The following is a 55,681-nucleotide window of genomic DNA, read 5'->3' on the forward strand; positions in this document are numbered from 1 at the left end:
ACCTGTGAGCGCTTCAAGACCTTCTACACCGCACTTGCTGCCCGGTCGGGCTCCAAGAAGCTCGCTATCATCGCCGTGGCAAGGAAGCTCCTCGTCGTCCTCAATGCCATCATTCGCGATAAAAAAGCTTTCGCATGAACACAGTTGCCATGCCGTTACGTCGGCCAGACAATGCAGCGGTGCAGAAAATCCTTGCTGCGGCCGGGTGCCAATTCTGCATCGCCGAGACGCTTTCAAGTCACGGCATGGATCCTAGGGTCTTCGCTCCGCTGCGCGTCGCTTCGCCCTAGGATGACGAAGGAGCGTGGAGCCGCACCACTCCACCTAATGCCGCCGCATCGCCTTAGGCGCGTGCCCGTGCTCCTCGCGAAACGCCCTTGCAAAGCTCGACATCGACGCAAAGCCGCACGCCAGCGCCACATCGCGCACCATCAGCGTCGAATGCGCCAGCAGGTCGGCTGCACGCTTCAGCCGCAGCCGCCGGTAATATCCATTGGGCGAGATATCCAGCTCGGCGCGGAAACTGCGCTCGAGCTTGTCGGCCGACACGCCGAGCCGTTCCGCCAGCTCCGCCATGCCGAGCCTTTCCTCGACCGCATCCTCCATGATGGCGATGGCCGACAGAACCAGCTCGTTCTGGACGCCGGTGCGCAGCCTGAGCGGCATCAGCTTGCGGTCGACGCTCGACCGCAATGGCGAGTGCACGAACCATTCGGCGACGCCCGCCGCGATTTCGGCGCCATAGTCGCGCGTGATGATTTCCAGCATCATGTCGAGGCTGCCGACGCCGCCGGCCGAGGTGAAGCGCTTGCGGTCGATGACGAAGAGATCGCGCCGAAGCTCGATTTCCGGAAAAGCCTCGCTGAAGGCTGCCTGGCTGGTCCAGTGCAAGGTGCAGGCATGGCCGTCGAGCAGGCCGGCGCGGGCGAGGAAGAAGGCGGCGTCGGCGACAGCGCCGATATGTGCGCCGCCGCGCAGGCTTTTGCGGATCCAGCTCATCGCCTCATCGGCCACGACATGATCGGCATCGCCGCCGGAACACACGACGATGCGGTCGACCTTCGGCGCGTCGGCGGCCGAGAAACCGGGTTGGATGACGACGCCGTTCGATGCCTCAACCGTACCCGCATCGGCCCCGACGATCACCCATCGATAGCAGTCGCGCTTGGCAAGAATGTTGACGGCGCGCAGCGGCTCGATGACGGACGAAAATGCCATCATCGGAAAACCGGGAAAAACCAGCACCGCGAAGGTGAGGGGCGCTTCGCGCGGTTCCGGCGGCGCACGGTCGCGTTTTCGGCTGGCGAGGCTGTCGCTCACGTTTTTGTATTTCCCACGTGCTGCATTGGTGGCAGAGAAGACCAAACTGTAGCCGGCCCCTCGGCTGGCTTGCAACGGAGCAACAACACGATGTTTGCGGCAACGGCAATCGACACAAGCAACAAGCCGGCCTTCTACAAGGAGTTGGCCACGCAATTGAAAGCGCTGCTCGAAGGCGAGGGCGATTCCGTCGCCAACGCCGCCAACACCGCGGCGCTGATCTACCAGATGGTGCCCGACCTCAACTGGGCCGGCTTCTATTTCCTCGCCTCCGATGACGAGCTGGTGCTCGGACCCTTCCAGGGCAAGCCCGCCTGCGTTCGCATCGCCGTCGGCAAGGGCGTCTGCGGCAAGGCCATCGAGCTCGACATGTCGATGCTGGTCAAGGACGTCAACGAATTTCCCGGCCACATCGCCTGCGATGCCGATTCGCGCTCGGAGCTGGTCGTGCTTCTGCGCGATGCCGAAGGCGCGTTCGGCGTGCTCGACCTCGACAGTCCGCTGCCCGGGCGCTTCGACAAGGAAGACCAGACAGGCATCGAGAAGCTCGCCGCGATCTATGTCGCGGCCTGTGAGTTCGAGGACGATGATGAAGGCTGATAGGTGAGGCGACCCTGCCTTACACGAACTTCACCAGCATCAGGCTGAAGCAGCCGATGAAGATGAAGGCTGAGAAGGCCAGCATCAGCGGCCGCAGTCCGCGCGAGCGAAGCCCCGAAATATCGGCCTGCAAGCCCATGGCCGCGAGGCCCATGGTGAGCATGATCTGTGCTGCGAGGGCGATCGCCGAATGGATCTGCGCCGGGATCGCGATCAGGCTGTTCAGCGCCACCACCGCGACGAAAGCCGCGACGAACCAAGGCAGCGGCGGCCTGGCGCCGGAAGCATCACTGCTGCCGCGGCGTGCCATGACACCGAGCGCGATCACCATCGGCGCCAGCATGGCGACGCGCGTCAGCTTGGCGACGGTCGCCGTCTCGCCGGCCTGCGAACCGTTCTGGAAGCCGGCGCCGATCACCTGCGCCACCTCATGGATCGAGGCTCCCGCCCATAGGCCGAAGGCGTGCTGGTCGAGCCCGAAGACCGGCGCCAACAGGGGAAAGCCGAGCATGGCGATGGTGCCGAACAGCGTGATCGCGGCAACCGCGTAGGTCACGTCCTCGTCGCGCGCGTCGGTGACAATGTTGGTGGCGACTATTGCCGAAGCTCCGCAGATCGAGGTGCCGGCGGCGATCAGCTGGGCCAGCTTGGCATCGACGCCGATCAGCTTGCCGAGTGCGACGGTGAAGAGGAAGGTGGCGCCAAGCGTGGCCGCGACGATGCCGACACCGCCAAGGCCGATGCCCGACACCTGGCCGAACGTGAGCTGGAAGCCGAGCAGCACGATGGCGAAGCGCAGCAGGCGCTTTTGCGAAAAGGCGATGCCGGCCTTGGCGTGGGCGGGCAGGCCGAGCACGTTGGAATAGATCGTGCCGGCCACCACGGCCAGGATCATCGGGCTGAACAAGGCAAAGCCTGAGACATTGTGGGCCGAGAAGGCCACAGCGGTGATCATCGCCACCAGCACGATGCCGGGGATAATGCCGTTCCAGGCTGATTCGAGCCGCTTGCGGCCTGCGGCCAGATCGGCAGAAATCGGGCTTGTCGGAATATCGTTCGCGATGTGGATGGCGGAAGACAATGCAATTCTCCAGGCGAGTGGATCGGAGGAATGCCATTCCCGAACAAATCTTTCCAACGAATTGTTCTGGTTGGAATGATCGATTTTCACGAACGATTGGTGTTTGAGCTGGCGATGGAACACCTCCCGAATTCGACAGGCTGGGCCAATCTCAAAATCTTGACGGGCTGAACTTCCTGTCCCAGCGTGGCGCATGTTCGTTTTTGCACCCGCCATCATCAAGCGACGTCGCCTCTATACGATGGGGAGCGGTAAGCCGATTGCGCGACGACAAACACCGGCCGAATAAATTCCGGTTTGTTCGTTTCCCGCCCCGCCGCGACATCCGCCGGCGGGGCTTTCATGTCTGGAGCCTTGCTGTGACCAATTCTTCCATCCGGTTTCGGCCGGCCGAACGTGCTGACTCTGCCACGATCAGGGACATCGTGCGCTCCGCCTATTCCAGATGGGTGCCGTTGATCGGCCGCGAGCCGATGCCGATGCGCGCCGACTATGACAGAGCAGTTGCCGAGCATCCGTTTGAACTCGCCGTCGAGGGCGATCGCATTGTCGGCATGATCGAGACCATGCTGGAGGAGGATCACCTCTGGATCGAGAATGTCTGCGTGGCGCCGGACGCGCAGGGCAGGGGCATTGGCCGGCTGCTGCTCGAACGGGCCGAGCACAAGGCGCGCGTGGCGAGCCGCTTCGAATTGCGCCTGCTGACCAATGGCGCCTTCGCAGCCAATGTGTCGCTTTACAAGAAGCACGGCTATACGATCGACCGCGAAGAACCGTTCATGAACGGCACGACGGTCTATATGAGCAAGAAGCTGGCATGATGCAGAACGCCATCGATGATCTCTGTAGGATTGCTCCCAAGTTGACGCAGAATCTCGGTTTGGAGCAGATTGCTGCCGCTCAGACGTGCATCGAATCCGTGATCGCCGACAAACAGAGGAGGTTCGGATGGCAATCAGGGTCCGGTTGAAGCCACTCTCGGGGCGGTATGCGGTTTCGCGCCTCGAAGCAAAAGAGAGCATTCCCGGCTGGGCCGACGGACCGGGCTTCGTCAGCATCACCAGGACCGAGGACGAGCTTTCGGTAGTCTGCCTGCAGGAGCGGGTGCCGGACGGGGTGCAGCGCGACAGGGACTGGGTCGCCCTGAAACTCCAGGGTCCCTTTGCCTTCGACGAAACAGGCATCGTGCTGTCGGTAATAAAGCCATTGTCGGAAAACGAACTCGGTATTTTTCTTGGTATCCACTTTCGATGGCGACCATCTGCTCGTCAAAGAGAAGGATGAAGCCGCGGCAAGGGGGCTTCTGGTCGCGGCGGGGCACATTCTTCTGTAGCCGCCTGGCTCAATCGCCCGCCCTTGCGTTTGACATCGCTCTTGCCGCATCGTCATCTCTGACGCGATGCGACGATCCGGCGATCGCCCCCCAATCACATCAGATATCCCGCCCAAGGAGAACCATGTCACACAATCTGCAGTTCTATATCGATGGCGTGTGGGTCGATCCTGTTGTGCCCAACACACTCGACGTCATCGATCCCTCCAACGAGGACGCTTTCGCGCAGATTTCGCTGGGCTCCAAGGCCGATGTCGATAAGGCGGTGGCGGCGGCCAAGCGCGCCTTCGCCAGTTTCGGCTTCAGTTCGGTCGAGGAGCGGCTCGACATCCTCAACCGCATCATCGAAATCTATAAGAAGCGCAGCAAGGACCTTGCGCTCGCGGTCTCGCGCGAGATGGGCGCGCCGCGCCAGATGGCGCTGGACAGCCAGGTCGGCGTCGGCCTTGCGCATCTGGAGAAGATGGCCGAGGTGCTGAGGACCTTCCAGTTCCGCCACATCAAGGGCACCTCGCTCATCGTCAAGGAGCCGATCGGCGTCGTCGGCCTGATCACGCCGTGGAACTGGCCGCTGAACCAGATCACCTGCAAGGTCGGTCCCGCGCTTGCCGCCGGCTGCACCATGGTGCTCAAGCCGTCCGAGATCGCGCCGCTCGACGCCATCATCTTCGCCGAGATCATCGACGAGGCCGGCGTGCCGAAGGGCGTCTTCAACCTCGTCAACGGTGACGGCCCGACCGTCGGCCAGGCGCTGGCCAGCCACCCGGATGTCGACATGATGTCCTTCACCGGCTCGACCCGCGCCGGCATCCTGGTCGCCAAGGCGGCGGCCGACACGGTCAAGCGCGTGCATCAGGAGCTCGGCGGCAAGTCGGCCAACATCCTGTTCCCCGATGTCGATCTGGAGCGGGCCGTCACCAAGGGCGTCGCCGGCTGCTTCGGCAACAGCGGCCAGTCCTGCAACGCGCCGACCCGCATGTTCGTGTCGCGCGACCGCCATGACGAGGCCGCCGGCTATGCGAAGAAGGCGGCAGAGAAATTCACCGTCGGCCCGGCCGATGCGCCCACGTCGAAGCTCGGTCCGGTGGTCAGCCAACTGCAGTTCGATAAGATCCAGGACCTGATCCAGAGCGGCATCGACGAAGGCGCCACCCTGGTTGCCGGCGGCCCCGGCCGCCCGGCCGAGCTCAACCGCGGCTATTATGTCCGGCCCACCGTCTTCGCCAATGTGACGCATGACATGCGCATCGCCAGGGAGGAAATCTTCGGGCCGGTGCTGTCGATCATGCCCTACGACACGGTCGAGCAGGCGATCGAGCAGGCCAATGACACCGTCTTCGGCCTTGCCTCCTATATCCAGGCCAAGGACATCGAGAAGGCGCGCCAGGCGGCCGCCCGCATGCGCTCCGGCACCGTCTACATCAACTACCCGGCCTGGGACGCGGGCCTGCCCTTCGGCGGCTACAAGCAGTCCGGCAACGGCCGCGAATATGCCGAATACGGTCTGGAGGATTTTCTCGAGATCAAAGGTATCGCGGGGTATGCGGCGACTGAGTAGGGCACTGTAGCCAGTGATCGTCAGCGCTGAAGTAAAAAAGGCGCGGTTCAACCGCGTTCTTATCTTTGAAAACAAGTCGACCAGGGACGGCCACTATACTCAAAGACTGATCCAACGGAGACATCGCCTGGTCGGGATGAGATGACGCGTATCTATTAGGCTTGGCTGATGCGATTGGGGCTGGCTGACTGGCTGTGTTTCTCGAACAATCGGAGCTTTGCCGGATATCCAAGCCGTATCGGTGTCTGGCAGCCCCCGCATTTGAATGTAGCCACGGACTTGAACCAGGAGCCTTTCCGGATAATCGGATGCCGGCATCTTGGACATTCGAATCTGAGATCTGTCTCATTCAGGTTTTTAGGAATCGACATTTTGCCACACGCTCCTATGCACCCACCGATAGCACGTTAAAGTAGCAATGTTTCAGTCCTGCGACCGCCAGACTGCCGCGTTGTAACGAGAGTGATTCCTGGCAACCGAACTGCGATCAGGGCCAAGCATCGTGCTCGACCGACCGAGCATTTGGCTACAAGGCCACCTTTCTGCGAAACACACCAGAAAGGATATTTGGTAAGGATTAGTTCAACCGGGCCGAGTATGGTGAGAGTGGCGGCTCCAGCTTGGGGGGGTGGATTGGGCCAGAGCCGCCTGCACGGTCATTGTGTGGCAGTAGACCGCGCTGTGTCAGAATAGAACAGCGCGGTCTATAATTAGTTAACGCTAATTAAATGCGGCGGCTACCCTAACGGCCGCCGACCTGCCGTGATTCCATTGTGGGTGGTCTGCCAGCGTACAAGCTGGGCGTGGTTGCAAGCGTGGTTCACCAACCGTCGCAATTTGAAAATGCCGTTCTTTCCGAACTTTTCAAGTAATGACCTGGCAACCCGAGGGCATAGGTCTTCCGGTAGGATGATGAAGCGCGAAAAAGCCCCGCCGGCGAGATGCCTGCGGGGCTTTTCAGCGGATAGTCGATTAACGGCGATCGCTTCCGCGGCCATCATGGTGGTCGCCGTTGTTCGCGCCCAGGCACATGGCGTAGTAATCGTCATGGTTGCTGCACGAATTGAGGGCCGCCTGCTGAGCATAAGCCGAACCAGAAAAGCCGGAGACAGCAACAATGGCGAGAATTGCATTGCGAACAATCTTGGACATTTCGATTTTTCCTTTGTTTAAATTCCGGTCGAGCCGGTCGATAGCGGTTTTCCTGCAGTTTGGTTTCGGTTTGATGGCGCGTGAACGCAAATTTGTTTCGAAACGGCAACGGCAGTAGCCGAGTCGGCCAGACGCCTCGCAAGCCATGGCGGCTCGTTTGTATACAAATGTTTCAAAGCCTGTCCTTCTCGTTACGAGCCTTGCGCTTGCGTGCAATGCGGCGGAAACGCTCGTCGGTCATCTAAGGCGCCATCATGAAGGCGGCGGGATTGCCCCGTTACAGCCATGGCGAATTGAGGATAAACTCTATGTCGATCCTGAAGACATTGAACCGCATGGGGGCGGCCTTGAAATATGCGCAGGATGCCCGCAACCCAACGCGGATGCGGAACGGCATGCCGTCCGACAATCAGCTGGATATTTGCTGGCCGGTGATGCCGACAACCAAGCACCTGTCCTCGAACATCTGGGGCGGGATCTGAAATAGCGATCGCTCGGAAGCCCGCTCGTCGACCTGCGCATGGCAATCGTCACCGCGCGAGCCGCAGGCAACGCGCCGTAGCCGCGCTTCTCGGCACCTCCCGAGCTCGTCGCGAGCGTGTTGACGCGCGATTTATCCGTGCCCCGCCTCGATGATGCCGACCATCGCGCGGGTAAATTCGACCACGCTGTTTGCGGTGATGGCGGCATTATCGGGGGATTGACCGATGTGCTCGGCCGCTCCGCAACAGGACCGGCGGATGCTGTCGTAGTATGGATCTCTCTCATCGTCCGGTAGTGCTGCCAAATTCAGGGCGCGACGGTGGATCATGCGCAGTAGCTGCGCCAATGCTGTTTCGACACTCATGCGTTTTGCTCCGCATCGGTCGAGCGTCTCGGCACACCGAGTGCCGGATCGTCGATCGGGAGATTTCCCGAGTCGAACAGGCTGCACAGTAGCCATTAATATATCGTTGATTGCTAATGTAAGAAGCGCATCGAGCATCACACCGTTCGGATGCGAAGGGGTGCCGATCCGAGGTGCGGATATGGGCACAAACTGGCGATGTTCGAGCGACACCGGCACTTGGCGGTGAAAGGCTCAAAATAAGCGGTTGAAGGCCGCCTATGCGCCGGGACGCGGATAGGCGTCGGCACGCATTCCCAATCAGCATCGTCAAGGCCGTATGATCGTGGTTCGTTACGGCGAGCGCGCGCGGAAGGAGGAGCGATCCTGGAAATCTGCGATCGGCCACAGACAGTGCGTCAGGAACCTGCCCGCCGCGCAAAATGCTCATAAGTCGCCTGCCAGGGATCGCTCTCAGTCATCCTTTCCTCGCCGATCCAATGGAAGCTGTCGGCCGTGATCTCGGTGAAGCGCCAACGGGCTTGCAGGCCGCGCGAGTCATGGCCGATCTGGACGATGTCGTTGCCCTCGGCCCGCCCGATCTGGCGTGAGTAATCCTGGTTGAGCGGATCGATCCAGATGATGTGCCAGCCGTCGATGCCGGGATCGAAGACGCGCAAGGTGGTGCCGTACATGGTGGACGGGGCAGGGCGCCTCGGCCTGATCCTGAGGTCCTGCATGGCGCGGCCTTCGAGCACCCAGCCGAAATGGCATTCCCCATCCCATTTCCGGATCGTGCCGTCGTCGAGATGGTGGACCGTGTCCATGTCCCAGCTGCCGATCAGCCAAGCGTACAGGTCCATGTCTTTCGCCCAGTCGGAAGGGCCATCGGAGGTGAGGGCGGTGAGAAAAGGGGACATTGTGGTCGTCATCGCTTTCTCCAAGGCGAGCAGGGAGCTGGAACATCGCCGCGATAACTTGCGGCGTTGTGGTTTCTGGGTCTTGGAAAAAATTGCTGTGTTGCCGCTATCGCGATCGCCCCCACAGCATCCTTGATGCAGCGGATTCATCCACTAGTTAATTCCGTGGGCCACCGTATTCGCGAGTTTTTGCCTTGGGGCAGCGGCGGTTTAGACGTTTTGACCGCATGCCGCGCAAGGACAGCTGGGCACATTTGGAGACTACCGTGCGTCAATCCCTTGGAACCAGCTTGGCTTATTTGGCATTTGCTTGCTCGATCGCGGTAGCTTGCGCTGGGACTGCAGCCGCCGGCCCGCACGGCGGGGGGCATGACGGTGGCGGCCATCAGGGTGACAACGGGGGCCATGGCGGCCATGACAACGGCGGCAACGGCAAAGGCAAGGACAAAGGACCTGCCGGCGATCCCGGCGATCCCGTCGGCGACAGCGGCAGTCCGTCGTCGAACGATGGCGGGATCAGCACCACTCCAACGGCCTCAATACCGTCAACTCCAGCTGCCATTGTCGACCTGTCCACAGGCGGCGGACATTCGCTCGACCTCCCGTCCGCCCTGCAGCCTCTCGAAGACAACACTGTTCCATCAGCGGTCCACCCGATCGAAGCGCTGCCCGGTGTCCCGGATAAGGTCGTTCGCGCCTGTCAGGACGCAATCGAGCAGGCCGCTGCCAAGTTTGGTGCGGCCAGTGTGCGCGTCAGCAGCGCAGGTTCCATACGTCGGTTGAGCAAACGCAAGATCTCGGCCCCCATTCAGGTCAGCATCGACTATATGCATCAGGGACGGGTGGAGACGCGTGAGGCGCCGGTCGAGTGCGAATTGAACGCGAAAGGCAGCGTGATCGGTCTGACATAGCGCAGATCGCGGAACTCCTTGCGATCCCCTTTTCCGGGCCTCCGTGTGTTGCGAATGGTACAGACTAATGACTGGAGCGTTCACCGCCGTCACAATCGTTTTGAATTCAATCCGACGTCGGGTGTATTGGCCGGAGGGCAAAGGGAAGCGCGATAGTACGCACGCGGATCACCTGCGAGGAGTTGCGAAGCTTGCTGCGCGTAGTCGTCTTCTGGCTGACAGCCTTCATCTGACCGGTGCCGGCCGATGCGCGGCCAGAGCGAGGCTGCAGCGGCGGCTCAATTTGCGCGCTGCGGCGCTCAGCCCTGAGCTTGTCATTTTCCGCGCGTTTGGCAGCCAGGTCGCGGGCCAGAGAAACAGTGGCTTCGCGCTGGTTGTCCAGAGCTTCGTTCAGCCTGGTGACCTCTCCTGAAAGTGCTGGGGACGTACCGCGCTCCAGGCGGGCTTTATTAAGATCCTCACGGGTCGATGCTGCGGAAGCGCGTTCCCGTGTCAGAGCCTGCGCGGTCTCGGCTGCGGTCTGCTCGGCACGCTCTTTTGCTGACACAGCCCTGACTCGTTCCTGTTCAGCCGCGTCACGCCCCAGGCGGGCTTTATTGAGGTCCTCGTTGGTTGATGCTGCGGAAGCGCGCGCCAGGGCGAGAGCCTGCGCCGTCTCGGCTGCGGTCTGCTCCGCACGCTCTTTTGCTGAGACAGCCTTGGCACGTTCCTGCTCAGCCGCGTCACGCTCGCGGCGGGCTTTATCGAGATCCTCAGGGGTCGATGCTGCGGAAGCGCGTGCTCGTGTCAGAGCCTGCGCGGTCGCGGCTGCGGTCTGCTCGGCACGCTCTTTTGCTGAGACAGCCTTGGCTCGTTCCTGTTCAGCCGCGTCACGCTCGCGGCGGGCTTTATCGAGGTCCTCACGGGTCGATGCTGCGGAAGCGCGTTCTCGTGTCAGAGCCTGCGCCGTCTCGGCTGCGGTCTGCTCCACCCGTTCTCTCGCTGTGGCTGCACCGGTTCGTTCCCGCTCGGCCTTATCCGCGATCGCGGCCTTGGACAGTTCCATTGCGGCGAGGTCGCCACGAAGGTCCTTCGACTTCCGGCGCTCGTCGTCAAGCAATGCGTTCACTTGCGCAAGCGAGGCCTTGGCACTGGCGCGGTCCTCGGCGGCCGTGGCCTGAAGCTGTGAAATTTGCGCCCGCGCTTGGGATAGGTCGCGGGCCATCAATTCAGTTCGCTGACGCTCCAGATGATCAGCCGGCATCTGCGTAACGACATAGTTGATGCTCTCGCCCAGCAGCCTGCGAGCATCTCCCGCAATGCGCTGCAATGCGTCATACGTGCGGGCTGCCGAGAGTTCGTTGCGCAAACGCTCCCCGTATGCGTCGTCGGCTGCTGCCATGCTTGTCCTCAGCGCATCGACCTGCTTGCGCGATTCCAAGAGCGCACTCTGCAGAGAGGCGCTTCTGGCGCGCTCTTCTTCCACAGCTCGGTGCTCCTGGCCGGCCAGATTCCTCGCGGCGGATGCCTGAGCACGAGCAGCCTCGACTTCAGCCTTGGCAGCCGCGAGATCCGGCCCAGGCGATGCGGCATTCGTACGCCCGTCGCCCTGGGCTGATCCCTCCATATCCAATGCAGCACTCGCCGGAACCGCGAAGGATCGCGAAAGATCGGGCTGGGAGGGATTCTGGGCCTGCGAAATGGCGGGGGCGCTTTCGACCCAATTCTGTCTCGTCATCGTATAGCCAAGCGACACGGCCAGGCAGATCGTGGCGATGCCCAGGCCTGATACAAGACCGATAGGCCAGCGAACACGGGGAGGTGAGTCCGTAGCGCTGTTTGTCGGGGAAGCGAAGGGATTGGGCAGGTCGCCTGGCGAACTCTCATAAGCTTCGGAGATCATCTCGAAATGCTCGATTCGCACCCCGAACTGACGGTAGTTTGCATCCTGAGGCCGGGCATCCGCATCCGAGGATACGACAGCCTGAGAAGAACCAGGTCCGGTTGCAAGGTCGACCGGGCGTTCCCAGACCCAAGGAACCTCCTCGAGAGGAACAGGCTTGCATTCTTTCAGGTAGGCATTTGGTTTCGGGCGACTCCGCAGCACTGCGACAAGGGCATGCCGGAGCACAAGAAAGACGCCCGCCAGTACGAGTATCGCAATCCCGGCCAGGATGGCGAGATCTGTGTTATTCGTGTAAATTTCGGCAAGATGATTTGGCATCGTCGTGCCCATGTGGTCTTGGGTGCAATTTAAGTTCGCGAAGCGGTGTTTGGGTCTTCTCCCCGATGCTGGCTAAAGCTGCTGCTGCTCTCGAAGCTGTCACTGCTTCGGGCCTTCCAGTGCGGTGCGAATGTATTTGTTGCGTTGCGGAGCGCGGTCATGCGCCGGCAGAAGATGCCGGCGCAGAAGATGTGCGCTCGAACCGAAGCTCGAAGATACAGTGGCCGCCGGTTGTCGCCCGCCGCCAATGTTCCGAAAAGCCGACTCGCACCTCTCCATCGTCAATATCCCAAAAGTTCTCCCACGGGGCGTTCCAATCCGCATTTTTGGGGAGTCCGGACGGTCCATTCTGAACTCTAAGCTAGGTCACAGACCCCTAGGGTCAACCACCTCGGCAGGACTTCCGGCCATGCAGAACGGCCATTGTGATGCCCGCTCTTCGCGCGGATCTGAGTCTCCGTTCAAACTCGATAGGCGCGTCGACAACGCCTTCTATGATCGAATGTCTGCACATTGGTCGAACAGACGCGTCTCCCGCGTGAAATCGCGGCACGGCGAAGCCGGAGAATCGTACATGGGGGACGCGAAAGAAGGTTGTGGAACCAAGTCGTCCACAGGACATCCAGTTTGGCTGGGGAACCTGGATTCGAACCAGGACTAACGGAGTCAGAGTCCGTGGGTCTACCGTTAACCTATTCCCCAGCAGGCGCGTCTGGTATCGCGCGATGCGGACGGCTCATGTGCCGCGAGCGCTGCCTTGTAGCCGCCATCGGAAAATAGTCAAGCCCGCAGCTGAGATCAACGCAGGCTTTTTGAGCCTTTGTCCGATGCCTGTCGTTCTCCCAAAGCCGTTCCGCACGTATGGGCGACATGCATCGGCTCTGCCGCCGGGCGCCGAAGGCTCAGCTCTCGCCTTTGCTGTATTGAGAATGCTCGAAATAGAGCACCACGCCAAGGCCGATCAGCAGCGGAACAATGAGATAGAACAGGCGGAACACCAGAAGCGCGGCGAGCACGCCGACCGGATCCATGTCCGAAAGCCCGGTGAGGAAGACGAATTCGAACACGCCGAGCGCGCCAGGCGCGTGCGACAGGAGCCCGATCGAGAAGGATACCATGAACACGCCGAGCACCACGAAATAGCCGGGATTGCCGATCTCGGGCAGGGCAAAATAGATGATCGCGGCGGCCCCGAGCAGTTCGACCGGCCCAATCAGCAATTGCCGCGCCACGATCGGCAGCGCCGGATAGTGCAGCTGGAAGCTGCCTATCTTCAGCGGTCTCAGTCGCAGCCAACTGCCGAAGGCGTAGGCGCCGACAAGGATGAGCATGGCGAGCCCGGCGGCGAATGCGGCGCCGTGATGCGGCGTGCCCGTGAAACGGTCGATGATCTGGGGTTCCAGCAACAGCACGAGGCCGCCGAGGAAAACGCTGGACAGGATGAAGGTGAACCAGCAGATCGCCACTAGCACGCCGACCTCCTGGCCGGTCAGACCTCGCGTGCCGTAGGCGCGGTAACGGATGACCGCGCCGGAAAACACCGAGCCGCCGATATTGTGCGACACCGCGTAAGTGGTGAAGGAGCACAGCGTGACGAACAGCCACGATACTTTCTTGCCGATATGCAGCAGCGCGATGTGGTCGTAGCCGGCGAGCGAGGCATAGGCGACGACCGCGCTCAGGGCCGCGAGCACCCAGCCGCGCGGCGGGATGGCGGCAATGCCGGCCCAGACGTCGTCGAGCGAAACGCCGCGCAGTTCGTGGATGAGCAGCCACAGCGAGAACGCCACGGCCGCGATGCCTATGACCGGCCAGAAATAGCGCCTCCAATTCATGGCGTCGTCATCATGCGTTGCAACTCATTGATTTTGATGTTGCCCAACCCTTCGAACCTTCATTTCAGACATGCCTGATTGAAGCCGGCTATTCAACCGGCAAGACATTGCCCCAACGTGATCTGGCAAAATGCGACGTTAGCGAAATTCGACCTCGCGCTCTTGGTGATTGTGAACTGCGCTGCTACTCTGTTGCCAACTTGAAACAAATCGAGGTGCCTGCTGCGTCCGCTACCGGTTCGCGCGGCGCCGGAAGGAACTAAAGTGGAAGACCACGATACCGGCGCGGGCGCGTCGGCAGTGGGCATGTCCGGGGCATCGCCGACGCAATCGGCGGGCCCGCACACGGCGCGATTCAGCCGCCACGCGGGTGCGCACCAAAGACATGCCGGCCAGCGACAGATTGGCCTAAGCCAGGCCGACCAGCATGGCGATCAACCGAAAGGCAAGACGCGCAAGCGACGCAAGCGCAAGCGCGGCCGCAAGGTGTTCGCGCGTGACGAGAACGTCGCCGTGCCGCATGCCGCGCCTGCCGCCACGGCGACAAAACAGCCTCCGAGCGGGCTTTCGCCGGTTGAGCCAAGGCTGGCGGCCCCGCAGCGTCCGCCGCAACAGGAATTGCCTGTCTTCGCCGCGCTCGACCTCGGCACCAACAATTGCCGGCTGCTGGTCGCGGTGCCTGGCCGTCACGGCCAGTTCCGAGTCATCGACGCTTTCTCGCGCATCGTCAGGCTGGGCGAGGGGCTAACCGCCAGCGGCCGGCTCAGCCAAGCCGCGATGGATCGCGCGGTCGAGGCGCTGAAGGTCTGTGGCGAGAAGCTGCGCAACCGCAAGATCAGGAAAGCCAGGCTGATCGCCACCGAAGCCTGCCGTTCGGCCGCAAACGGTGTCGAGTTCCTGGATCGGGTCGAGCGCGAGGCCGGGCTGAAGCTCGAGATCATCGACCGCCAGACCGAGGCCCGCCTTGCCGTTTCCGGTTGCGGCTCGCTCGTCGAGCGCGACACGCAAGGCGTGGTGCTGTTCGACATCGGCGGCGGCTCGTCGGAAATCGCGCTGATCGACCTGACCGGACGGCGCTCTCCGCGGCTCGCCAACCACATTGTCTCCTGGACCTCGCTGCCCGTCGGCGTGGTGTCGCTCGCCGAGCGCTTCGGCGGCCGCACAGTCACGCGCGAGACCTTTGCCGCCATGGTCGACGATGTGGCTGCGCGGCTGAAGGTCTTCGACGGCCGCGACCGGCTGGCACATGTACTGGCAAGTCCCAACTTCCACCTGCTCGGCACCTCCGGCACGGTGACGACGCTCGCCGGCGTGCATCTCGACCTCGAGCGCTACGACCGCCGCCGCGTCGACGGACTGTGGATGGACCGCGACAGCGTCGACCGTATGATCGAGCGCCTGATCGGCTGGGATTTCCAGCAGCGCTGCGCCAACCCCTGCATCGGCGCCGACCGCGCCGACCTCGTGCTCGCCGGCTGCGCCATCCTGGAAGCGATCCGCGGTGTCTGGCCGTCCGAGCGCTTGCGCGTCGCCGACCGCGGCCTGCGCGAGGGGATCCTGAGCGAATTGATGGCTGATGACGGTGTCTGGCGCGATGGCGGGCGAGGCCGTTGATGGCTAGAAAACCGGATAAGCCGGGTTCCGCCGGCATTCGCGTCCTCAAGACCAGGATCAAGAAGAAGAGCGGCTTGAAGGAATCCTCGCGCCGCTGGCTCGAGCGCCACATGAACGATCCCTATGTGCAGCGCTCCAAGGCCGACGGCTACCGCTCGCGCGCCGCCTACAAGCTGATCGAGATCGACGACAAGCATCATCTGCTGAAGCCCGGCATGAAGGTCATCGACCTCGGCGCTGCGCCCGGCGGCTGGTGCCAGGTAGCGGCCGCGCGGACGAAGTCGACGGCGGAAAACCCACATGTCGTCGGCATCGACTATCTCGAAATGGCCGCGGTTCCGGGGGCCGTCATCCTGCAGATGGATTTCCTCGATCCCGACGCGCCGCAAAAACTTGCCGAGGCGCTCGGCGGCCGGCCGGATGTGGTGCTGTCCGATATGGCGGCACCCACGACCGGGCATCGCCGCACCGACCATCTGCGCACCATGCATCTGTGCGAAGTCGCGGCCGATTTCGCGTTGCACGTCCTGGAGCCCGGCGGACATTTCCTCGCCAAGACTTTTCAGGGCGGCGCCGAGAACGAGCTTTTGTCATTGCTGAAGCAGAATTTCCGATCCGTCCATCATGTGAAGCCGCCGGCCTCGCGCGATGAATCGGTGGAGCTCTACCTGCTGGCGAAGGAGTTTAAAGGCTAGCGCCTTCTCCTTCTCCCCTTGTGGGAGAAGGAGAAGCGGCGCTCACTTCCCCGCGGTCCCCACCGTTTCCAGCGTCTTCGGCTTGGTCAGCCGGCCGTGGCCCGAGACCGCGTTGCCGGCCTCCGGCGCAAGCCGCATGAAGGTGATCGATGCCGCCGCCGAGACGGCTGCCACGATGAAGAAGGCGATGTGGAAATCCCGCAGGGTCAGCGGTCCGCCATGGATCGAGGTCGACACTTCGAGGACGCCGCCGGCCAGCGCCACGCCGAGCGCGATCGACAATTGCTGGAAAACCGCCGTGATCGGTGTCGCCTTGCTGGTGTCGGCGGGCGTGATCTCGGCATAGGAAAGCGCATTGACGCCGGTGAAGAACATCGAGCGGATGAAGCCGCCGACCAAAAGGATCGCCAGCATCAGGGCGTAAGGCGTCTGCGGCGTGAACAGGCCGTAGATGGCGATCGATGCGGCCGCGACAAGCGAGCCCCAGATCAGCACGCGGCGGAAGCCGGCGAGCCTGAAGATCAGCGCGGTCACGAACTTCATGCCGATGGCGCCGATCGCCGAGACGAAGGTGATCATGCCGGACTGGAAGGGCGTCAACCCGAAGCCGATCTGGAACATCAGCGGCAAAAGGAACGGCACCGCGCCGATGCCGATGCGAAACAGCGAGCCGCCGAGCACCGAGGACCGGAAAACCTGGTTGCGGAGCAGCTCCAGCGCCAGCAGCGGATTCCTGGCGTGCCGCGCATGAAGGAGATAGAGCGCGCCCGAGACCACGCCGACTACAATGGTGATGAAGCCGGCCATCGGCGGCAGCGCCGGCAGGCTGACGACGGAAAGGCCGAAGACGATGCCGGAAGCGGCAAGGCCGGAGAGCACGAAGCCCGGGAAATCGAGCGGCGGCGTCTCGGCGGGCTCCGTCCTGGGCAGATAGCGGGTGGCGAGCCACATGCCGATAAAGCCGATTGGCACGTTGATCAGAAAAATCCAGTGCCAGGTGAAGTATGTGGTGATGAAGCCGCCGATCGGCGGGCCGACGAGCGGGCCGACCAGCGCCGGCACGGTCAGCCAGGACATCGCCGCGACCAGCTCGCTCTTGGGCGTGGCGCGCACCAGCACCAGGCGGCCGACCGGCGTCATCATCGCCCCGCCCATGCCTTGCAGGAAGCGCGACACAACGAAAGCCGGCAGTGAATTGGAAAACGCGCAGGCAACCGAGCCGGCGATGAAGACACCGATCGCAGCGCGAAAGACGTTCTTGGCGCCGAACCGGTCGGCCATCCAGCCGCTGATCGGAATGAAGATCGCCAGCGACACCAGATAAGCCGTCAGCGCCAGCTTCAGCGCGATCGGGCTCGTGTGGATGTCGACAGCGATCGCCGGCAGCGACGTCGCGATCACGGTCGAATCCATGTTCTCCATGAACAATGCGACCGCCAGTATGAGCGGGATGATGCGGTTCAAGGGAAACGCCCTGATCTGTCTTCGCGAATCTAGGCCCGGCTTGGGGGCGAACCGGTGCGACCGGGCGGTTATCACGCCTCGGCCCGGATGTCGCATTAAATTGCTGTCACTTTTGCGGGAGCGCAACCAGTGGTAGGGCAATTTCTCGGCGGAACGTCGTTGTACCGGGCGTACCGTCATACTACTGATGCCGCATGGAATGCTGAAATGGATAACACCGTCTCCATAGCTGACGTCGAACGTAGACTCTCCCTCATCCTGCGTGGAGTCAGTGAAGGACGGAGCTATGTCGTCGTAAGCAATGGGCGGACTATGGCGCGGATCGTTCCTGCCGCCACGCAGGATTTATCGCCCCATTCGCGCGCAGCGTTGTTGTCGCGGCTCGAGCAACAGCCGGTTGTCGCTGTCGAAAACTGGACGCGCGACGATACTTACGAACGCTAGCGATGAAGGCCTTGGCTCGTAACAGGCGCCGTTACGTCCCGCAACGATCGGCTTTTCAACCGCCCCAGGACGTGGTACCAGCCAGCGCCAATCCTGAAAGGGAAGAAGAGAGTCGGCGCTGGCCAATCGGCCTGGCGCCTTTTCCGCATTCAAAAGGACTGGCCATGGCAAAAATCATCGAAACGTCCACCGGCGCGCTGGCGCTGACTTTCGACGACGTGCTCTTGCAGCCCGGCCATTCCGAGGTGATGCCGGGCGAAACCGACATCCGCACCCGTATTGCCGGCGACATGGATCTCAACGTGCCGATCCTGTCGGCGGCCATGGACACCGTCACCGAGGCGCGGCTGGCGATCGCTATGGCGCAGGCCGGCGGCATCGGCGTCATCCACCGCAATTTCTCGCCGTCCGAACAGGCCGAGCAGGTCAGGCAGGTGAAGAAATTCGAATCCGGCATGGTGGTGAACCCAGTCACCATCGGCCCCGACGCCACGCTGGCCGATGCGCTGGCGCTGATGCGCACCTATTCGATTTCCGGCATTCCGGTGGTCGAAAATGGCGGCACCGGCGGCCACACGGTCGGCCGCCTCGTCGGCATCCTCACCAACCGCGACGTGCGCTTCGCCTCCGATCCGGCGCAGAAGGTCTACGAGCTGATGACGCGTGAGAACCTGATCACGGTCAAGGAGAATGTCGACCAGGACGAAGCCAAGCGTCTCCTTCACAAGCATCGCATCGAGAAGCTGGTAGTGGTCGACAGGAACGGCAATTGCGTCGGCCTGATCACCGTCAAGGACATCGAGAAGTCGCAGCTCAACCCGCACGCCACCAAGGACGCGCAGGGGCGCCTGCGCGCGGCGGCCGCCACCAGCGTCGGCGACGACGGGTTCGAGCGCGCCGAGCGCCTGATTGATGCCGGCGTCGATCTTTTGGTCATCGACACCGCGCATGGCCACTCGCAGCGCGTGCTGGATGCGGTGACGCGGGCGAAGAAGCTGTCGAACTCCGTGCGCATCCTGGCCGGCAATGTCGCCACCGCCGAGGGCACGCAGGCGCTGATCGACGCTGGCGCCGACGCCGTCAAGGTCGGCATCGGCCCGGGTTCGATCTGCACCACCAGAATCGTCGCCGGTGTCGGTGTCCCGCAGCTGTCGGCAATCATGTCGGCGGTCGAGACGGCCAGCAGGGCCGGCGTCAGCGTCATCGCCGATGGCGGCATCAAATATTCAGGCGATCTCGCCAAGGCGCTCGCCGCCGGCGCAAGCGCCGCCATGATCGGTTCGCTGCTTGCCGGCACCGACGAGAGCCCCGGCGAGGTCTATCTGCACCAAGGTCGTTCCTTCAAGGCGTATCGGGGCATGGGTTCGGTCGGCGCCATGGCGCGCGGCTCGGCCGACCGCTACTTCCAGGCTGAAGTTCGCGACACGCTGAAGCTGGTTCCGGAGGGCATTGAAGGGCAGGTCCCCTACAAAGGACCTGTGGCTGGCGTGCTGCACCAGCTTGCAGGCGGCCTGAAAGCCGCTATGGGTTATGTGGGTGGACGTGATCTTGCAGATTTCCGCGAGCGCGCCACTTTTGTGCGCATATCCAACGCCGGACTTCGTGAAAGCCATGCCCATGACGTCACGATCACCCGCGAAAGCCCCAATTACCCGGGCGGAATTTGATCGGCAGACCGATCGGCCTGACCGCCGGCGGGGACTGTGGCGTGACTTGAGCGTGGCGGTGCTTCGGCTGTCGCGTCACGCGGCGGCGCTCTCCATCGCCTCGATTGCGCTGTTCCTGGTCATGACAGCGCTGGAGTTTCTCTATTTCCAGCGCTTGAGCGGCGGCCTGGCCTCGCTCGATATGCGCATCGCCGGCTTCACGCCCGACGAAGGCATGGCGTGGCTCACCGCGCTCGGCCGGCGCGGCGGCGAGATCATCATCGTCTGGCACTATTTGACCTTCGATCTTTTGTTCCCGGCGCTGCTGTCGCTGACGCTGGTCAGCCTTATCCTCGCCTTCGGGCGGCGACTCAGCACCTTCCGCGCCTTGCCGACGCAGCTGCAGGCCTTGTTCTCGCTGGTGCTAGTGGCTCCTTATGCGGTCGCCGACTACACCCAGAATTTTGCCATGGCGCGGCTGCTCTCCGATTTCCAGCTGGCCAATCCCGATTCGCTGGCCTTCGCCTCTTTGCTGACCGTCAGCAAATTCGCGCTGCTGGCGATCCCGGTCTTCGTCATCGCGGTCTTCGCGCTGGCCGGGCGGCGACGCTGAGGACAAGCAGATGCGCCAGACAGCCATCTTCTGGCCGATGCTGGCGCATGTGCTTCTGGTCTATGTCGTCTATCTGGTGATGTTCAAGCGGCGCTATCTCGCCGTGAAGTCCGGCGAAGCCAGGATCGGCCAGTACAAGGTCCGCTCAACCGAGCCGGCCTCGAGCGTCACCGTCGCCAACAACCTGATCAACCAGTTCGAGCTGCCGGTTCTCTTTCACGTGCTGTGCCTGGCGCTGTTCGTCACCAACGGCGTGAACTATCTGACGCTGGCGTTGATGTGGCTGTTCATAGTCACGCGCTATGTCCACGCCTGGGTGCATCTCGACAGAAACCATGTGCTGCACCGCAGCCGCGCCTTCTTCCTTGGCGCCGGCATACTTCTCATCGCCTGGATCTGGTTCGCGCTCCACCTGCTCGAGGTGGTGTGAGGCTTGCCTTTCCCTTCTCCCCCTGTGGGAGAAGGTGGCCGCGCAGCGGCCGGATGAAGGGTGTTCCAGTTTGACAGGGACTTAAGCCAGCGTTGGATGCCGCGATAGGAGATCGCCAGCGTTTCACTCCGCCGGAACACCCCTCATCCGTCTCGGCGCTGCGCGCCGATCCACCTTCTCCCACAAGGGGAGAAGGGAAAGCCGCTACAGCTCGAACAACGCGATCCGGCGCTTGTCGAATTTGATGCCGATCTCGCCGCGTACCAGCCTCAGCGCCTGCTCGCCGAAAACGGCGCGCCGCCAGCCCTGCAATGCCGCCACGTCGGCTTCGTCGCCCTCGGCGGCGATGCGGTCGATATCGTCGCTGGAGGCAAGCACCTTGGTGGCCACGCCTTCCTTCTCTGCGACGATCCTGAGCAGCACCTTGAGCAGTTCCGCCGCCGCACTCGACCCCTCCGGCGGCTGCACGCTTTTCGGCAGTTTCGGCATCGCGTCCTTGGGCAGCGCCAGCGCCGCGTTGACCGCGCCGAGCAGCGCGGTTGCCGTGGCGGAGCGTTCCCAGCCTTTCGGCGTGGTGCGCAGCTTGCCGAGCGCGGCCGCATCGCGCGGCGCCTGCTGGGCGATCTCATAGATCGCGTCGTCCTTGAGCACGCGGCCGCGCGGCACGTCGCGCTCGCGCGCCTCGCGCTCGCGCCAGGCCGCCACCGCCTGCACGATCGCCAGCTCCTGCGGTTTGCGCAGCCGCATCTTCAGCCTTTTCCAGGCATCTTCGGGATGCGGATCGTAGGTCTCGCGCGAGGTGAGGACATCCATCTCCTCGTTCAGCCAGTGGCCGCGATTCTCGCGCTTCAGCTCGGCGCTGAGATGCTGGTAGACCTCGATCAGGTGGGTGACGTCGGCAAGCGCGTATTCGAGCTGCTTGTCGGAGAGCGGCCGGTGCCGCCAGTCGGTGAAGCGCGAGGACTTGTCCAGCCGGGCTCCGGTGACCTTCTGCACGAGCTGGTCGTAGGAAACGCTGTCGCCGAAGCCGCAGACCATCGCCGCCACCTGGGTGTCGAACACCGGATGCGGCACCAGATCGCCGAGATGGACGATGATTTCGATGTCCTGGCGCGCCGCGTGAAAAACCTTCAGCACCGCTTCGTTGGCCATGAGCCGGAAAAACGGTTTCAGGTCGATGCCGGGCGATAACGGATCGATAAGCGCCTCAATCCCAGGCGCGGCCATCTGGATCAGGCAAAGGATCGGCCAGAAGGTCGTCTCGCGAATGAATTCGGTATCGACGGTAACGAATTCCGACTTTTCGAACGCGGTGACAACGCTCTCGAGTTCTTCTTGTGTGGTGATGACCTGCATCAAATCGCTTTTGGCACAATATTAGGCCTCTTTCAATTTCAGCCGCGCGGGCATTCGTCAAGCGCCGCGACGTCGTCACGCACCGCTAGTTTCGCGCGATGGCGATATGCGCTGGCCCGGCGGGGCGGTTCAGGCCTCGCCGGCCTGCGCCTCCACGCTTTGCCTTGCGGTATCCGCGGCTTCGGCCGATGGCCGTCGGCCAAGCACGCCGGCTGTGGCCAGGCTGAGCAGGATGAAGGGGATACCGATGCCATAGGCCGAGCGGATGCCCCAGTGGTCCGACACGAAGCCGAGCAGCGGCGGGCCAAGCAGGAAGGCGACGAAGGAGATCTGCGACAGCGCCGCCACGTTGATCGCCGCGGCGCGGTCGGTGCGCTGCGCCGCAGCCGAGATCGCCAGCGGGAAGATGGCGCTGCTGCCGATGCCCAGAAGCGCAAAGCCCAGCATCGAGATGAAGGGCAGGGGCGAGAAGAAGACGATGAAGACGCCGGCCATCATCGTCGCCAACAGCACGCGCGCCACGCCGCTTGGCGAGTAACGATCGACGAAGCTGTCGGCGAAGAAGCGTGTCATCGCCTGCGAGAAGGCGAACAGTGCGACCGTGATCCCGGCGACGAACGGCCCTGAGTCGAACACGGTGCGCATATAAATCGCCGACCAGTCCATGCTGGCGCCTTCCATCAGCATTGCCGACAGTGTCACCGCCACGAGGATCAGGATCGGCAGCGTCGGACGGGCGAATATCGGCGGCTTGTCGCCGGTCGCGGCGAAACGGGCAGGCGCGGGTTCGAAGCCGCCCAGGAACAGCGCCATCGCAACCGCCACCGTCGGCACCACCAGCGCCAGATGCAGTTGCGGCGACAGGCCGAGATGCGCCAGCGCGCCGCCGAACAGGCCGGCGCCGAAGAAGCCGATGCTCCAGAACGAATGCGCCCGGTTCATGATCCGGCGCTTGAGCAGGAACTCGGTCCTGTCCGCCTCGACATTCAAGATGATCTCGATGCTGCCGATCATCAATCCGACCGGGAGCAGCATCAGGAACAGGGCGGCGGGGCCCGACGCATGCACCGCGACGGCATAGGCGAAGCCAAGCAGCGGCACCAGCCACAGCAGCGCGCGGCGGAAGCCGACGCGCTCCAGAATCGGCGTCGCCAGCGTCAGCGCGATCAGAGTGCCGATCGGCGTTCCGATCAGGGCGAGACCGAGCGTGCCGTCCTCGATCTGCATGGCCCGCTTGATATCGGGCAGCCGCGGAAAGATATTGCCCATGGCAAAGGAATAGATCGCGAAGCCGGCATAGACGCGGTGCTGGGGGGCGAGTTTCAGGCCAAGGGTCATCAGGCAATCCGATAAGGAGATTTTGGCGGCGGCTCTCAGGCTGCCGGCGACTCTTTTCTTGCATAAACAGGAAAAACATGTAACAACGTGCACAAATAAACAGGATCGCGCATGCTCACCGAAGAACGCCACCAACTCATTCGCGACCGGCTTGCGGCGGATGGAAAGGTGCTGGCCGGCGAGCTCGCCAGCCGTTTCGGCGTATCGGAGGACACTGTGCGCCGCGACCTGAGGGAACTGGCAAAGGCCGGGCAGCTGCGTCGCGTTTATGGCGGCGCTGTGCCATCGGGGCCCTTTGCAGCCGCGACGCTCAGCCAGCGCAGCCGTCATGCGGTCGAGGAAAAAACGCGGTTCGCCTGGGCGGCGGTTGGACTGCTTAGTTCAGGGCAGTCGCTGTTCATCGACGGCGGCACGACCAACGAGGCGATTGCCCGGGCGATCCCGCGCGATCTGGAGCTGACCGTCGCCACCAATTCGCTGGGCGTCGCCTCGGCTCTGACGGACCTTCCCCTGGTCGAGCTGATCGTGCTCGGCGGCCGCTATGTGCCCGATCTCGGCACCTGCGTCGGGACAGATACGCTGGCCGCCGTGGCGCAACTCGGCGCCGATCTGTTCTTTCTGGGCTCCTGCGGCCTGGACGTCGCGCGCGGCGTCACCGCCTTCGATTCGGCCGAAGCCGAGGTGAAACGCGCCATGGCGAAAAACAGCGCCGGCATCGTCATTGCAGTTACCAACGACAAGCTCGCCACCGCCGCACCCTATCGCGTGGCGGAAGCGGATGCGATCCGCCATCTCGTGGTGGAAAGGACCGCGCCTGCTGCCACGCTCGCCGATTTCCAAAGCCGGGGTGTGCAAGTCCACTTTGCCTGAACAGTCGCAGCGGCGCGCCTGTGTGACCGCTTGCCTTGACAAAGCCGGCCTCTCATGCGCTTTTCGCGCCAATTTTCGAGCCGGGCCGACGCCCGCAATTTCCGGACTTTACCCCATGACTATGCATCGTTACCGCAGCCACACCTGTGCCCAGTTGAGAAAGAACGACGTCGGCAATTCCGTCCGCCTGTCGGGCTGGGTGCATCGCGTGCGCGACCATGGCGGACTGCTCTTCATCGATCTTCGCGACCACTACGGCCTGACCCAGATCGTCGCCGATCCGGATTCGCCGGCCTTCAAGGCCGCCGAGACCTTGCGCGGCGAATGGGTGATCCGCGTCGACGGCGAGGTCAAGGCGCGGCTGCCGGAAACCGTCAATCCGAACCTGCCGACCGGCGAAATCGAGATTTTCGCGCGCGAGATCGAAGTCCTGTCGGCCGCCAAGGAGCTGCCGCTGCCGGTGTTCGGCGAGCCGGACTACCCGGAAGACATCCGCCTGAAATACCGCTTCCTCGATCTGCGCCGCGAGACACTGCACAAGAACATCGTCGCGCGGACAAAAATCATCGCCGAGATGCGCAAGCGCATGGGGGAGATCGGCTTCACCGAGTTTTCGACGCCGATCCTCACCGCGTCGTCGCCCGAAGGGGCGCGCGATTTCCTGGTGCCGTCGCGCATCCACCCCGGCACCTTCTACGCGTTGCCGCAGGCGCCGCAGCAGTACAAGCAGCTGATCATGGTCTCCGGCTTCGACCGCTATTTCCAAATCGCGCCCTGCTTCCGCGACGAGGACCCGCGCGCCGACCGCCTGCCTGGCGAATTCTATCAGCTCGACCTCGAGATGAGCTTCGTCGAGCAGGACGACGTGCTCTCCACCATGGAGCCGGTGCTGCGCGGCGTCTTCGAGACCTTTGCCGCCGGCAAGCCGGTGACCCAGGAATTCCGCCGCATTCCCTATGACGAGGCGATGCGCACCTACGGCACCGATAAGCCTGACCTGCGCAACCCGATCGAGATGCAGGCGGTCTCGGTTCATTTCCGCGACTCCGGCTTCAAGGTCTTCGCCAACATCCTTGCCAACGATCCGAAAGCCGAGGTGTGGGCCATTCCGGCAAAGACCGGCGGCAGCCGCGCCTTTTGCGACCGCATGAATTCCTGGGCGCAGGGCGAGGGGCAGCCTGGCCTCGGCTACATCTTCTGGCGCAAGGAAGGCGAAAAACTCGAAGGCGCGGGTCCGATCGCCAAGAACATCGGCGAGGAGCGCACCGAGGCGATCCGCCAGCAGCTCGGCCTTGCCGATGGCGACGCCGCCTTCTTCGTCGCCGGCGACCCGAAGAAGTTCGTCACCTTCGCAGGCGCCGCGCGCACCCGCGCCGGCGAGGAGCTGAACCTCGTCGATCGCGAGCGTTTCGAGCTCTGCTGGATCGTCGATTTCCCGTTCTTCGAATGGAACGAGGACGAGAAGAAGATCGACTTCGCCCACAACCCGTTCTCGATGCCGCAGGGCGGCATCGATGCGCTGAACGGCCAGGAGCCCCTCAGCATCAAGGCGTTCCAGTACGACATGGTCTGCAACGGCTTCGAAATAGCGTCGGGCGGCATCCGCAACCATCTGCCGGAAACCATGGTCAAGGCTTTCGAGATGGTCGGTCTCGACCGCGCAACCGTGGAGGAGCGCTTCGGCGGCCTTTATCGTGCCTTCCAGTATGGCGCGCCGCCGCATGGCGGCATGGCGGCCGGCGTTGACCGCATCGTCATGCTGCTCGTGGGGGCCAAGAACCTGCGCGAGATCACCATGTTCCCGATGAATCAGCAGGCCTACGACCTTTTGATGAACGCGCCTTCGGAAGCGACTCCGCAGCAGCTGCGCGAGCTGTCGCTGCGCGTCGCTGCGGCGAAGAAGGAAGGCTAAAAGCCGTAGCCAGGATCTTCTTTTTCCTACAAGAATCGCCTTCAACAAGAAAAGCCCGGCATCGCTGCCGGGCTTTTCTTTGCAGCTGACTGTCCGATCAGTCTTGGTTCGCCTTGACCTTGACGCCAAGCGTCTTCGGCAGGTCGAGCGGGTTGGACATGGCGCCGGCCATGATCAGCGCGAACGGCACCGACGACGGCGGCTCGGCCGAGATTTCCAGGCTCTTTGGATTGTCGAGGAAGGTATTGACTGCCGCCGAGACTTCCGCCGTCAGCTCGGGATTGTTGAGCTGCGCCATGCCGAACGGCACGATCGCCTTGGCCTGGTTGGCGACGTCCTTGGCCGACATGCCCTGTTGCTTGCCGACATAGTCGAGCACCTTGCCGGTGAGCGAATCGTCCTCGAAGCGCACCGATGCGCCGTTGAAAGAAAGCTGCTGCATCAGGCCGAGCATGGCCATGCCTTGCGCGGAATTGTCGGCGCCTTCCGGCTGGGCGGCGAGCTTCTTCTGCATCTCCTGCATCGACTTGATGAAGTCGAGCGTGTAGCCGCCGAGATTGAAGGTCATGCCGAGCGTGCCGGCATTCTCGACCGAGATGTCATATTTCGACAGCTCCATCTTGCCGTCGCTCGGCTGCCAGGTGCCGGCCATCGCGATGTTGCCCGAGATGTTCTGGTAGCCGAGCGCGTCGATCGCTTCCTTTGACTTCGGATCGTCGACCAGCGACAGGTCGGCGGTGAATTTTTCGGTGTTGGCGGTAAAGTCCATCGCCTTGCCGTCGGCCGGCGGGGTGATCTGGACGGCAAGCCCGTCCATCGCGAACGCCGTCTTGTCGCCGACCTTGACCGTCATGTTGGAGAGTTCCGCCGACTTGTACATCATCAGCGAGCCGAGCGGATCGGTGCCGCCTTCGGCCGGGACCTTCATGTCGTGGACGACCACCGGGCTGAGATTGAGCGTCACGCCATCCTTGCTGTGCTCGAAAGGCGAGGTCGAGAGGGTTGCGATCTCATAGCCGCCATTGGCTTCGCTGACCCCCTCCAGCTTCACGTCGCCGATCGGCAGCGCTTCCTTCTCGGCCGCCGGCTTGATGGAAACACCTTGCAGGACGGCGTTCGAATCGTCGCCGGAGACACCTGTCCAGGAAATCTCGACGCCCTGGGCGGCAAGGGCCGCCTTGATGCGCTCGGCCACCGCCGGATCGGCGGCGAAGGCCGAATTGAGCGGCAGCGTCAGCAGAAAGGTCGAAAAGGCCAGTTTCTTGAGTGTTGAGCGTTGGATTGTCATGGCGAGTTCCCTGTCCTGATTGGCTATTGTGAAATTATTTTTGACATCTGCTCCATCACCATTCCGTGACGAACGGGACGGGAAAAAGGCATTTCCGGGCCCATTTGTCGAAAACGGCGATGAAAAGCAAACGCCGGTCGGCAGCTATTGCCCGATGCGGTGAATTTGTCATGAAGACCGCGGCTTTCCTCCGCCAGCGCGTTGCATTGCCAGATAGCGGCCGCATGTAACGGATTGATGTTGGCCGGCCTCGTGTTGCCGACTAAGCCTGTTTCAGATCGGCGGCAAGTTGCAGCCGCCGCGGGGCCGCTTCCGTGAAATTCTTCACACCGCCGGCTGCGCATCTATAGCCACGGCGAATGCGCCGACGTTCACGCGGCGCTTGCCGCGAATCACCCGCTCGGCTAGTCCAAATTCATGGGAAAAAGGCTTTTGCCGCCTGATGACAATGGCGGCGGCGATAAAATCGAACCGGTCGATCTGAAGGAAGCGCTCGAGCGGCGCTATCTCGCTTACGCGCTGTCGACCATCATGCATCGGGCGCTGCCGGATGTGCGCGACGGACTGAAGCCGGTCCATCGCCGCATCATGCATGCCATGCGGCTGCTCAGGCTCAACCCCGATCAGGGTTTCGCCAAATGCGCCCGCATCGTCGGCGACGTGATGGGCAAGTTCCATCCGCATGGCGACCAGTCGATCTACGATGCGCTGGTACGGCTGGCGCAGGATTTCTCGATGCGCTACCCGCTGGTCGACGGGCAGGGCAATTTCGGCAATATCGACGGCGATAACGCCGCGGCGATGCGCTACACCGAAGCGCGCATGACCGAGGTGGCAAGCGAGCTGCTTGCCGGCATCACCGAGGACGCGGTCGATTTTCGGCCGACTTACAATGAAGAGGACGAGGAGCCGTCCGTCTTGCCGGGCGCTTTCCCCAACCTGCTCGCCAACGGCTCGTCGGGCATTGCCGTCGGCATGGCGACTTCGATCCCGCCGCACAACGCCGCCGAGCTTTGCGACGCAGCGCTCCATCTGATCGAGCATCCCGAAGCGCCGGTGGCGAAGCTGATGGATTTCGTCCAGGGGCCGGATTTCCCGACGGGCGGCATCATCGTCGACAGCCGCGCCTCGATCCTCGAAGCCTATGAGACCGGCCGCGGCGGTTTCCGGGTGCGCTCCAAATGGAGCCAGGAGGACCAGGGCAGGGGCACCTGGAGCATCGTCGTCACCGAGATCCCTTACGGCGTGCAGAAGGCCAGGCTGATCGAGAAGATCGCCGAGCTTTTGATGGCACGCAAGCTGCCGCTGCTCGAAGACATCCGCGACGAGAGTGCGGAGGACATCCGCATCGTCCTGGTGCCGAAGAGCCGCACCGTCGATCCCAGCATCCTGATGGAATCGCTGTTCAAGCTTACCGAGCTCGAAAGCCGCTTCCCGCTCAACATGAACGTGCTGTCGCGCGGTAAGGTGCCGAACGTCCTGTCGTTGAAGGGCGTGCTCAAGGAGTGGCTCGACCACCGCCGCGAGGTTTTGATCCGTCGTTCGAAATACCGGCTCGGCGAGATCGAGAAGCGGCTGGAAATCCTCGCCGGTTATCTGATCGCCTATCTCAACATCGACGAGGTCATCAGGATCATCCGCGAGGAGGATGAGCCCAAGCAGGTGATGATGGCCCGCTGGTCGCTCACCGACAACCAGGCCGAAGCCATCCTCAACATGCGCCTGCGCGCCTTGCGCAAGCTCGAAGAGATCGAGATCCGCAAGGAATTTGACGGCCTCACCACCGAGAAGAAGCAGATCGAGGCCCTGCTGGCTTCCGACGCCAAGCAATGGTCGACGATCAAGTGGGAAGTCAGCAAGGTCCGCGACACGTTCGGTCCGCAGACCGAACTCGGCAAGCGTCGCACCCAGTTTGCCGATGCGCCCGAGCACGACTTGACCGACATTGCGCATGCGATGATCGAGCGCGAGCCGGTCACCGTCGTTGTGTCGGAAAAGGGCTGGCTGCGCGCCATGAAGGGCCACCTGACCGACCATTCGCAGCTCACCTTCAAGGAAGGCGACAGCCTGAAGCTCGCCTTCCATGCCCAGACCACGGACAAGATCCTGGTCTTCACCACCGGCGGCAAGTTCTACACCATCGGCGCCGATCGGCTGCCGGGCGGGCGCGGCCATGGCGAGCCGATCCGCATCATCGTCGACATGGAGAACGACCAGGACATCGTCACTGCCTTCGTCCATGATCCGAAGCGCAAGCTGCTGCTCGTCTCATACGACGCCAATGGCTTCGTCGTTTCGGAGGAAGAGGTCGTTGCCAACACCCGCAAGGGCAAGCAGGTGATGAACGTCAAGGCGCCGGACGAGGCCAAGCGCTGCATCCCGGTTTCGGGCGACCATCTCGCTATTGTCGGCGAGAACCGCAAGATGCTGGTCTTCCCCCTGGCCGAAATTCCGGAAATGGCGCGCGGCAAGGGTGTGCGCCTGCAGAAATACAAGGACGGCGGCGTGCTGGACCTGAAGACCTTCACCCTGGCGACGGGGCTCTCCTGGCAGGATTCGGCCGATCGCACCTTCACCAAGTCGCGCGAGGAGCTGTCCGAGTGGATCGGAGCCCGCGCCGCCGCCGGCCGCATGGTGCCGAAGGGTTTTCCCAGGACGGGGAAATTTGGGTGAAGCAGCACCTTTCCTTCTCCCCTTGCGGGAGAAGGTGTCGCCGAAGGCGACGGATGAGGGGCGTTCCAGCTTTACACGGACGTGAGCAGCGTTGGATGCCGCGATATGGGGTCGCCAACGCCTCACCCTGCTGGAACACCCCTCATCCGTCTCGGCGCTGCGCGCCGATCCACCTTCTCCTACAAGGGGAGAAGGAAAGGCACTATTTGGACTATCGTCACGATTGCTGCACTATGATGGTGCATAAGCATCCATCGAACCATCAGGCAGGGAGCAACGCCGGGTTGAAGCGCGCCGAGATCCAGAAGCCGGGGCAGCGCCTGTTCGGCCTGTCGACGCCGCTGAGGGCGGCCGTCATCCCACCGCTGTCGGCGGCGCGCTGGCTCCTGGTGCTGATCGTCGCTGCCGGCGTCTATTTCTTCCACGGCTTCCTGTTCCCGGTGCTGGCGGCGCTCGTCATCGCCTTTGCCAGTTGGCCGCTGTACCGCCGGCTGCTCGTTGGCGTCGGCGGCAACCGAACGGTCGGCGCGACCTTGGCGATCCTTTTCATCCTCACCTTCCTGGTGGTGCCGATCGCGCTTGCCGGCACCTATGCCATCAACGAGCTGCGCGAGTGGGTCACCTGGGCGATCGAGACCAATCGCCACGGCGCGGCGACACCGGGTTGGATCGCCGCCATACCGGTCGTCGGCCAGTGGCTGAACGAGCAGTGGACGGCCTATCTCGGCCATCCCGGCGGCATCGGCGAGTTGATCCAGCTGATCAGCGGCTCCAACATCGGCAGCATCTATCGCGGCGCCTTGGCCGCCGGTGGCAGCGCCTTCAGCCTGATTCTGACGCTTCTGTTCATGATGATCGCGCTGTTCTTCGCCTATCGCGACGGCGAGTCTTTCGCGGCCCAGGTCGATCGCCTCGGCGAACGCATCCTGCCGACGCGCTGGGAACGTATCTCGCGCGTCGTGCCGGCAACCATTTCCTCGACCGTGACGGGCATGACCATCATCGCCATCGGCGAGGGCCTTGTGCTCGGCATCGCCTATTGGCTGGCCGGCGTGCCATCCCCGGTGACGCTCGGCGCGCTTACCGGCATCATGGCGCTGATCCCCGGCGGTGCGCCGCTCTCCTTCACCCTGGTGTCGATCTATCTCGCCGCCAGCGGCAAGCTTTTCGCCGGCGCGGCCCTGTTCATCTGGGGCGCGGTCGAGCTCTTCATCGTCGACAAGACGCTGCGGCCCAAGCTAGTCGGCGGCCCGATCAAGCTCCCCTTCCTGCCGACCTTTTTCGGCTTGATCGGCGGCGTCAAGACGATGGGTTTCCTCGGCTTGTTCATCGGCCCGGTGTTGATGGCGCTGCTCGTCGCCATCTGGCGCGAATGGCTGCGCGAGGTCGAGATCATGGACGAGCTTCCGCCTGTCGCCGACGAGGCCGGCGCGCCGCCGCAGATCGAAGCTGCGGCCGAGCCGAGGAAAGTTCAGGCCGGGTGAACCACGGCAAGCGCGGCACGGCGCTTGCGGCCCTCATGCAATTGCCACAGCGAATGCGCGACCAGCGTCACGATCAGGATCGAGCCGCCGATCAGGCTGTTGCGTGTGGGCTCCTCGGCGAAGATCAGCCAGACCCAGACTGGCGCCAGCACCGTCTCCAGCAGATAGAACATCGCCACTTCCGGGCCTGAAATGTATTTCGGTCCGTTGGCAAGGCAGAAGAACGAGATCGGCATGATCACGGCGCCGTTGAAGATGATCCACCACGGCGCGTTCACGTGAACGCCTTCGCCTGAAACCATGAAGACGGCGAGCGCCAGCGGCAGGATGACGCCGACCAGCGCGGTGAAGCCCATATCCTTGCCGCTGGCGCGCGAAATGGTGATGGCGAGGGCGACGAAGAAGGTCGAGCACAGCGCCATGAAATCGCCGAACAGATGCCCGGTGCCGACGGAGCCGCCGACGATGATTAGCACGCCGAAAATCATCGCCAGCATGGCGATGACGGTTGCAGGCTGCGGTCTTTCCTTGAGGAAGAGACATGACAGCAGCGCCGCGAACACGGTGTTGAAGGCCAGGATGAAGACAAGGTCGGCCGTCGAGGTGTGATAGACCGCCGTGACGAAGCATATTCCGGTCATGCCGTAGCAAAAGGCCACGGCAAGTCCCGACCAGCCCGGGATGAGCCGGGGCGCGTTCCGGTCGAACGACCGCCAGACGGCCCACACCACCAGCCCGGCCAGCAAGGTGGTGGCGGTGCGCAACATCATGATCGTCCAGGGTGTGCCGTCGGCGAGCCGGATCAGCGGTATGTCGACGGTCAGTGTGAGGCCGCCTATGGCGGTGATCAGGAGACCTTTTTGGTGGTCGGTGTGGGTGGACACTTGGGCATTCTCGCAAACTATCTTGAGCAGGCGCACAGCGGCCACGCCGCGCTCGTTCCAGCCTGAGGGCCGAAAGACCGGTGTCCTCCTCCTTGAAACAGTTAAGGATGAAGCGTGGGGAGGTTCAGCGACTGACCGCTTCGTGGTCGTAGCGTTCCCAGCCTTTCGGGCCGAGATGCTCCTGCGGCATGAAGCGCATCTTATAATTCATCTTGCGCGAGCCGTTGACCCAGTAGCCGAGATAGACGTGGGGCAGTCCCATCGCCTTGGCGCGGGCGATGTGATCGAGGATCATGAAGGTGCCGAGCGAGCGGTCCTCGAAGTCGGGATTGAAGTAGGAATAGACCATCGACAGGCCATCGGCCATCTTGTCGGTGAGCGCGACGGCTATCAGCTCGCCATGGCCCTTGCCGGTGATGAACGTGTCGGGGCCGCGACGCCGGTATTCAATGATCTTGGTGTCGACATGGGTGTCTTCCACCATCATCGCATAGTCGAGCACGGTCATGTCCGACATACCGCCGCGGCGATGCCGGGCGTCGAGATAGCTGCGGAAGAGCGAGTATTGCTCGGTCGAAGGCTGCGCGTCATGCATGGCGCCGACAAGGTCGGCATTGTGCTGGATGACGCGGCGCATGTTGCGGCTGGGACTGAATTCCTGTGCCAGGATGCGGACCGACACACAGGCGCGGCACGACTCGCAGGCCGGACGGTAGGCGATGTTCTGCGAGCGCCGGAAGCCGCCTTGCGTCAGCAGGTCATTCATCTCCGGCGCCTTGTCGCCGACAAGGTGCGTGAACACCTTGCGCTCGAACTGTCCCTCCAGGTAAGGGCACGGCGACGGCGCGGTCAGGAAGAACTGCGGCGACTGGGTCGGATGCTGCGTCATCTAATCTTGGAAACGCTCCTGCGAATCGCCCTACCTTTGGCCCGGTCGCCGAAAAATTCAACAGGATTATGCTGCCGCGATGGCCTTGGCCTGTTCATATTTAAGCACGGGCGACGCGGCGGCTTGATGCGCGCGGCCGTGAATCCGTCAGATATCGGTGCGGGTTACGACGGTGCCGAGCAGCAGGTCGTGCAGCGTGCGCTTGCGGTCGGAGAACAGCGTGACCAGGAGCACTAGCGGCGTCAGGATGACGTTGCCGGCCCAGAACAGCACCGAGTGAACCACAGCCGTCATGCCGTCGATGCGGCTGCCGTCGAGCTTCTCCAGGCGGATGCCCATGATCTTCATGCCGGTCGTCGCCTGGTCGCGGCTGCCCAGCGTGTTCCAGATGTAGAGGATGGCGACCATCGGCACCAGCACGGAAAACAGCGCCCAGCCGAGGCCAAAGGTCAACAGGCCGAGAATGGCGACCAGGATGGCGAAGGGAATGGTCAGCAGCGCGACGAAGAAATAGTCGAGCAGGAAGGCGAAAATGCGCCTTGTCCGCACCCCACGATATGCGCGGGTGTCCTCAAACCTCGTCGTGATGATCTCGCCGTCCAATACGCGTGCGTTCATATCCGTTCCTCGATCGCAGCACCCCCGTGGGAATGCCTGCCGCCTTTTCAAATGGTGAGGGCGGCCTGGAATTCAAGGAACGTGCCCGCCACCGCCGGGCGCGACGTCAGAAGATGCCGGGACAGAGCCTGTAGCGAACCCGCCCGAGATAGTCGCGATACTCCTCTGTCAGCGCCAGGATGCGCTCCTCGCGCAGGATGCGATGGACCTGGAACAGGGTAATGATCGCGTAGACGGCGAAATTGTAGAGCGAGAAGCTCGACAGCAGGAACAGGATGTGCCCTGCCAGATAGCCGGCATAGATTGGGTGCCGCACGAACCGATAGGCGCCGCCGGTGACGACGCCGCGGTTGGCCGGCAGGATGGCGAAGGAGCGGCCAAGCGACATCTTACCCCAGATCACCAGCCACAGCGCCAGGAATTGCAGCGGCGCCGCGATATAGAGCGGGATGACGGCGATTCCATCCTGGAACGATACGAAACCCGAACCGAAAGCGGCCGTCACCGAGATGAATACCGTGAAAGGGCTCCAGTCGCGGACAATCGGCCGGCGCGCCAGCAGCAGCCAGGTAAAGGTCAGAACGTCGGAGATCATGAGCAGCAGGATGTTCAGCCGGCCCGGATCGATGACGAGGTGACGAGCACCGCGATAGACGAAGACCGCGGCGACCACCAGCGCGATGAAACGGAACAGGCCCTCGCGCAGGTCGGTGAGAACCACGCTGCTCTGAAGGCCGGACCAGAAACCGGTCTCTGCGCCAGGCAGCGCATCGCTTTTGGAAATCGCCAACTCTGTTACCCCGGTGGTCCCCTCGACATGGACCATTGCACGCAAGCCTTGCCGTCCGGTTAAGGTTTCTCATGCTTTTGGTTGCATCGGCGGATTCGCCCGCCGAGAGAATGGTGTTGCCTGTTGAACATGACATTCTTCCCGGTCTAGCTTGCTGCGGCGCACAAAGGGGACGGGACATGGACTACGACATGCTGGTCATCGGCAGCGGCCCTTCGGGGCGCCGCGCCGCGGTGCAATCGGCCAAGCTTGGCAAGTCGGTGCTGGTGGTCGACAGGGGCCGGCGCCTTGGCGGCGTCTCGGTGCATACCGGAACCATCCCGTCGAAGACGCTGCGCGAGACGGTGCTCAACCTCTCGGGCTGGCGCGAACGCGGCTTCTACGGACGCGGCTACCGGGTCAAGCAGGACATTTCGATCTCGGATCTGGTCGACCGGCTGCACAAGACGCTCGATCATGAGGTCGAGGTGCTGCAGCACCAGTTCATGCGCAACACGGTGAAGAGCGCGCGCGCCGCGGTGAAGTTCCTCACGCCGAACAAGGTCAGCCTGACCGCCGATAATGGCGACTATAGCGAAGTCGGATTCGCCAACGCGCTGATCGCCGTCGGCACCAGGCCGCACCGCCCGGCCGACGTGCCCTTCGACAAGAAGCGCGTCTTCGACAGCGACGAGATGCTGGAGCTCCATCATCTGCCGCGCACGCTGACCGTGATCGGCGCCGGCGTCATCGGCGTCGAATACGCCACCATCTTTTCCGCCCTCGACGTGCCGGTGACACTGGTCGAGCCGCGCAACACCATCCTCGATTTCATCGATCGCGAAATCGTCGACGACTTCATCCACCAGATGCGCGACCGCGGCATGACCATCCGCCTCGGCAGCACGGTGAAGGAGATCGCCTCGAAACCCGACCATGCAGAGGTGACATTGGCGGACGGCCGCACCATCCGCTCCGAGATGGTGCTTTACGCCGCCGGTCGCACCGGCAATGTCGCCAGCCTCGGCCTCGACACGGTCGGCATCGAGGCCGACGCCCGCGGCCGCATCAAGGTCGATCCGCAGACTTTCCAGACCAGCGTGCCGAACATCTACGCGTCCGGCGACGTTATCGGCTTCCCGAGCCTGGCTTCGACGTCGATGGAGCAGGGGCGGGTGGCGGCTTGCCACGCCTTCGGGGTTCACCTGCCGCCGCCGCCGGAGAGCTTTCCTTATGGCATCTACGCCGTGCCGGAGATTTCGACGGTCGGCCTGTCGGAAGAGCAGGTGCGCGACAGCGGCGCAGCCTACGAGGTCGGCCTGGCGCGCTTCCGCGAGACCTCGCGCGGCCACATCATGGGGGTGAGCAGCGGTTTCCTGAAGCTGTTGTTCTCGGTCGAGACGCGCCGCCTGCTCGGCGCCCACATCGTCGGCGAGGGCGCCACCGAGCTCATCCATATCGGCCAGGCGGTGATCAATCTCGGCGGCACGGTCGACTTCTTCGTCAACAACACCTTCAACTACCCGACGCTGGCCGAGGCCTACAAGATCGCCGGCCTGGACGCCTGGAACCGGATGGGACATGGGTGAGGGGATCGGCCGAGGACGGTCGAGTAGCCCCCTCAACGCGTGTCTGGACGATGTTCCTATAACATGCCGGGATGGTCTCGATCGTTGATGGCCGCACCGGGCCCCGCCTGACCCAGTCAGGCGACCGCGACAGGCGCCGCCAGCCATTGCCGCAGAATCGCGGCGTCCGCGTCGCCGAATTCATGGCCCGAGGCAACAATGCGCGCGTCGACCTCGGCTTGGCGTTCGCTGAACAGTGTCACCAGGGCAGGGGCGAAAGGGCCATAGGTCTGGTCGGCCGCCCCGGCAATGATCAACACGCGGCTGCCGCCGAGGTTGGCCATTGGCGAGATGTCGAGCACCGGCATCGCCCTCAACAGCGCTGCCTGTCTGACAATGCCGGGATGGAGCAGCATCAGGCTGGAGACGACATTGGCGCCGTTCGAATAGCCAAGGAAGGTCGCGCGTTGCAGGTCGAGCCGCTGCACCTCCGCGACGTCCGTCACGAACTGGGCATAGGCGGCCGTCTCGGCATGGATGGAGACCTGCTCGAAACTGGTCGGCGTGATTCGCTCGAACCAGCGAAATCCGTCCTCCTGTGGAATGCGGCCGCGCGCCGTGACGATCACCGAACGCGGCGCGATCTGCCTTGCCAGCGGCAGCATCGTCGTCTCGTCGACACCTGACCCGTGCAGCACGAACAGGCACTCGCCGCTTGCGTTCGCCGGCCTCAGCAGACGGTAAGGAAAGGCGAGGTCCCGGCGCAGGATACTGTTTTTATCGCTATATTCGGAAGCGCTCATATCCATTTGATTCCATGAGAGATTCGTTGATTTGCCGGCTTCAAAACGGAATATTTTCGCGCTCCGCGAAAGTTGATTGAACCAGGCGCAATTCGGGCCGTTTTTCCGCCCATACACTCCCCCGTGGGAGGAATCGAAGCGGTGCGCCCCGGGGGTCGCATTTGCTGGCTATGAACAACCAGCTTTGAGGCCTTTTGTCGATGACCACCCCTGTTCCCAACGACCGCGATAAGCGTGTCGGAGAGCGCGATACGCGCATCAATGATCGTGACACACGTATCAACGATCGTGACACACGTATCGACGTACTGCGCGCGCTCGCGCTGCTCACCATTTTCGTCGACCATGTGCCTGGCACCGTCTTCGAGAACTGGACCTATAAGAATTTCGGCTTTTCCGACGCGGCGGAAGCCTTCGTGCTGATTTCCGGCATCTCGGTGGCGCTGGCTTACGGCACGAAGTTCAAGCCGGGCGGCCGGTTGCTCGCGACCTTGAAGATGTGGCGGCGCGCCGGGGTGCTCTACATCTCCCACATCGTCATCACGATGGTGGTGATCGCGCTGTTTAGCGCCGCCGCGCTGTTCGCGCACCGGCCGGAAATGCTGGCGATGATCAACATAGAACCCTTGATGCGCAACACGCCGCAGGCGCTGCTCGGCATCGTCACGCTCGGCCACCAGCTCGGCTACAACAACATCTTGCCGGTCTATGCGGCGCTGCTCCTGGCGGCGCCTGCGTTCGTGCTGTTCGTCAGCTATCGGCCCGTGCCGGCGCTGATCGCGTCCGGCCTGCTGTGGCTCGTCGCCGGCATCTGGCAGATCGCGCCGCCGAACTATCCGGAGCCCGGCCTCTGGTTCCTCAATCCGCTGTCCTGGCAGTTCCTGTTCAACATCGGCCTTGCCGCCATGCTGCATGTGAAGCGCGGCGGGCGCATCCCGGTCAATCCGTGGCTGCTGGGTGCCGCCGGCACCTATGTGGTCGGCGCGGCGATCTGGGTGCACACTCCGCTCTGGGGTCAGATCACCTGGTTCAACCTGCCGGTGGTGATCGGCGGCTTCGACAAGACCTTCCTGTCGCTGCCGCGGCTCTTGCACATTCTTGCGGTCAGCTATCTGATCGTCGCGCTGCCGGCGGTCTCCAACCTCTTCCGCGTCCGGCCCGACAATCCGCTCGCGATCCTGGGCAAGCGCTCGCTGCCGGTTTTCATCGCCGGCACGCTGCTTGCCATGGCGGCGCAGGTGCTGAAGCTGATCAACCCGGGCGGCCCGGCCTACGACACGCTGCTGATCGCGGCAGGCATCGCCATGCAGCTCGCGCTCGCGCTCTACCTCGAATGGCTTGCCAGCCTCGGCCCATCCCGCGCCAAGCCGGTGCGCGAGGAGCCTGCGCGTGCGACATTCGGCGTGCAGCCGCTGCCGGCGCGGGCGGGCGGCTACTAACCGCAGGGCGAGGAAATGCCTGCGATCTATCCGAATTGCCTGAGCCCGCTCAGGCTTTCGGTGCCGGCCCGGTCGAACCTCTGACGACGAACTCGACGCCCATCGTCTCGCGCCGCACCGCGCCATCATGGTCGAGAATCATGCGCGCGGCGCGGCGGCCGATCTCGGTGATCGGCTGGGCGATGGTGGTCAGTGGCGGCGTGGACAGCGCGCCGTCCGGCACACCGTCAAAGCCGACAATGGAGACATCGCCGGGAACGTCGAGCCCCCTTGCTCTCAGCCAGTCGATGGCGATCAGGGCCATTCGGTCCGACATCGCCAGGATGGCGGTCGGCGGTTCGCCGCTGGCGAAGATCGCCTCGAGGCCGGCCCTGGTGCTTTTTTCCTCGTTCTCGGTCTCATAGACCGGGACCTTCGCCGTATCGATGCCGAAGCGGGACAGCTCCTCGAAATAGCCCGCAAGGCGATCGCGCGTTCCGGTGTAGACCGCGCTGCGCACCACCTCCGGCGTTACGAAGCCGGTGCGATTGTCGGCAAAGCCCAGCGACAGGACGGCGAAACGGCGATGGCCAAGCTCGGCGAGATGGCGCGCGGCGAGCCTGGCGCCGGCGACATTGTCGACGCCGATGGCCGATACGGTCTCGTCCTGGAAGCCGAGCTCAAGCGCGACGAAGGGCAACCTGCGCTCGCGCGTCAGGTCGACAAGCCGCGAGCCGCCTTCGATGCAGAACAGCACAAAGCCGTCGACAAGCGCGCTCTGAATGTTCCAGGCGAGCTTTTCCTGATTGGCGGCCGAGACCAGCGCAATGCCCGCGCCGGTGGCGTCGCAGGTTTCGGAAATACCGGCCATCATCACGCGGGCGAACGGATCGTCGAAGAAGTAGGAGAGCGGCTCGGTCGTGGCGACGCCGATGGCGTTGACCTTGCCGGCGCGTAGCAGGCGGCCTTTCGGGTCCGGACCGGCATAACCCATCTGCTCCGCCACCGCCTTGACCCGCTCGCGCACTTCGGCGCGCACGATCTCGGGGCGGCTGAAAACATTCGAGGCCGTGCCATGCGAGACGCCGGCGGCCTTGGCGATGTCGGCCAGCCTGATCGGTCTTGCCTGGCCTTCGAGGAGTGATGCCATGTCGTTCCTCCGAATCCGGTCACGGGAAGAACATGACCGCTGAATTGCTGCTGGTCATCTAACATTTTTGTTGGATCGATTCAAATTCTGCTTGACTTTGCGTGATTGAGGCCTATGATTTGAATCGATCCAAGTCCGCTCGCTTTTTGACGGAGCGGTTTCAACAGGAGGGTGCCATGCATCCGGTGAGTTACTTGTTCGAGGACATCTACGGCAACGACTGGGGCATCGCCTCGGCGGCCATTAGCCAGAAGCGGCGCGGCAGAGCGGGTCCCTGGCGCCGCGAACTGCGCTTCCTCGTGGAGCGCAAGCGCGGCTGAACCGTAGCCATTTTTCGTGTCCACGCATTGGATCGATTCAACTTGAGGAGAAGCAGTCATGCATCCGATTGGTCATCTGTTTCAGGACATCTACCGCAACTATTGGGGCATCACGCGCGGAACCGAGCAGCCCGAGCGGCGCCGCGCCAACGACCTGCCTGCGCGCAAGCACAGGCGGCGCGCCGGTTAAAAACGGTCGCCGGGAATAGTTACTGTCGAAGACGCCACAGCGCCGAGACGGCGATCGCTACCCAGCCGGCGATCAAAAGTGTACCGCCGATCGGCGCCGACATCGGGAACAGCCGCGAGCCGAGAAAGTCGCGGGCGAGCAGATCGCCGCAGAACAGAAGCAGGCCCGCGAGCAGGACGAGGCTGGCGATTCTGAGGCAGCGATTGCCGCCGGCAAGGCCGATGGCAAGGAACGCCGGCGCATGCACCAGCAGGAAATTGGCCGCCGTGCCGGTGAAGGCGCCGCCGCGATGCGCCGCCGTCGCCGACAGCACTACGCCGGCCGCGCCGACGAGGCCGGCTGCCAGCACGAGGATGCGGCTCCCGCCATCTGATGCCTGCCCGGCAATGCTCATCCTGGATCTCCATGCTGCGGTTGAGGTGGAGGCGCCGGTTTAGGATTCGCCAGCTTCGAGCAGCATATGCCGCGCCCGGCGCGACTGGACAGACCAGTTGTAGGCAGCACCCAGCGCCATCAGCACCGCTGTGCCCAGAAACACCGAGCGCATACCGAAATGTCCGCCGACGAAGCCGCCGGACAGCGGTCCCGCGACCTGGCCGACATATTGCGCCGAGATCGCCAGGCCAAGCACATTGCCGCCGACCCCATCAGGGATATTGTGGCGGATGACGCTGGTGATGCAGGGCAACAGTCCGCCCAGCGCCAGGCCCATCAGGAAGCGCAGGCCGATCAATTGCCAGCCATTGGTGACGTAGGCTTGCGGAATGAGCAGCAATGCCGAGACCGCCAGCGCACCGACCACGACGTTCCAGTGGCCGACGCGGTCGGCGAGTTTTCCCAACCAGGACGAGGACAGGATGGTACCCAGCGCCGCCGCGGACATGACGACGCCTGCGACCATGGTCACCTTGCTCTGGTCCTCGACGAGCTGCTGCACATAGACGGTGATGATCGGCTCGATCGACATGGTGGCGAAGGCGAGCAGCATGCCGGTGGCCAGCATGGCGACGATCGGCCGCTTGTCGGGGATCTGCGACCAGCCGCTTTTCGGCTTCGTCGTCGAGGCGGGCTTGGGCGCCGGCGGGTTCTCCTTGATCAGGAAAGTCGTCGCCAGGAAGGCCAGGAAAATGACGGCGCCGGACAGCAGGAAGGTCGCGCGGATGCCGATCAGCGGCGGCAGCAGGCCGCCCAGCAGCGGTCCGACCAGCGAGCCCGCCGTGATGCCCGCCGCCAGCACGCCCAGCGCCCAGCCGGAGCGCTCCTTGGGCGTCTGCATCGCCACCAGGATCGTTGAACCCGATGAATAACCGCCGGCAAAACCGATCAGCAATCGAAGCAGCACCAGCTGCCAGACGCTCTCAACCATGCCGGTCAACGACATGCAGATCGCCATGCCGAACGAAGCGCGTACCAGCATCAGCTTGCGGCCGTAGCGGTCGCCCAGCCGTCCCCACAAAGGCGCGACCAGCGCGGCCGCGAAGAAGGTCGCGCCATAGGCGATGCCCGACCACTGCACGATCGCCGCGTGGCCCTCGGCGCCGAGCTGCTCGACGTACAGCGGCAGGAACGGAAGAAGCAGCGTCATGGCGACAAGCGTGCTGAACGAGCCGGCGAAGCAGACGGCGAGATTGCGTCGCCAATGGATGTTGAAGCCGCTCTGTTCGGGTTCCTTGGGCGTCATGTCATGCGTGCCAATGCTGGGGTTGTTGCGGATACCAATTTGGGATACCAAGCTGGTATCCGTCAAAATGCGAGCGCCGTCAACGCGGCTTGGAAAACGGGACGACAAATGTCGCAGATGCAAAATGTCGAAAGACAGCTTCGCGAGATGATCCTCGGTTTGGAGATCGGCCCGGGCGAGCGGCTGACCGAGCGCTGGATCGAGAGCCGCTTCGGCGCGTCGCGCACGCCGGTGCGGGCCGCATTGCTGCGCCTGGAGACGGAAGGGCTGATCGGCCGCGACGGCCGCGGCTGGACGGTGGCGCCAATCAACCTTGCCGAACTCGGGCAGATCGCCGTCTACCGCGAGGCGGTCGAAGTCGCGGCGGTTCGCCTCACGGCGGCGCTCGAAGACCGTGGCGGCATCGACGTGATCGCGGCGATGCTCGATTCCTGCGATGCTGAGACGCCGCGCGAGGAGTGGCATCGCGTCGGCCTGGATTTCCACATCGAACTGGCAAGGCTTTCCGGCAACGAGTTTCTGCTCAGGGCAGTGCGCGACGCGATGACCAGGCTGTCGCGTGCGCGCTGGCTGGAGGTGCGCGATGAGAAGGCGCTCGGCCGTGCCTGGGCCGAACATCATGCCATCCTCGCCGCCGTCAGGAGCGCCGATGCCGATGAAGCGGCGCGACTGCTTTCCGCTCACATCGCCGGCAGCCGAGATCGGCTGGTCACCTCATTGCATGACGACCGGCGCGGTTTGCGCGCACGCGGGTTTGCCGTGGTCGCGGCTTGAGGGAAAGCGTCGACACAACGCCGGTTGCATTAGCGGGCTTGCAACATGGCCGGGAGAATGCTGTAGGAGACGAGGGGAACTTGCTGAACTCGCGGACGTATGGCCACACTCTCTCGAACCGCCGCAAAGCTGTTCTATTACGCGCGCAATTTCGCGCGCGACCGCGCACCGCAGTCCCTGTTTCGCGACCGCCTCGCCAGCCGGCTTGAACAGGCCATGCTTTCGGGCAAGACGGTTCGCGAGCGGCTGAACTACTACAACAAGCTGGAACACCCGTTCGTGCCCAGTCCGGACGCCGTAGCCGTCGGCAAGCTGCCGTCCTCTTCCAGCATGTATTATTACGACCTCAAGGAATTCGCGCGCTATTTCGATCCCGGCCTGCTGATCGATTTCGAATTCGGCGACGTTGTCGGGGTTCCGGAGTTCCCGAGGATCGTCAAGGACCGGCCCATCGGCGACGACAATGCGAACGGCGTGCTGATGAAGCTGAACAAGTTCCGTCACTTCTACATGCCGCCCGACAACCTGTCTTTCGCCGCCAAGCGTCCGATGGTGGTCTGGCGCGGTCATCTCAACAATCCGATTCGCACCCGCTTCGTCGAAAAAGCCGCCGACCTGCCGATTTGCGATGCGGGTTCCCACAGGGCCGATGCGCCGGACGGATACCGCAAGCCGTTCCTGAACATCGAGCAGCAGCGACAGTATCGCTACATCGTCTCGCTCGAAGGCAATGATGTCGCGACGAACCTGAAATGGATCATGAGCTCCAATTCACTCTGCCTCATGCCGGAACCGACCTACGAAACCTGGTTCGCCGAAGCCCAGGTCGAGCCCAACGTCCACTATGTGCCCCTGCAGCCGGATTTCTCCGACCTGCTCGACAAGGTGGCCTATTTCGAAAAACATCCCGACGAGGCGGGACGGATAACCGCCGCCGCCAATGCCTATTGCCGCAGATTCGGCAATGAGCAGGACGAGCAGGCGATCTCGCTGCTCGTCCTCTACAAATATTTCGTGCTGAGCGGGCAGATTAAGCCCGACGCGGAAGTCTGGCGCTTTATCGCCGGCTGAGCGTTTTAAGCGTGAGAGCGGTCGAGCACCTCGTCGGCCGGCCCGAAACGATCCCTGGCCGTGAACTGCTGGTGCCAATAGGGATAAAGCACCGGCGGCCGGCTGACGACGTCGAGACGCTGCCGTTCGTCCTCGGCGAGCGACAGGCTTGCCGCGGCGAGGTTGTCCTTGAGCTGCGCCTCGTTGCGCGCGCCGATCACCAGCGAGCTTACGGCCGGTCGGCCGAGCAGCCAGGCAAGCGCCACCTGCGCGCCCGAAACGCCGCGTGCCTTGCCGATGAAGTTGAGCACGTCGACAATGCGCCACAGGCGATCCTCATCGCGGATCGGCGGTTCCGTCCAGCCGCCGATCTGGCGCGCGGTCGGGCTGTCGCGATGGTATTTGCCGGAGAGCAGTCCGCCGGCCAGCGGGCTCCAGACGAGCACGCCGAGGCCCTGGTCGACCGAGATCGGCAGCAATTCGTATTCGGCCTCCCGCGCTTCCAGCGTGTAGTGGATCTGCTGAGTGATGAAACGGGCCTGATGGCGGCTGTCGCTGACGGCAAGAGCCTTCATTACCTGCCAGCCCGACCAGTTGGAGCAGCCGATATAGCGGATCTTGCCCTGATTGACCAAGGTGTCGAGCGCCGCGATCGTTTCCTCGACCGGGGTGAGCCCATCCCATTGGTGGACGAAATAGACGTCGATGACGTCGGTCCTGAGCCGCTTCAGGCTCTTTTCGCACTCGCGGATCAGGTGATGGCGCGACAGGCCTTCGTCATTGGGGCCGGTGCCGATACGCATGCGCGCCTTCGAGGCGATCAGTACATCGTTCTTGCGCTTGCCGCCAAGCGCCTCGCCGATGATCTCTTCCGACAACCCGTTGGAATAGACGTTTGCGGTGTCGATGAGGTTGATGCCGGCATCGATGCAGGTGTCGATGATGCGTTTGGCTTCCGAAAGATCCGAATTGCCGACGGCGGCGAACGGACCGGTGCCGCCGAAGGTCATGGTGCCAAGCGTCAATGTCGAGACTTTCAAGCCGGATCGGCCGAGCGTGCGGTATTCCATGTCGGTCCTCGCAATTTGTTTTGAAGAAGCGCCGTGGCGAGCGCCGGAAAGAGCGAGGGATTTGTAGGACAATTCCCGCCGCTTGTCGCCCCGCTATCGATACGGGGTCGATCACATATCTTCCATATCGATGCAGCTGCCGGGCGATTGCAATAAAACCGTCATTGCGCCTCTGTATCTCAGTCGGCTTACGGAGTGTCCGGCCGGGGCTTCCGAAGCGGTGTTAGCTGACAGGCAGACGGAGCAGCGCGATGAATGAACTGAAACCGAATTCCGGGGCCAAGGACTGGCTGGAGGCCGAGCTCGAGGATACGCTCGACGAGGATTATGAGCTGGAGCTGTCCGAGCCGGCGCTCTCGCTCGAGATCGCCAAGATCTACAAGAAGTCGCATCCGCCCTCCATCGAGCGCATGACCTATTTTCGCGAGCTGCTCAGGCTGCAGTCGGAGCTGATCAAGCTCCAGTCCTGGGTCGCCTACCACAAGAAGAAGCTGGTAGTGGTCTTCGAAGGCCGCGATTCCGCCGGCAAGGGCGGCGTCATCAAGCGCATCACGCAGCGGCTCAATCCGCGCATCGCCCGTGTCGTGGCATTACCGGCGCCGACCGAGCGCGAGAAGTCGCAATGGTATTTCCAGCGCTACGTGCCGCATCTGCCCGCGGGCGGCGAGATCGTGCTGTTCGACCGCTCCTGGTACAATCGCTCCGGCGTCGAGCGGGTGATGGGCTTTGCCAATGGGGACCAAGTCGAGGAGTTCTTCCGCGACGTGCCCGAATTCGAGCGCATGCTGGTCCGTTCCGGAATCACCCTGGTGAAATACTGGTTCTCGATCACCGACGAGGAGCAGCAGATGCGCTTCCTGATGCGCATCCACGATCCGATGAAGCAGTGGAAGCTCTCGCCCATGGACCTGCAGTCGCGTGTGCGCTGGGAGCAATACACCAAGGCCAAGGAAGAGACCTTCGCCCGCACCAACATTCCGGAAGCGCCCTGGTTCATCGTCGAGGGCAACGACAAGAAGCGGGCTCGGCTGAACTGCATCGACCATCTGTTGCAGCAGATGCCCTATGAGGAGGTTCCGCACGAGGAAATCACGCTGCCGGAGCGCGTCTTCAACCCAGAATATGAGCGCCAGGTCCTGCCGCGCGAACTCTACGTGCCGGAGAAGTATTGAGCGCCCTCCTTCTCCCCTTGTGGGAGAAGGTGGATCGGCGCGCAGCGCCGAGACGGATGAGGGGTGTTGGAAGAAATGAGGCGGTGACGATTTCCAGCTCGTCGCCAAGCTGGAGCACCCCTCATCCGACCTCGCTTCGCGAGGCCACCTTCTCCCACAAGGGGAGAAGGAGAAGCTTGGCCTACGCCCGCCCGATCATCACATGCGTGGCATCCGCCGTGGCAACTTGTTCCGTGCATTGATACCCCAGCCTCAGCATGTCGAGCCCGGCGAACAGATGCTCGCCCGAGCCGAGCAGGACAGGCGAGATGGCCAGATGCATCTCGTCGATCAAGCTCTCCTGCAGGTATTGCCGAACGATCGAGACGCCGCCGCCGACCCGCACATCCTTGCCGCCGGCCGCTGCCTTTGCCTGTTCGAGCGCCGAATGGATGCCGTCAGTAACGAAGTAAAAAGTCGTGCCGCCTTCCATCTCGATCGGTGCGCGTTTGTGGTGCGTCAGCACGAAAGTCGGTACATGATAGGGCGGGTTGTCGCCCCACCAGCCTTTCCATTTGTCGTCCGGCCATTCGCCGCGGCTCGGCGCGAACATGTTGCGGCCGAGGATCCACGCGCCGATATTCTCGAAGCTGCGGACCGCAAAATCGTTGTCGGTATCCGTGGTCCCGCTATCTTTGCCGATCATCTGGTGGAAAGAGCGGGTCTTGATCATCCATTTGTGCAGATTTTCGCCACCGACGCCCAGCGGCGTGTCGAGGCTTTGGTCGGGACCGGCGCCGTAACCGTCGAGCGACAAGGTGAAAGCGTTGACACGCAACTTGGACATGGCTGCCTCCTAAACCAGTTGTAATTCGAAATCAGTCTTTGGGATAGCTTAACTGATTGCATATTGCAAGCGGTTTATTTCCATCGGGCTGACGACTTTCAGATGGGCCATCCTGCTGGCCCGGTTGTTCCTCGAGGCGATCTGTGACAGCGTTTCTCCGGTCAGGGTAACGTTATGCCTGCGCGATGACCGCTCGACCCCAGGATCAGAAGTTTGCCATACGGGTGCTCACACCGCAGTTGTGGCCCGCGCTCGAGGACCTGTTCGGGGAAAAGGGCGCGACGGCGGGATGCTGGTGCATGTACTGGCGCATCGGCGCCGGCTACCGCAAGCAACCGGCTGATCGCAACCGGTCGGCGTTCAAGACGGTGGTGCAAAGAGGACCGCCGCCAGGTTTGCTTGCGTTCGAAAGGGAAAAGGCCGTCGGCTGGTGTCAGATAACGCCGCGCAGTGCCTTGCCGCATCTGGGCAGGGTCTGGCGGCTGAGGGCTGGCGACGATGTGCCGGTATGGTCGCTGTCTTGTCTCTATATCCGCATCGGCTATCGCAGGCGGGGGATCGCCACCGCATTGATCGAAGGTGCGGTGGCGCTTGCGTTCAAGAGCGGCGCGCCAGCCGTGGAGGCCTATCCGATAGACGCGGAGCTGTCGCCCAGTGCGTCAAGCACCGGCTATGTCTCGACCTTCGAGCGCATGGGTTTCGTCCGCGTGCCGTCTCCAACGAGGGAACGGCCAATCCTGCGGCTTACCCGCACGAAAACGGAGCGGGCGTTCGAGGCTAGCCCCTCAGCATCTCCGCCACCACCGGCGCGAAATAGGTGAGCACGCCGTCACAGCCCGCCCGCTTCAGCGCAAGCAGCGATTCCAGCATCGCCTTTTCGCCGTCGATCCAGCCATTGGCGGCCGCTGCCTTGATCATCGAATATTCGCCCGACACCTGATAGGCGAAGGTCGGCATCCGCAGCTCGTCCTTCAGCCGGCGGATGATGTCGAGATAGGGCAGGCCGGGCTTGACCATCAGCATGTCGGCGCCCTCGGCGAGGTCCTGCTCGGCCTCGCGCACGGCCTCGTCGGAATTGGCATGGTCGATATAGTAGGTCTTCTTGTCGCCCTTGAGCAGGCCGGCGGTGCCGACCGCCTCGCGATAGGGCCCGTAGAAGGCCGAGGCGAACTTCGTCGCGTAGGACATGATCGCCACGTCCTGGAAACCGTTGGCGTCGAGCGCGTCGCGGATGGCGCCGATGCGGCCGTCCATCATGTCGGACGGAGCGATGATGTCGGCGCCCGAGGCGGCCTGAATGACGGCAGCCGCGGCGACCTGCTCCACCGTCTCGTCATTGACGATGATGCCGTCGCGCAGGATGCCGTCATGGCCGTGGCTGGTGAACGGGTCGAGCGCGGCATCGGTGATGATGCCGATCTCCGGCACCGCGTCCTTGATGGCGCGCGTGGCGCGGTTGATGACATTGTCGGGGTCGAGGATGTGCGATCCGGTCTGATCGCGCAGCGCAAGCTCGACATTGGGGAAGGTGGCGATGGCCGGGATGCCCAGCTTGGCCGCGCGCTCGGCTTCCTTCACCGCGAGGTCGATAGACAGGCGATAGACGTCCGGCATCGCGGCGATCGGCTCGCGCGTGTTCTTGCCGTCGATGACGAAGATCGGCCAAATCAGGTCGTTCACCGAAAGCTGGTTCTCCTGTACCAGCCGTCGCGACCAGTCGGCCTTGCGCATGCGCCGCAGCCGCCGGCTGCCAGTGATCTCATCGACGCTGCGCGCGCCGGCGGGCTTTGCGGGAGTGAATTTGTTCATCGCCGAAACTCTCTTTTGCGCCGGCTTTTACCACGCGTCTCCGCTGCTGACCAATGCGACACGATTGTGCCAGCGTCGAAGCGCGAGTTCCTCGCCCCTGCCAAAGGCGGGGAGAGGTGGCCGCGAAGCGGACAGAGAGGGGGCCTTCGTAGGGCGCTCCCCTCTCCGTCTCGGCTTCGCCGAGCCACCTCTCCCCACTGCGTGGGGCGAGGAACCCTCACGGCTGCCCGTGCCCCGACAAGATCTGCGCCGCGCCCCTGATCGCCACACGGAACGCCTCGTCGAAGCTGACGCCGCGCACCTGCCAGCGATAGGTCTTGCCGCGGTCGGCCAGCCGCCAGTCGGCGATCCAGCCGAGTTCCTTGTCGCTCCATACGATGCTGCCGGCGAGCGCTCGGCCCGCTCCCGCTTTTTTTGCGAGCTTATCGAGTCTTGCCATATCGGCGCCGGAAAGAGCCTTTTCACCCAGGCCGCCAAGCTGCCCGGCCTTAGGAAAGGTGACGCGCATCAGCAGCGGATCGGCAGCATTGGCGAAGGATTCGCGCATCGCGTCGCCGCGCTGCTCGTCTAGCGTCAGCATAAAATGTCGCGAGCCCTGCTCGGCGGTCATGAAGACGGCGATCGGCGGCCGTTCGCCGAGCCAGGGCCGGCTGCCGAGCTGCGCCAGCAGCTTGTCGATGACAGCTGGCTTATAGAGGCAGGTGAGATCATGCGGCCTGTCATGCGTGCCTTGCTCGTCATGGATCGGGATGCCTTCGAGCCGGTCGTGATAGCGGAAGGACTGCACGAAGTCGGCCGCCTTGTCGCGCAGAGCCAGCATCTCCGTCTTCTGCGTCAGGCGCTGGTCGCCCGAAACCTTGACCAGCACCTTGTCGAGGCAATCCTTGAAGCCGATCTCGCGATTTGCCTCGCCGGTGCCGGTGACGATCGCCTGCGCCTGGTAGAGCTCGGCGATTGTCGCGGCGCGGACGGGCAGTCCCAGACATAGGAGACCGACCAATCCAACCGCGAAGCGGGAAATTCCAGGCATGTCGATCTGCTCGAAACCTGTCGGGCGCGGGCACAGTGCTTTGCCGGTTACCTAACATCTGGCGCTGCCGCCCGCCAGCGCAAGGAGCGCCCCCCAGTAACCGCCGCCATTGACGCGTCTCCATGCCGCCTTTAGCACTTCTCTCCCCCGGCGGGCGGAGAGAGGGATTCTCTGGTGATGGATTTTGGCGGAGGCGACGAGATCCGCTTCGAGCGGCTGGGCAGAGCGGGTTTGGTCACTTTGACCCGCCCCAAGGCTCTCAACGCCGTCACGCACAACATGGTCAAGGCGCTCGGCAGGGCGCTCGACGCCTGGGAGCAGGACACGGGCCTAGGTTTTGTCGTCGTCAAGGCCGAGGGCAGGGCGTTTTCCGCCGGCGGCGACATCCTGCATATCTACGAGGCCGGCCGCGCCGGCGAACCTCCGGTCGATTTCTTCGCCGACGAGTACCGGCTCAACGCCCGCATCGCGCGCTTCAAAAAACCTTATATCGCTTTGATCGACGGCATCGTCATGGGCGGCGGCGTCGGCATTTCCTTCCATGGCTCGCATCGCGTGCTGACCGAAAACGCGCAGTTCGCCATGCCGGAGGTCGGCATCGGCTTTTTCCCGGATGTCGGCGCCAGCCATTTGCTGCCGGATCTCGGCGGCTCTTTCGGCATGTATCTCGGGCTGACCGGAAATCGCATCCGCCACGGCGATGCGCTTTGGTCGGGGCTTGCCACGCACACCATCAAGGCGCAGGATCAGGCTGGGTTGCTCGACGAGCTGGCGACCAGCAACGATCCGGATGCCGAGCTGCGCAATTTCTCCGTCCCGGCAAAACGCGAGACGGAGCAGCAGGACCTGGATTCGATCGCACGCCATTTTTCGCAAAGCTCGCTTGCCGATATCATCGCCAGCCTCGAGGAGGCCGCCGCCGGCGATGCTTTCGCCGCCAGGACGCTTGCCACGATCAAGACCCGTTCGCCGACCAGCCTAAACGTCGCCTGGCGCGAGATCAGCGCTGACTCGACACTGTCGATGGACGAATGCATGAAGATGGAGTTCCGCATCCTCAATCGCATGCTTGCCGGCCATGATTTCTATGAAGGCATCCGCGCCGCCATCATCGAAAAAGGCTCGAAGCCCGAGTGGCGGCCCGCACGCCTGGATGAGGTCCGGACGGCCGACATCGACGCCTATTTCGCGCCGCTCGGGGACAAGGAGCTTGTCCTGTGAGCGAGGTCACCTCCAGGCGCGTGGTGCTTCAGCCCTCGACCACCGAGGTCATCTTCGCCTGGTTCCAGCGCGTCATCGCCGGCTACTGCCTGTTGTTCGGCATCCTCTATTGGATCCGCCTTATCGGCATTTATCCGGGCGAGATGTGGCGCTTCGACCTGATGCCGGTGCACTGGCAGGTGGCGGCGGCCATGCTCGCGGTGTTCTTTCCCTTCGCCGCCGCCGGCCTCTGGATGCTGGCATCGTGGGGGCCGGTGATCTGGTTCATCTGCGCCGCGACCGAGACGGTGATGTATGCCGGTTTCCCCGATCTCTTCGGCCACCGCCTGCTGATCGTGATCTCGCACGCCTGCGTGGCCTTGCTCTACATCGTCTTTCGCGTCACCATCTGGCTGCAGAAGCGCCGGCTCCGCCAATGAGCATGATGCCGAAAAGTGTGAAGCGGTTTTCGGACGACATCATGCGCCACCCATAAAGCCGGCCGAGGGCCGACCTTCGGAACCGGTTTCGCGGCCCCGTTTCACTGCAAGATCCATTGGCTAAATCTTTAGGTTAATTGTTCTTGCTCGGGTGACCGATCGTTAAGCGTCTTCCGAAACCTCTTACCGGTAAGCTCTTGTTAGCCCTGGCGTTTAAGTCGAATTTTATGAGTATTCGATAGTGTCGCGATCAAGGTGAAAAACAAAAAATCACCAAGGCGACAAACGAGAGGCAAAGACAATGATCAATTCGCGTCCGGCGGCGAAGACCGCAAACGTATCCGACGATCGCCGCGAGGCTATCCGCTCGCTTTACATGGAATCGCTGCAGCTGGTGGAGCGTCTGCACCGCCGCCTGCTTGACGTGATCAAGGACGAGTTCGACCGCAACGGCCGTTCCGACATCAACGCCATCCAGGCGCTGCTGCTCTTCAACATCGGCAACTCCGAGCTGACCGCCGGCGAGCTGCGCTCGCGTGGCTATTATCTCGGCTCCAACGTCTCCTACAATCTGAAGAAGCTGGTCGACCTCGGCTTCATCAACCACCAGCGTTCGCGCATCGACCGCCGTTCGGTCCGCGTCTCGCTGACGCCGAAGGGCAACGAGGTGGCCGACGTCGTCGCCGGCCTCTATGAGCGCCATGTCGGCTCGATCGAGGCGGTCGGCGGCATCAACACCGACGAGTTCAAGCAGATGAACCGCGCGCTGCAGCGGCTCGACCGCTTCTGGAACGATACGATCGCTTACCGGATGTGAGCGCTTCGCAATTGGGGACGGGAAAGCCGCGCCGAAGAAGCGCGACCGGGAGAAGAGTACGGGATCGGTGCTTGAAGCGCACCGGTCCTATCCTTTTGCGAAGGCGGGCATCTGCGGGAGTTTGACCGTCGCTCTGCGCATTGAAGCTCCGCGCCTGAAGGGCAGGGTGCTTACTTCGCAAGGACGCGCCAGCATCGCGCGATGCAAAAAAGCATCGCCGCCCTTCCTTTCACCTTGCCGCAGCAGGCAAATCGCGGGCCAAGGCCACGTTGCCGCCATAATCGCGGTCAATGCGGTTTGTGAGTGACGCTGCGGGCCTGTGCCTTGCGCTCCTTGGAACCTGCGTTGCGGCAGCGCGTTTCTGGCGGCCGACCGATGCGGGTCATGGTTGGCGAATTGTTAAGTTTGCCGCCCCTAGAGTGCGGACAAGCCGCCCGGCGAGCGATTGAGCGAGAGCGAATAGCCAAGAATGTCTGCCATGAGAACCAGCCGCCGTTTCTTCCTCACCGGAGCCTCCGCGCTTGCCGCCGCAATGGTCGCCGGCCAAGCGAGCGCCCAGGACGTGATCGGGGACATCCTGAAATCCTCGACCCGCGGCAATTGGGACGACCAGTTCGACGCCCGCGGCACCGACACCAACAAGGTCGCCTCGACGCTGCCGATCTTCAGCCTGCAGACGGTGGCCTTCACCGAGCAGGCGGTGGCGCAGTATCAGAACATCGTCTCCCAGGGCGGCTGGGAACAGGTTCCGGCGACCAAGAAATTGCAGCTCGGCGTCGACGATCCGGATGTCGTTCCGCTGCGCAAGCGCCTGATGGTCTCGGGCGACCTGCCGCAGAGCGCCGGCATTTCAACGGCCTTCGATTCCTATGTCGACTCGGCGGTAAAGCGCTTCCAGCTCCGTCATGGCCTGCCGGCCGACGGCGCCATGGGCAAATACACCTACGCCGCGATGAACGTGTCGGCGCAGGTCCGGCTCGGCCAGTTGCAGACCAATTTGCAGCGCCTGAAGGAAAAGGCCGGCACGCTGGGCGACCGTTACGTGCTGGTCGACATTCCGGGCGCCCAGGTCGAAGCCGTCGAGAACGACCGCGTCGTGCTGCGCCACACCGCGATCGTCGGCAAGATCGACCGCCAGACGCCAATCGTGAACTCGAAGATCAACGAGATCATCGTCAATCCGTACTGGAATGCGCCGGTCTCGATCGTGCGCAAGGACATCATTCCGCTGATGCGGAAGGACCCGAACTACCTCAAGGACAGCCACATCCGCCTGTTCGCGCCGGATGGCAGCGAGGTCGATCCGATGACCATCGACTGGTCGACGGACGACGCCGCGAAATACCGTTTCCGCCAGGATCCCGGCGCCGGCAACGCCATGGCCTCGGTCAAGATCAACTTCCCGAGCCCGGACGGCGTCTACATGCACGACACGCCGCAGCAGAGCCTGTTCGGCAAGCTGATGCGCTTCGATTCCTCCGGCTGCGTGCGTGTCCAGAACGTGCGCGACCTCGTCACCTGGATCCTGCGCGACACGCCCGGCTGGGACCGCCAGCATTTCGAGGCAGCGATCAAGACCGGCGAGAACACCCCGATAAATGTGGTCAACCCGGTGCCGGTTCACTTCCTCTATCTGTCGGCGTGGTCGACCGCCCCGGGCGTCGTGCAATTCCGCGACGACATCTACGGCCTCGACGGCGCCAGCGAGCTGCAGATCAGCTCCGCGCTTTAAGCATCCGATCTAAGAAGAAAAAGGCCGCTCTCGTAGCGGTCTTTTTGTTCAGGCCAGCCGCAACTGCCAGCAAGCGGAACGACAGCCTCGGTGCTGGACGGCGCGCCTTCAATTGCGCATGATCGGATTAAATCAGCGATCAAACCGGCTTCAGGCTTGCCGGCATCGAGGCCGAGCGCGCCGAACTGCGGGACGATGCTTCGCCGTGGCGACAGACGATGCTTCGCCGTGGCGACATCAACGACCATACGGCGCGCAAGCTGTTCACCGAAATCACCTTCTCAGAGGCGATGCTGAAGCCGCGAACCGCGCGATTAGCATCCGCCAGGCTTGGCTTGACGCAAACCGGCCAGCAAATTTCGCGCCCCAAACGTGGCGGGCCGAAAACAACTGTGTTAATGCGCGGCGACCTCGCAGACCTCCGGCCCCAAGGGAAAGCAAGCCATGTCAAATGCCGCGGCAGCCTCCACCAAATTCGAATCCTTCTTCGAGACCACGCTTGCCGATGCCGATCCGGAAATCTTCGGCTCCATCCGCAATGAGCTCGGCCGCCAGCGCCATGAGATCGAGCTGATCGCTTCCGAAAACATCGTGTCGCGCGCCGTGCTCGAGGCGCAAGGCTCGATCATGACCAACAAATATGCCGAGGGCTACCCGGGTAAGCGCTACTATGGCGGCTGCCAGTTCGTCGACGTGGCCGAGGAACTGGCCATCGAGCGCGCGAAGAAGCTGTTCGGCTGCAACTTCGCCAATGTCCAGCCGAATTCGGGCAGCCAGATGAACCAGGCAGTGTTCCTGGCGCTGCTGCAGCCCGGCGACACTTTCATGGGTCTCGACCTGAATTCGGGCGGCCATCTCACTCACGGCTCGCCGGTCAACATGAGCGGCAAGTGGTTCAAGGTCGTCTCCTACGGCGTGCGCAAGGACGATCACCTGCTCGATATGGACGCGATTGAGAAGACCGCGCATGAGACGAAGCCGAAGCTGATCCTCGCCGGCGGCACCGCCTATTCGCGCATCTGGGACTGGAAGCGTTTCCGCGAGATCGCCGATTCGATCGGCGCTTACCTCATGGTCGACATGGCGCATATCGCCGGTCTCGTCGCCGGCGGCATGCATCCGTCGCCGCTGCCCCACGCCCATGTCGTGACCACGACGACCCACAAGTCGCTGCGCGGCCCGCGCGGCGGCATGATCCTGTGCAATGACGAGGAAATCGCCAAGAAGATGAACTCGGCGGTGTTCCCGGGTCTGCAGGGCGGGCCGCTGATGCATGTCATCGCCGCCAAGGCGGTGGCGCTCGGCGAAGCGCTGAAGCCGAGCTTCAAGGCCTATGCCGAAAGCATCGTCGCCAATGCCAAGGCGCTGGCCTCCAGCTTGCAGGAGACTGGCCTCGACATCGTCTCGGGCGGCACCGACAATCACCTGATGCTGGTCGACCTTCGTCCGAAGAACGCCACCGGCAAGCGCGCGGAAGCAGCCCTTGGCCGCGCCAACATCACCTGCAACAAGAACGGCATCCCATTCGATCCGGAAAAGCCGTTCGTCACCTCTGGCGTGCGCCTCGGCACGCCGGCCGGCACCACGCGCGGCTTCGGCCAGGCCGAGTTCCGCGAGATCGGCAAGCTGATCGCCGAGGTGCTGGACGGGCTGAAGGTGGCGAATTCCGATGAGGGCAACGCGGCGGTCGAGGCCGCTGTGAAGGCCAAGGTCACGGCGCTGACCGACCGCTTCCCGCTCTATCCCTATCTCGGTTGACCGGGCGCCGCGCGTCATCTTTTATCCTGCGCTTGCGCCGCTCCTGTGGGCGGCGCGGCTTACTGGAGATCCGATGATGCGTACTTCCCGTCTCGCTGCGACTTTGCTTGGTCCGCTTGCCGCCTTCGCCGCCTCCGCCGCGATGTC

The 55,681-nt window shown here is 63.1% G+C and carries 53 protein-coding genes, 1 tRNA gene and 1 pseudogene (1 of these 55 cut by a window edge); 30 read left to right on the forward strand and 25 right to left on the reverse strand.

All coding sequences use genetic code 11. From position 1 onward, the window contains the following. Positions 1-324: 324 nt before the first annotated feature. Positions 325-1,221, reverse strand: a complete 897-nt coding sequence (locus FJ423_RS14175) for a GlxA family transcriptional regulator (protein ID WP_224532761.1) — start codon at positions 1,219-1,221, stop codon at positions 325-327. A gap of 189 nt (positions 1,222-1,410) precedes the next feature. Between FJ423_RS14175 and FJ423_RS14180 the strand changes: the two genes are divergently transcribed. Further along, positions 1,411-1,920, forward strand: coding sequence for a GAF domain-containing protein (locus tag FJ423_RS14180; protein WP_140842608.1), 510 nt, complete (start codon positions 1,411-1,413; stop codon positions 1,918-1,920). A 19-nt stretch (positions 1,921-1,939) separates the two neighbouring features. Here the strand turns inward: FJ423_RS14180 and FJ423_RS14185 are convergent, their stop codons facing one another. Then, entirely contained in the window at positions 1,940-3,001 is a 1,062-nt protein-coding gene (locus FJ423_RS14185; protein WP_140842610.1) for a YeiH family protein, read from the reverse strand. 359 nt (positions 3,002-3,360) lie between these two features. On the opposite strand from FJ423_RS14185, the gene FJ423_RS14190 reads away from it, so the two are divergent. The 3 genes and pseudogenes from FJ423_RS14190 to FJ423_RS14200 all read left to right on the forward strand — a co-directional run bounded on the left by FJ423_RS14190 (position 3,361) and on the right by FJ423_RS14200 (position 5,892). Beyond that, entirely contained in the window at positions 3,361-3,822 is a 462-nt protein-coding gene (locus FJ423_RS14190) for a GNAT family N-acetyltransferase (RefSeq protein ID WP_140842612.1), read from the forward strand. Positions 3,823-3,949: 127 nt separating this feature from the next. Further along, positions 3,950-4,334, forward strand: a pseudogene (locus FJ423_RS14195) (ACT domain-containing protein). 124 nt (positions 4,335-4,458) lie between these two features. Beyond that, complete coding sequence (locus FJ423_RS14200; protein ID WP_140842614.1) at positions 4,459-5,892, forward strand: aldehyde dehydrogenase family protein; 1,434 nt, start codon at positions 4,459-4,461, stop codon at positions 5,890-5,892. A 972-nt stretch (positions 5,893-6,864) separates the two neighbouring features. Here the strand turns inward: FJ423_RS14200 and FJ423_RS14210 are convergent. Continuing rightward, the gene (locus FJ423_RS14210; protein ID WP_140842616.1) at positions 6,865-7,044 is read right to left on the reverse strand and encodes a hypothetical protein; all 180 of its coding nucleotides are present in this window, start codon (positions 7,042-7,044) and stop codon (positions 6,865-6,867) included. A gap of 308 nt (positions 7,045-7,352) precedes the next feature. Here FJ423_RS14210 and FJ423_RS33525 point away from each other — a divergent pair, with 308 nt between their 5' ends. Then, positions 7,353-7,526, forward strand: a complete 174-nt coding sequence (locus FJ423_RS33525; protein WP_181164972.1) for a hypothetical protein — start codon at positions 7,353-7,355, stop codon at positions 7,524-7,526. Positions 7,527-7,657: 131 nt separating this feature from the next. On the opposite strand, the gene FJ423_RS14215 is transcribed toward FJ423_RS33525, so the two are convergent. Continuing rightward, positions 7,658-7,891, reverse strand: coding sequence for a hypothetical protein (locus FJ423_RS14215; protein WP_140842618.1), 234 nt, complete (start codon positions 7,889-7,891; stop codon positions 7,658-7,660). Between the two features lie 398 nt (positions 7,892-8,289). Beyond that, on the reverse strand, positions 8,290-8,802 hold the full coding sequence (locus FJ423_RS14220) for a hypothetical protein (protein WP_140842620.1): 513 nt from the start codon (positions 8,800-8,802) through the stop codon (positions 8,290-8,292). Between the two features lie 254 nt (positions 8,803-9,056). Here FJ423_RS14220 and FJ423_RS14225 point away from each other — a divergent pair, with 254 nt between their 5' ends. Beyond that, a complete protein-coding gene (locus FJ423_RS14225; protein WP_181174797.1) occupies positions 9,057-9,701 on the forward strand; it encodes a hypothetical protein in 645 nt (214 codons plus the stop codon). A 106-nt stretch (positions 9,702-9,807) separates the two neighbouring features. Here the strand turns inward: FJ423_RS14225 and FJ423_RS14230 are convergent, their stop codons facing one another. The 3 genes from FJ423_RS14230 to FJ423_RS14240 all read right to left on the reverse strand — a co-directional run bounded on the left by FJ423_RS14230 (position 9,808) and on the right by FJ423_RS14240 (position 13,739). Then, positions 9,808-11,916, reverse strand: coding sequence for a hypothetical protein (locus FJ423_RS14230; RefSeq protein WP_140842622.1), 2,109 nt, complete (start codon positions 11,914-11,916; stop codon positions 9,808-9,810). 616 nt (positions 11,917-12,532) lie between these two features. After that, positions 12,533-12,606: transfer RNA gene (locus tag FJ423_RS14235), tRNA-Gln, on the reverse strand. 200 nt (positions 12,607-12,806) lie between these two features. Beyond that, positions 12,807-13,739, reverse strand: coding sequence for a YbhN family protein (locus FJ423_RS14240; protein ID WP_140842624.1), 933 nt, complete (start codon positions 13,737-13,739; stop codon positions 12,807-12,809). A gap of 264 nt (positions 13,740-14,003) precedes the next feature. On the opposite strand from FJ423_RS14240, the gene FJ423_RS14245 reads away from it, so the two are divergent. Together FJ423_RS14245 and FJ423_RS14250 are read left to right on the forward strand one after the other, a co-directional pair. Then, positions 14,004-15,353 (forward strand): Ppx/GppA phosphatase family protein, encoded by a 1,350-nt coding sequence (locus FJ423_RS14245; RefSeq protein WP_140842627.1) that lies wholly within the window; start codon positions 14,004-14,006, stop codon positions 15,351-15,353. After that, positions 15,353-16,048: an RlmE family RNA methyltransferase gene (locus tag FJ423_RS14250; RefSeq protein WP_095767720.1), complete on the forward strand. Its 696-nt coding sequence runs from the start codon at positions 15,353-15,355 to the stop codon at positions 16,046-16,048. Before FJ423_RS14245 ends, FJ423_RS14250 begins: the two co-directional genes overlap by 1 nt. A 42-nt stretch (positions 16,049-16,090) precedes the next feature. Here FJ423_RS14250 and FJ423_RS14255 read toward each other — a convergent pair whose 3' ends face one another. Beyond that, positions 16,091-17,512, reverse strand: coding sequence for an MFS transporter (locus FJ423_RS14255; RefSeq protein WP_140842629.1), 1,422 nt, complete (start codon positions 17,510-17,512; stop codon positions 16,091-16,093). A gap of 207 nt (positions 17,513-17,719) precedes the next feature. Between FJ423_RS14255 and FJ423_RS14260 the strand changes: the two genes are divergently transcribed. From FJ423_RS14260 to FJ423_RS14275, 4 genes are all read left to right on the forward strand, one after another. Continuing rightward, complete coding sequence (locus FJ423_RS14260) at positions 17,720-17,956, forward strand: type II toxin-antitoxin system prevent-host-death family antitoxin (RefSeq protein WP_140842631.1); 237 nt, start codon at positions 17,720-17,722, stop codon at positions 17,954-17,956. Between the two features lie 164 nt (positions 17,957-18,120). Beyond that, on the forward strand, positions 18,121-19,623 hold the full coding sequence (guaB, locus tag FJ423_RS14265) for an IMP dehydrogenase (RefSeq protein ID WP_140842633.1): 1,503 nt from the start codon (positions 18,121-18,123) through the stop codon (positions 19,621-19,623). Between the two features lie 46 nt (positions 19,624-19,669). Then, a complete protein-coding gene (locus tag FJ423_RS14270) occupies positions 19,670-20,215 on the forward strand; it encodes a hypothetical protein (RefSeq protein ID WP_224639587.1) in 546 nt (181 codons plus the stop codon). A 10-nt stretch (positions 20,216-20,225) separates the two neighbouring features. Beyond that, positions 20,226-20,645 carry an MAPEG family protein gene (locus tag FJ423_RS14275; protein WP_095767715.1) on the forward strand — a complete coding sequence of 140 codons (420 nt, stop codon included), beginning with the start codon at positions 20,226-20,228 and terminating at the stop codon, positions 20,643-20,645. 204 nt (positions 20,646-20,849) lie between these two features. On the opposite strand, the gene rnd is transcribed toward FJ423_RS14275, so the two are convergent. Both rnd and FJ423_RS14285 read right to left on the reverse strand, forming a co-directional pair. Continuing rightward, positions 20,850-22,001 (reverse strand): ribonuclease D, encoded by a 1,152-nt coding sequence (gene rnd, locus FJ423_RS14280; RefSeq protein ID WP_140842635.1) that lies wholly within the window; start codon positions 21,999-22,001, stop codon positions 20,850-20,852. A 129-nt stretch (positions 22,002-22,130) separates the two neighbouring features. After that, a complete protein-coding gene (locus FJ423_RS14285) occupies positions 22,131-23,339 on the reverse strand; it encodes an MFS transporter (RefSeq protein ID WP_140842637.1) in 1,209 nt (402 codons plus the stop codon). Positions 23,340-23,450: 111 nt separating this feature from the next. Between FJ423_RS14285 and FJ423_RS14290 the strand changes: the two genes are divergently transcribed. Both FJ423_RS14290 and aspS read left to right on the forward strand, forming a co-directional pair. Next, on the forward strand, positions 23,451-24,209 hold the full coding sequence (locus tag FJ423_RS14290) for a DeoR/GlpR family DNA-binding transcription regulator (protein ID WP_140842640.1): 759 nt from the start codon (positions 23,451-23,453) through the stop codon (positions 24,207-24,209). A 121-nt stretch (positions 24,210-24,330) separates the two neighbouring features. Beyond that, positions 24,331-26,121 carry an aspartate--tRNA ligase gene (aspS, locus tag FJ423_RS14295; protein ID WP_181174801.1) on the forward strand — a complete coding sequence of 597 codons (1,791 nt, stop codon included), beginning with the start codon at positions 24,331-24,333 and terminating at the stop codon, positions 26,119-26,121. 97 nt (positions 26,122-26,218) lie between these two features. On the opposite strand, the gene FJ423_RS14300 is transcribed toward aspS, so the two are convergent. Beyond that, complete coding sequence (locus FJ423_RS14300) at positions 26,219-27,409, reverse strand: hypothetical protein (RefSeq protein ID WP_140842644.1); 1,191 nt, start codon at positions 27,407-27,409, stop codon at positions 26,219-26,221. 417 nt (positions 27,410-27,826) lie between these two features. Between FJ423_RS14300 and parC the strand changes: the two genes are divergently transcribed. Together parC and FJ423_RS14315 are read left to right on the forward strand one after the other, a co-directional pair. Further along, on the forward strand, positions 27,827-30,082 hold the full coding sequence (gene parC, locus FJ423_RS14305; RefSeq protein WP_140842646.1) for a DNA topoisomerase IV subunit A: 2,256 nt from the start codon (positions 27,827-27,829) through the stop codon (positions 30,080-30,082). Between the two features lie 284 nt (positions 30,083-30,366). Next, positions 30,367-31,566 carry an AI-2E family transporter gene (locus FJ423_RS14315; RefSeq protein WP_140842897.1) on the forward strand — a complete coding sequence of 400 codons (1,200 nt, stop codon included), beginning with the start codon at positions 30,367-30,369 and terminating at the stop codon, positions 31,564-31,566. Here the strand turns inward: FJ423_RS14315 and FJ423_RS14320 are convergent. The 4 genes from FJ423_RS14320 to FJ423_RS14335 all read right to left on the reverse strand — a co-directional run bounded on the left by FJ423_RS14320 (position 31,554) and on the right by FJ423_RS14335 (position 34,783). Further along, positions 31,554-32,450, reverse strand: coding sequence for a DMT family transporter (locus FJ423_RS14320; protein WP_140842899.1), 897 nt, complete (start codon positions 32,448-32,450; stop codon positions 31,554-31,556). The genes FJ423_RS14315 and FJ423_RS14320 overlap by 13 nt on opposite strands. A gap of 124 nt (positions 32,451-32,574) precedes the next feature. Then, entirely contained in the window at positions 32,575-33,339 is a 765-nt protein-coding gene (locus FJ423_RS14325) for an arginyltransferase (protein ID WP_095767708.1), read from the reverse strand. Between the two features lie 147 nt (positions 33,340-33,486). Further along, a complete protein-coding gene (locus tag FJ423_RS14330; protein ID WP_073989170.1) occupies positions 33,487-33,957 on the reverse strand; it encodes an RDD family protein in 471 nt (156 codons plus the stop codon). Positions 33,958-34,063: 106 nt separating this feature from the next. After that, the gene (locus FJ423_RS14335; protein ID WP_140842901.1) at positions 34,064-34,783 is read right to left on the reverse strand and encodes an isoprenylcysteine carboxylmethyltransferase family protein; all 720 of its coding nucleotides are present in this window, start codon (positions 34,781-34,783) and stop codon (positions 34,064-34,066) included. Between the two features lie 143 nt (positions 34,784-34,926). On the opposite strand from FJ423_RS14335, the gene sthA reads away from it, so the two are divergent. Next, positions 34,927-36,315: a Si-specific NAD(P)(+) transhydrogenase gene (sthA, locus tag FJ423_RS14340; RefSeq protein WP_140842649.1), complete on the forward strand. Its 1,389-nt coding sequence runs from the start codon at positions 34,927-34,929 to the stop codon at positions 36,313-36,315. Between the two features lie 116 nt (positions 36,316-36,431). On the opposite strand, the gene FJ423_RS14345 is transcribed toward sthA, so the two are convergent. Then, the gene (locus FJ423_RS14345; RefSeq protein ID WP_140842653.1) at positions 36,432-37,097 is read right to left on the reverse strand and encodes an alpha/beta hydrolase; all 666 of its coding nucleotides are present in this window, start codon (positions 37,095-37,097) and stop codon (positions 36,432-36,434) included. A 200-nt stretch (positions 37,098-37,297) separates the two neighbouring features. On the opposite strand from FJ423_RS14345, the gene opgC reads away from it, so the two are divergent. Beyond that, complete coding sequence (gene opgC, locus FJ423_RS14350; protein WP_140842655.1) at positions 37,298-38,536, forward strand: OpgC domain-containing protein; 1,239 nt, start codon at positions 37,298-37,300, stop codon at positions 38,534-38,536. A gap of 49 nt (positions 38,537-38,585) precedes the next feature. Here opgC and FJ423_RS14355 read toward each other — a convergent pair whose 3' ends face one another. After that, positions 38,586-39,665 carry a LacI family DNA-binding transcriptional regulator gene (locus FJ423_RS14355; protein WP_140842657.1) on the reverse strand — a complete coding sequence of 360 codons (1,080 nt, stop codon included), beginning with the start codon at positions 39,663-39,665 and terminating at the stop codon, positions 38,586-38,588. Positions 39,666-39,841: 176 nt separating this feature from the next. On the opposite strand from FJ423_RS14355, the gene FJ423_RS33530 reads away from it, so the two are divergent. Together FJ423_RS33530 and FJ423_RS34605 are read left to right on the forward strand one after the other, a co-directional pair. Continuing rightward, entirely contained in the window at positions 39,842-39,985 is a 144-nt protein-coding gene (locus FJ423_RS33530) for a hypothetical protein (protein WP_181164970.1), read from the forward strand. 58 nt (positions 39,986-40,043) lie between these two features. After that, entirely contained in the window at positions 40,044-40,175 is a 132-nt protein-coding gene (locus tag FJ423_RS34605; RefSeq protein ID WP_281408974.1) for a hypothetical protein, read from the forward strand. Positions 40,176-40,194: 19 nt separating this feature from the next. Here FJ423_RS34605 and FJ423_RS14360 read toward each other — a convergent pair whose 3' ends face one another. After that, a complete protein-coding gene (locus tag FJ423_RS14360) occupies positions 40,195-40,569 on the reverse strand; it encodes a DUF423 domain-containing protein (RefSeq protein WP_140842660.1) in 375 nt (124 codons plus the stop codon). 39 nt (positions 40,570-40,608) lie between these two features. Beyond that, positions 40,609-41,856: an MFS transporter gene (locus FJ423_RS14365; protein WP_140842903.1), complete on the reverse strand. Its 1,248-nt coding sequence runs from the start codon at positions 41,854-41,856 to the stop codon at positions 40,609-40,611. A 108-nt stretch (positions 41,857-41,964) separates the two neighbouring features. Between FJ423_RS14365 and FJ423_RS14370 the strand changes: the two genes are divergently transcribed. Beyond that, a complete protein-coding gene (locus tag FJ423_RS14370) occupies positions 41,965-42,630 on the forward strand; it encodes a GntR family transcriptional regulator (RefSeq protein WP_140842662.1) in 666 nt (221 codons plus the stop codon). Between the two features lie 99 nt (positions 42,631-42,729). Then, complete coding sequence (locus FJ423_RS14375) at positions 42,730-43,701, forward strand: glycosyl transferase family 90 (protein WP_140842664.1); 972 nt, start codon at positions 42,730-42,732, stop codon at positions 43,699-43,701. 5 nt (positions 43,702-43,706) lie between these two features. Here FJ423_RS14375 and FJ423_RS14380 read toward each other — a convergent pair whose 3' ends face one another. After that, a complete protein-coding gene (locus FJ423_RS14380) occupies positions 43,707-44,750 on the reverse strand; it encodes an aldo/keto reductase (RefSeq protein ID WP_140842667.1) in 1,044 nt (347 codons plus the stop codon). Between the two features lie 251 nt (positions 44,751-45,001). On the opposite strand from FJ423_RS14380, the gene ppk2 reads away from it, so the two are divergent. Further along, the gene (ppk2, locus tag FJ423_RS14385) at positions 45,002-45,922 is read left to right on the forward strand and encodes a polyphosphate kinase 2 (protein WP_095767696.1); all 921 of its coding nucleotides are present in this window, start codon (positions 45,002-45,004) and stop codon (positions 45,920-45,922) included. A 181-nt stretch (positions 45,923-46,103) separates the two neighbouring features. Here ppk2 and FJ423_RS14390 read toward each other — a convergent pair whose 3' ends face one another. Further along, positions 46,104-46,748 carry a dihydrofolate reductase family protein gene (locus FJ423_RS14390; RefSeq protein ID WP_140842670.1) on the reverse strand — a complete coding sequence of 215 codons (645 nt, stop codon included), beginning with the start codon at positions 46,746-46,748 and terminating at the stop codon, positions 46,104-46,106. A 185-nt stretch (positions 46,749-46,933) separates the two neighbouring features. On the opposite strand from FJ423_RS14390, the gene FJ423_RS14395 reads away from it, so the two are divergent. Beyond that, positions 46,934-47,569 (forward strand): GNAT family N-acetyltransferase, encoded by a 636-nt coding sequence (locus FJ423_RS14395; protein WP_210239561.1) that lies wholly within the window; start codon positions 46,934-46,936, stop codon positions 47,567-47,569. On the opposite strand, the gene hemB is transcribed toward FJ423_RS14395, so the two are convergent. Together hemB and FJ423_RS14405 are read right to left on the reverse strand one after the other, a co-directional pair. Further along, positions 47,526-48,557, reverse strand: a complete 1,032-nt coding sequence (hemB, locus tag FJ423_RS14400; protein ID WP_140842672.1) for a porphobilinogen synthase — start codon at positions 48,555-48,557, stop codon at positions 47,526-47,528. The genes FJ423_RS14395 and hemB overlap by 44 nt on opposite strands. A 217-nt stretch (positions 48,558-48,774) precedes the next feature. After that, complete coding sequence (locus FJ423_RS14405; protein ID WP_140842674.1) at positions 48,775-49,587, reverse strand: DUF2066 domain-containing protein; 813 nt, start codon at positions 49,585-49,587, stop codon at positions 48,775-48,777. A gap of 177 nt (positions 49,588-49,764) precedes the next feature. Here FJ423_RS14405 and FJ423_RS14410 point away from each other — a divergent pair, with 177 nt between their 5' ends. The 4 genes from FJ423_RS14410 to FJ423_RS14425 all read left to right on the forward strand — a co-directional run bounded on the left by FJ423_RS14410 (position 49,765) and on the right by FJ423_RS14425 (position 53,776). After that, complete coding sequence (locus tag FJ423_RS14410; protein ID WP_140842676.1) at positions 49,765-50,808, forward strand: enoyl-CoA hydratase/isomerase family protein; 1,044 nt, start codon at positions 49,765-49,767, stop codon at positions 50,806-50,808. Further along, a complete protein-coding gene (locus FJ423_RS14415) occupies positions 50,805-51,227 on the forward strand; it encodes a DUF6163 family protein (protein ID WP_140842678.1) in 423 nt (140 codons plus the stop codon). Before FJ423_RS14410 ends, FJ423_RS14415 begins: the two co-directional genes overlap by 4 nt. Positions 51,228-51,528: 301 nt before the next feature. Next, positions 51,529-52,044, forward strand: coding sequence for a MarR family winged helix-turn-helix transcriptional regulator (locus tag FJ423_RS14420; RefSeq protein ID WP_040983294.1), 516 nt, complete (start codon positions 51,529-51,531; stop codon positions 52,042-52,044). 478 nt (positions 52,045-52,522) lie between these two features. Next, the gene (locus tag FJ423_RS14425) at positions 52,523-53,776 is read left to right on the forward strand and encodes a L,D-transpeptidase family protein (protein WP_140842680.1); all 1,254 of its coding nucleotides are present in this window, start codon (positions 52,523-52,525) and stop codon (positions 53,774-53,776) included. Here FJ423_RS14425 and FJ423_RS14430 read toward each other — a convergent pair. Continuing rightward, positions 53,773-54,024, reverse strand: a complete 252-nt coding sequence (locus tag FJ423_RS14430; RefSeq protein ID WP_140842682.1) for a hypothetical protein — start codon at positions 54,022-54,024, stop codon at positions 53,773-53,775. The genes FJ423_RS14425 and FJ423_RS14430 overlap by 4 nt on opposite strands. A gap of 196 nt (positions 54,025-54,220) precedes the next feature. On the opposite strand from FJ423_RS14430, the gene glyA reads away from it, so the two are divergent. Both glyA and FJ423_RS14440 read left to right on the forward strand, forming a co-directional pair. Further along, complete coding sequence (gene glyA / locus FJ423_RS14435) at positions 54,221-55,534, forward strand: serine hydroxymethyltransferase (protein WP_140842684.1); 1,314 nt, start codon at positions 54,221-54,223, stop codon at positions 55,532-55,534. A gap of 73 nt (positions 55,535-55,607) precedes the next feature. Beyond that, on the forward strand, positions 55,608-55,681 hold the 5' end (the start) of the coding sequence (locus FJ423_RS14440) for a hypothetical protein (protein ID WP_246680167.1). 517 nt of this gene lie beyond the right edge of the window; only the first 74 of its 591 coding nucleotides appear in the window; its start codon is at positions 55,608-55,610; the stop codon falls past the right edge of the window.

Origin of the sequence: Mesorhizobium sp. B2-8-9 (assembly GCF_006439475.1) — a bacterium.
Lineage (GTDB): Bacteria > Pseudomonadota > Alphaproteobacteria > Rhizobiales > Rhizobiaceae > Mesorhizobium.

What these genes read in the sequence shown, in the direction of transcription:
- FJ423_RS14175 (WP_224532761.1), bottom strand. Translation starts at nt 1,221, where the DNA reads ATGATGGCATTTTCGTCCGTCATCGAGCCGCTGCGCGCCGTCAACATT.
- FJ423_RS14180 (WP_140842608.1), top strand. Translation starts at nt 1,411, where the DNA reads ATGTTTGCGGCAACGGCAATCGACACAAGCAACAAGCCGGCCTTCTAC.
- FJ423_RS14200 (WP_140842614.1), top strand. Translation starts at nt 4,459, where the DNA reads ATGTCACACAATCTGCAGTTCTATATCGATGGCGTGTGGGTCGATCCT.
- FJ423_RS14210 (WP_140842616.1), bottom strand. Translation starts at nt 7,044, where the DNA reads ATGTCCAAGATTGTTCGCAATGCAATTCTCGCCATTGTTGCTGTCTCC.
- FJ423_RS33525 (WP_181164972.1), top strand. Translation starts at nt 7,353, where the DNA reads ATGTCGATCCTGAAGACATTGAACCGCATGGGGGCGGCCTTGAAATAT.
- FJ423_RS14215 (WP_140842618.1), bottom strand. Translation starts at nt 7,891, where the DNA reads ATGAGTGTCGAAACAGCATTGGCGCAGCTACTGCGCATGATCCACCGT.
- FJ423_RS14220 (WP_140842620.1), bottom strand. Translation starts at nt 8,802, where the DNA reads ATGACGACCACAATGTCCCCTTTTCTCACCGCCCTCACCTCCGATGGC.
- FJ423_RS14230 (WP_140842622.1), bottom strand. Translation starts at nt 11,916, where the DNA reads ATGGGCACGACGATGCCAAATCATCTTGCCGAAATTTACACGAATAAC.
- FJ423_RS14240 (WP_140842624.1), bottom strand. Translation starts at nt 13,739, where the DNA reads ATGAATTGGAGGCGCTATTTCTGGCCGGTCATAGGCATCGCGGCCGTG.
- FJ423_RS14250 (WP_095767720.1), top strand. Translation starts at nt 15,353, where the DNA reads ATGGCTAGAAAACCGGATAAGCCGGGTTCCGCCGGCATTCGCGTCCTC.
- FJ423_RS14260 (WP_140842631.1), top strand. Translation starts at nt 17,720, where the DNA reads ATGGATAACACCGTCTCCATAGCTGACGTCGAACGTAGACTCTCCCTC.
- guaB (WP_140842633.1), top strand. Translation starts at nt 18,121, where the DNA reads ATGGCAAAAATCATCGAAACGTCCACCGGCGCGCTGGCGCTGACTTTC.
- FJ423_RS14275 (WP_095767715.1), top strand. Translation starts at nt 20,226, where the DNA reads ATGCGCCAGACAGCCATCTTCTGGCCGATGCTGGCGCATGTGCTTCTG.
- rnd (WP_140842635.1), bottom strand. Translation starts at nt 22,001, where the DNA reads ATGCAGGTCATCACCACACAAGAAGAACTCGAGAGCGTTGTCACCGCG.
- FJ423_RS14285 (WP_140842637.1), bottom strand. Translation starts at nt 23,339, where the DNA reads ATGACCCTTGGCCTGAAACTCGCCCCCCAGCACCGCGTCTATGCCGGC.
- FJ423_RS14290 (WP_140842640.1), top strand. Translation starts at nt 23,451, where the DNA reads ATGCTCACCGAAGAACGCCACCAACTCATTCGCGACCGGCTTGCGGCG.
- aspS (WP_181174801.1), top strand. Translation starts at nt 24,331, where the DNA reads ATGCATCGTTACCGCAGCCACACCTGTGCCCAGTTGAGAAAGAACGAC.
- FJ423_RS14300 (WP_140842644.1), bottom strand. Translation starts at nt 27,409, where the DNA reads ATGACAATCCAACGCTCAACACTCAAGAAACTGGCCTTTTCGACCTTT.
- parC (WP_140842646.1), top strand. Translation starts at nt 27,827, where the DNA reads ATGGGAAAAAGGCTTTTGCCGCCTGATGACAATGGCGGCGGCGATAAA.
- FJ423_RS14325 (WP_095767708.1), bottom strand. Translation starts at nt 33,339, where the DNA reads ATGACGCAGCATCCGACCCAGTCGCCGCAGTTCTTCCTGACCGCGCCG.
- FJ423_RS14330 (WP_073989170.1), bottom strand. Translation starts at nt 33,957, where the DNA reads ATGAACGCACGCGTATTGGACGGCGAGATCATCACGACGAGGTTTGAG.
- FJ423_RS14335 (WP_140842901.1), bottom strand. Translation starts at nt 34,783, where the DNA reads ATGGTCCATGTCGAGGGGACCACCGGGGTAACAGAGTTGGCGATTTCC.
- sthA (WP_140842649.1), top strand. Translation starts at nt 34,927, where the DNA reads ATGGACTACGACATGCTGGTCATCGGCAGCGGCCCTTCGGGGCGCCGC.
- FJ423_RS14345 (WP_140842653.1), bottom strand. Translation starts at nt 37,097, where the DNA reads ATGAGCGCTTCCGAATATAGCGATAAAAACAGTATCCTGCGCCGGGAC.
- opgC (WP_140842655.1), top strand. Translation starts at nt 37,298, where the DNA reads ATGACCACCCCTGTTCCCAACGACCGCGATAAGCGTGTCGGAGAGCGC.
- FJ423_RS14355 (WP_140842657.1), bottom strand. Translation starts at nt 39,665, where the DNA reads ATGGCATCACTCCTCGAAGGCCAGGCAAGACCGATCAGGCTGGCCGAC.
- FJ423_RS33530 (WP_181164970.1), top strand. Translation starts at nt 39,842, where the DNA reads ATGCATCCGGTGAGTTACTTGTTCGAGGACATCTACGGCAACGACTGG.
- FJ423_RS34605 (WP_281408974.1), top strand. Translation starts at nt 40,044, where the DNA reads ATGCATCCGATTGGTCATCTGTTTCAGGACATCTACCGCAACTATTGG.
- FJ423_RS14360 (WP_140842660.1), bottom strand. Translation starts at nt 40,569, where the DNA reads ATGAGCATTGCCGGGCAGGCATCAGATGGCGGGAGCCGCATCCTCGTG.
- FJ423_RS14365 (WP_140842903.1), bottom strand. Translation starts at nt 41,856, where the DNA reads ATGACGCCCAAGGAACCCGAACAGAGCGGCTTCAACATCCATTGGCGA.
- FJ423_RS14370 (WP_140842662.1), top strand. Translation starts at nt 41,965, where the DNA reads ATGTCGCAGATGCAAAATGTCGAAAGACAGCTTCGCGAGATGATCCTC.
- FJ423_RS14375 (WP_140842664.1), top strand. Translation starts at nt 42,730, where the DNA reads ATGGCCACACTCTCTCGAACCGCCGCAAAGCTGTTCTATTACGCGCGC.
- FJ423_RS14380 (WP_140842667.1), bottom strand. Translation starts at nt 44,750, where the DNA reads ATGGAATACCGCACGCTCGGCCGATCCGGCTTGAAAGTCTCGACATTG.
- ppk2 (WP_095767696.1), top strand. Translation starts at nt 45,002, where the DNA reads ATGAATGAACTGAAACCGAATTCCGGGGCCAAGGACTGGCTGGAGGCC.
- FJ423_RS14390 (WP_140842670.1), bottom strand. Translation starts at nt 46,748, where the DNA reads ATGTCCAAGTTGCGTGTCAACGCTTTCACCTTGTCGCTCGACGGTTAC.
- FJ423_RS14395 (WP_210239561.1), top strand. Translation starts at nt 46,934, where the DNA reads ATGACCGCTCGACCCCAGGATCAGAAGTTTGCCATACGGGTGCTCACA.
- hemB (WP_140842672.1), bottom strand. Translation starts at nt 48,557, where the DNA reads ATGAACAAATTCACTCCCGCAAAGCCCGCCGGCGCGCGCAGCGTCGAT.
- FJ423_RS14405 (WP_140842674.1), bottom strand. Translation starts at nt 49,587, where the DNA reads ATGCCTGGAATTTCCCGCTTCGCGGTTGGATTGGTCGGTCTCCTATGT.
- FJ423_RS14410 (WP_140842676.1), top strand. Translation starts at nt 49,765, where the DNA reads ATGGATTTTGGCGGAGGCGACGAGATCCGCTTCGAGCGGCTGGGCAGA.
- FJ423_RS14420 (WP_040983294.1), top strand. Translation starts at nt 51,529, where the DNA reads ATGATCAATTCGCGTCCGGCGGCGAAGACCGCAAACGTATCCGACGAT.
- FJ423_RS14425 (WP_140842680.1), top strand. Translation starts at nt 52,523, where the DNA reads ATGAGAACCAGCCGCCGTTTCTTCCTCACCGGAGCCTCCGCGCTTGCC.
- FJ423_RS14430 (WP_140842682.1), bottom strand. Translation starts at nt 54,024, where the DNA reads ATGGTCGTTGATGTCGCCACGGCGAAGCATCGTCTGTCGCCACGGCGA.
- glyA (WP_140842684.1), top strand. Translation starts at nt 54,221, where the DNA reads ATGTCAAATGCCGCGGCAGCCTCCACCAAATTCGAATCCTTCTTCGAG.